Source organism: Streptomyces sp. TM32 (assembly GCF_004122755.1).
GTDB classification, from domain to species: domain Bacteria; phylum Actinomycetota; class Actinomycetes; order Streptomycetales; family Streptomycetaceae; genus Streptomyces; species Streptomyces sioyaensis.
The window spans coordinates 1-57,671 of the sequence record NZ_SDIG01000013.1 but is presented as its reverse complement, the minus strand read 5'-3'; the positions used below and the strand labels follow the sequence as shown (position 1 = coordinate 57,671).

Annotated in this window: 46 protein-coding genes and 1 tRNA gene (1 of these 47 running past the window's edge); 14 read left to right on the top strand and 33 right to left on the bottom strand. The window is 71.7% G+C overall.

Annotation, left to right across the window (positions count from 1 at the left end; genetic code table 11):
* From dxs to EST92_RS05275, 15 genes are all read right to left on the bottom strand, one after another.
* A protein-coding gene (gene dxs / locus EST92_RS05345; RefSeq protein WP_129279770.1) for a 1-deoxy-D-xylulose-5-phosphate synthase crosses the window boundary here: on the bottom strand, nucleotides 1-315 show its beginning. 1,581 nt of this gene lie to the left of the window's left edge; the window shows 315 of its 1,896 coding nt (coding positions 1-315); its start codon is at nucleotides 313-315; its stop codon lies beyond the left edge, outside the window.
* 123 nt (nucleotides 316-438) lie between these two features.
* Nucleotides 439-1,464 carry an adenosyl-hopene transferase HpnH gene (gene hpnH / locus EST92_RS05340; RefSeq protein WP_129279769.1) on the bottom strand — a complete coding sequence of 342 codons (1,026 nt, stop codon included), beginning with the start codon at nucleotides 1,462-1,464 and terminating at the stop codon, nucleotides 439-441.
* 5 nt (nucleotides 1,465-1,469) lie between these two features.
* Nucleotides 1,470-2,138, bottom strand: a complete 669-nt coding sequence (locus tag EST92_RS05335) for a 1-hydroxy-2-methyl-2-butenyl 4-diphosphate reductase (RefSeq protein WP_129279768.1) — start codon at nucleotides 2,136-2,138, stop codon at nucleotides 1,470-1,472.
* The gene (gene shc / locus EST92_RS05330; protein ID WP_129279767.1) at nucleotides 2,138-4,156 is read right to left on the bottom strand and encodes a squalene--hopene cyclase; all 2,019 of its coding nucleotides are present in this window, start codon (nucleotides 4,154-4,156) and stop codon (nucleotides 2,138-2,140) included. The genes EST92_RS05335 and shc overlap by 1 nt, the downstream gene beginning before the upstream one ends.
* 107 nt (nucleotides 4,157-4,263) lie before the next feature.
* On the bottom strand, nucleotides 4,264-5,328 hold the full coding sequence (locus tag EST92_RS05325; RefSeq protein ID WP_174243926.1) for a polyprenyl synthetase family protein: 1,065 nt from the start codon (nucleotides 5,326-5,328) through the stop codon (nucleotides 4,264-4,266).
* A gap of 53 nt (nucleotides 5,329-5,381) precedes the next feature.
* Nucleotides 5,382-6,857: a hydroxysqualene dehydroxylase HpnE gene (hpnE, locus tag EST92_RS05320; protein ID WP_254068533.1), complete on the bottom strand. Its 1,476-nt coding sequence runs from the start codon at nucleotides 6,855-6,857 to the stop codon at nucleotides 5,382-5,384.
* Between the two features lie 97 nt (nucleotides 6,858-6,954).
* Complete coding sequence (hpnD, locus tag EST92_RS05315; protein WP_129279765.1) at nucleotides 6,955-7,908, bottom strand: presqualene diphosphate synthase HpnD; 954 nt, start codon at nucleotides 7,906-7,908, stop codon at nucleotides 6,955-6,957.
* Entirely contained in the window at nucleotides 7,905-8,807 is a 903-nt protein-coding gene (hpnC, locus tag EST92_RS05310; RefSeq protein WP_129279786.1) for a squalene synthase HpnC, read from the bottom strand. Before hpnC ends, hpnD begins: the two co-directional genes overlap by 4 nt.
* A gap of 450 nt (nucleotides 8,808-9,257) precedes the next feature.
* The gene (locus EST92_RS05305) at nucleotides 9,258-10,061 is read right to left on the bottom strand and encodes an ABC transporter ATP-binding protein (protein WP_129279764.1); all 804 of its coding nucleotides are present in this window, start codon (nucleotides 10,059-10,061) and stop codon (nucleotides 9,258-9,260) included.
* On the bottom strand, nucleotides 10,054-10,983 hold the full coding sequence (locus EST92_RS05300) for an ABC transporter permease (RefSeq protein ID WP_129279763.1): 930 nt from the start codon (nucleotides 10,981-10,983) through the stop codon (nucleotides 10,054-10,056). The genes EST92_RS05305 and EST92_RS05300 overlap by 8 nt, the downstream gene beginning before the upstream one ends.
* A gap of 78 nt (nucleotides 10,984-11,061) precedes the next feature.
* Nucleotides 11,062-11,946 carry a glycosyltransferase gene (locus EST92_RS05295; RefSeq protein WP_129250461.1) on the bottom strand — a complete coding sequence of 295 codons (885 nt, stop codon included), beginning with the start codon at nucleotides 11,944-11,946 and terminating at the stop codon, nucleotides 11,062-11,064.
* The gene (locus EST92_RS05290; RefSeq protein WP_051006817.1) at nucleotides 11,943-12,722 is read right to left on the bottom strand and encodes a CDP-alcohol phosphatidyltransferase family protein; all 780 of its coding nucleotides are present in this window, start codon (nucleotides 12,720-12,722) and stop codon (nucleotides 11,943-11,945) included. The genes EST92_RS05295 and EST92_RS05290 overlap by 4 nt, the downstream gene beginning before the upstream one ends.
* The gene (locus tag EST92_RS05285) at nucleotides 12,700-13,761 is read right to left on the bottom strand and encodes an iron-containing alcohol dehydrogenase family protein (protein WP_129279762.1); all 1,062 of its coding nucleotides are present in this window, start codon (nucleotides 13,759-13,761) and stop codon (nucleotides 12,700-12,702) included. Before EST92_RS05285 ends, EST92_RS05290 begins: the two co-directional genes overlap by 23 nt.
* Nucleotides 13,749-14,486: a phosphocholine cytidylyltransferase family protein gene (locus tag EST92_RS05280; RefSeq protein WP_086720811.1), complete on the bottom strand. Its 738-nt coding sequence runs from the start codon at nucleotides 14,484-14,486 to the stop codon at nucleotides 13,749-13,751. Before EST92_RS05280 ends, EST92_RS05285 begins: the two co-directional genes overlap by 13 nt.
* A complete protein-coding gene (locus EST92_RS05275) occupies nucleotides 14,483-16,288 on the bottom strand; it encodes a DUF5941 domain-containing protein (RefSeq protein WP_129279761.1) in 1,806 nt (601 codons plus the stop codon). Before EST92_RS05275 ends, EST92_RS05280 begins: the two co-directional genes overlap by 4 nt.
* Before the next feature lie 555 nt (nucleotides 16,289-16,843).
* Between EST92_RS05275 and idi the strand changes: the two genes are divergently transcribed.
* Nucleotides 16,844-17,455, top strand: a complete 612-nt coding sequence (gene idi / locus EST92_RS05270; protein ID WP_129250457.1) for an isopentenyl-diphosphate Delta-isomerase — start codon at nucleotides 16,844-16,846, stop codon at nucleotides 17,453-17,455.
* Here idi and EST92_RS05265 read toward each other — a convergent pair.
* The 3 genes from EST92_RS05265 to EST92_RS05255 form a co-directional block, all read right to left on the bottom strand.
* On the bottom strand, nucleotides 17,430-17,921 hold the full coding sequence (locus EST92_RS05265; protein ID WP_129279760.1) for an ATP-binding protein: 492 nt from the start codon (nucleotides 17,919-17,921) through the stop codon (nucleotides 17,430-17,432). The genes idi and EST92_RS05265 overlap by 26 nt on opposite strands.
* A 247-nt stretch (nucleotides 17,922-18,168) precedes the next feature.
* Nucleotides 18,169-18,242 (bottom strand) — tRNA-Met (locus EST92_RS05260).
* An 84-nt stretch (nucleotides 18,243-18,326) separates the two neighbouring features.
* Nucleotides 18,327-19,985, bottom strand: coding sequence for an ABC-F family ATP-binding cassette domain-containing protein (locus EST92_RS05255; protein WP_129279759.1), 1,659 nt, complete (start codon nucleotides 19,983-19,985; stop codon nucleotides 18,327-18,329).
* A gap of 55 nt (nucleotides 19,986-20,040) precedes the next feature.
* Here EST92_RS05255 and EST92_RS05250 point away from each other — a divergent pair, with 55 nt between their 5' ends.
* On the top strand, nucleotides 20,041-20,811 hold the full coding sequence (locus EST92_RS05250) for an enoyl-CoA hydratase/isomerase family protein (protein ID WP_129279758.1): 771 nt from the start codon (nucleotides 20,041-20,043) through the stop codon (nucleotides 20,809-20,811).
* A 36-nt stretch (nucleotides 20,812-20,847) separates the two neighbouring features.
* Here the strand turns inward: EST92_RS05250 and EST92_RS05245 are convergent, their stop codons facing one another.
* Nucleotides 20,848-21,492, bottom strand: a complete 645-nt coding sequence (locus tag EST92_RS05245; protein ID WP_129279757.1) for a DJ-1/PfpI family protein — start codon at nucleotides 21,490-21,492, stop codon at nucleotides 20,848-20,850.
* Between the two features lie 61 nt (nucleotides 21,493-21,553).
* Nucleotides 21,554-22,525: a DJ-1/PfpI family protein gene (locus tag EST92_RS05240; protein ID WP_129279756.1), complete on the bottom strand. Its 972-nt coding sequence runs from the start codon at nucleotides 22,523-22,525 to the stop codon at nucleotides 21,554-21,556.
* A gap of 164 nt (nucleotides 22,526-22,689) precedes the next feature.
* On the opposite strand from EST92_RS05240, the gene EST92_RS05235 reads away from it, so the two are divergent.
* Together EST92_RS05235 and EST92_RS05230 are read left to right on the top strand one after the other, a co-directional pair.
* A complete protein-coding gene (locus EST92_RS05235) occupies nucleotides 22,690-23,559 on the top strand; it encodes a hypothetical protein (RefSeq protein ID WP_129279755.1) in 870 nt (289 codons plus the stop codon).
* 253 nt (nucleotides 23,560-23,812) lie between these two features.
* Entirely contained in the window at nucleotides 23,813-26,242 is a 2,430-nt protein-coding gene (locus tag EST92_RS05230; protein ID WP_129279754.1) for a Tex family protein, read from the top strand.
* A 100-nt stretch (nucleotides 26,243-26,342) separates the two neighbouring features.
* On the opposite strand, the gene EST92_RS05225 is transcribed toward EST92_RS05230, so the two are convergent.
* The gene (locus EST92_RS05225; RefSeq protein WP_129279753.1) at nucleotides 26,343-28,346 is read right to left on the bottom strand and encodes an FUSC family protein; all 2,004 of its coding nucleotides are present in this window, start codon (nucleotides 28,344-28,346) and stop codon (nucleotides 26,343-26,345) included.
* A 263-nt stretch (nucleotides 28,347-28,609) separates the two neighbouring features.
* Here EST92_RS05225 and EST92_RS05220 point away from each other — a divergent pair, with 263 nt between their 5' ends.
* Entirely contained in the window at nucleotides 28,610-29,650 is a 1,041-nt protein-coding gene (locus EST92_RS05220; RefSeq protein WP_129279752.1) for an FAD-dependent oxidoreductase, read from the top strand.
* A gap of 184 nt (nucleotides 29,651-29,834) precedes the next feature.
* Nucleotides 29,835-30,725 (top strand): serine hydrolase, encoded by an 891-nt coding sequence (locus EST92_RS05215; RefSeq protein ID WP_129279751.1) that lies wholly within the window; start codon nucleotides 29,835-29,837, stop codon nucleotides 30,723-30,725.
* A gap of 61 nt (nucleotides 30,726-30,786) precedes the next feature.
* On the opposite strand, the gene EST92_RS05210 is transcribed toward EST92_RS05215, so the two are convergent.
* Entirely contained in the window at nucleotides 30,787-32,145 is a 1,359-nt protein-coding gene (locus EST92_RS05210) for a M14 family metallocarboxypeptidase (protein ID WP_129279750.1), read from the bottom strand.
* Between the two features lie 98 nt (nucleotides 32,146-32,243).
* Nucleotides 32,244-34,208, bottom strand: a complete 1,965-nt coding sequence (locus tag EST92_RS05205) for a Xaa-Pro dipeptidyl-peptidase (protein WP_254068531.1) — start codon at nucleotides 34,206-34,208, stop codon at nucleotides 32,244-32,246.
* A 205-nt stretch (nucleotides 34,209-34,413) separates the two neighbouring features.
* Here EST92_RS05205 and EST92_RS05200 point away from each other — a divergent pair, with 205 nt between their 5' ends.
* Complete coding sequence (locus EST92_RS05200) at nucleotides 34,414-35,904, top strand: M1 family metallopeptidase (protein ID WP_129279749.1); 1,491 nt, start codon at nucleotides 34,414-34,416, stop codon at nucleotides 35,902-35,904.
* 67 nt (nucleotides 35,905-35,971) lie between these two features.
* Here EST92_RS05200 and EST92_RS05195 read toward each other — a convergent pair whose 3' ends face one another.
* A complete protein-coding gene (locus EST92_RS05195) occupies nucleotides 35,972-36,823 on the bottom strand; it encodes an oxygenase MpaB family protein (protein WP_174243925.1) in 852 nt (283 codons plus the stop codon).
* Nucleotides 36,824-37,257: 434 nt separating this feature from the next.
* On the opposite strand from EST92_RS05195, the gene sph reads away from it, so the two are divergent.
* A complete protein-coding gene (gene sph, locus EST92_RS05190; RefSeq protein WP_129279748.1) occupies nucleotides 37,258-38,229 on the top strand; it encodes a sphingomyelin phosphodiesterase in 972 nt (323 codons plus the stop codon).
* Between the two features lie 134 nt (nucleotides 38,230-38,363).
* Here the strand turns inward: sph and EST92_RS05185 are convergent, their stop codons facing one another.
* Nucleotides 38,364-39,806: an amino acid permease gene (locus EST92_RS05185; RefSeq protein ID WP_129279783.1), complete on the bottom strand. Its 1,443-nt coding sequence runs from the start codon at nucleotides 39,804-39,806 to the stop codon at nucleotides 38,364-38,366.
* A 502-nt stretch (nucleotides 39,807-40,308) separates the two neighbouring features.
* On the opposite strand from EST92_RS05185, the gene EST92_RS05175 reads away from it, so the two are divergent.
* Complete coding sequence (locus EST92_RS05175; RefSeq protein ID WP_129279747.1) at nucleotides 40,309-41,064, top strand: MerR family transcriptional regulator; 756 nt, start codon at nucleotides 40,309-40,311, stop codon at nucleotides 41,062-41,064.
* 36 nt (nucleotides 41,065-41,100) lie between these two features.
* On the opposite strand, the gene EST92_RS05170 is transcribed toward EST92_RS05175, so the two are convergent.
* From EST92_RS05170 to EST92_RS05145, 6 genes are all read right to left on the bottom strand, one after another.
* Nucleotides 41,101-43,281 carry a 3-hydroxyacyl-CoA dehydrogenase NAD-binding domain-containing protein gene (locus EST92_RS05170; protein WP_129279746.1) on the bottom strand — a complete coding sequence of 727 codons (2,181 nt, stop codon included), beginning with the start codon at nucleotides 43,279-43,281 and terminating at the stop codon, nucleotides 41,101-41,103.
* A 33-nt stretch (nucleotides 43,282-43,314) separates the two neighbouring features.
* Nucleotides 43,315-44,529 carry an acetyl-CoA C-acetyltransferase gene (locus EST92_RS05165; RefSeq protein ID WP_129245209.1) on the bottom strand — a complete coding sequence of 405 codons (1,215 nt, stop codon included), beginning with the start codon at nucleotides 44,527-44,529 and terminating at the stop codon, nucleotides 43,315-43,317.
* A 61-nt stretch (nucleotides 44,530-44,590) separates the two neighbouring features.
* Nucleotides 44,591-45,733, bottom strand: a complete 1,143-nt coding sequence (locus EST92_RS05160; RefSeq protein ID WP_129279745.1) for an acyl-CoA dehydrogenase family protein — start codon at nucleotides 45,731-45,733, stop codon at nucleotides 44,591-44,593.
* A gap of 265 nt (nucleotides 45,734-45,998) precedes the next feature.
* Entirely contained in the window at nucleotides 45,999-47,192 is a 1,194-nt protein-coding gene (locus tag EST92_RS05155) for a CaiB/BaiF CoA-transferase family protein (protein WP_254068529.1), read from the bottom strand.
* Nucleotides 47,193-47,335: 143 nt separating this feature from the next.
* A complete protein-coding gene (locus tag EST92_RS05150) occupies nucleotides 47,336-47,752 on the bottom strand; it encodes an MmcQ/YjbR family DNA-binding protein (protein ID WP_254068527.1) in 417 nt (138 codons plus the stop codon).
* A gap of 272 nt (nucleotides 47,753-48,024) precedes the next feature.
* Nucleotides 48,025-49,542 carry a sialate:H+ symport family MFS transporter gene (locus EST92_RS05145; RefSeq protein ID WP_129279744.1) on the bottom strand — a complete coding sequence of 506 codons (1,518 nt, stop codon included), beginning with the start codon at nucleotides 49,540-49,542 and terminating at the stop codon, nucleotides 48,025-48,027.
* 400 nt (nucleotides 49,543-49,942) lie between these two features.
* Between EST92_RS05145 and EST92_RS05135 the strand changes: the two genes are divergently transcribed.
* Entirely contained in the window at nucleotides 49,943-51,130 is a 1,188-nt protein-coding gene (locus EST92_RS05135) for a saccharopine dehydrogenase NADP-binding domain-containing protein (protein ID WP_129279781.1), read from the top strand.
* 23 nt (nucleotides 51,131-51,153) lie between these two features.
* Here EST92_RS05135 and EST92_RS05130 read toward each other — a convergent pair whose 3' ends face one another.
* The gene (locus EST92_RS05130; RefSeq protein ID WP_129279742.1) at nucleotides 51,154-51,858 is read right to left on the bottom strand and encodes an endonuclease V; all 705 of its coding nucleotides are present in this window, start codon (nucleotides 51,856-51,858) and stop codon (nucleotides 51,154-51,156) included.
* 197 nt (nucleotides 51,859-52,055) lie between these two features.
* Between EST92_RS05130 and EST92_RS05125 the strand changes: the two genes are divergently transcribed.
* Complete coding sequence (locus EST92_RS05125) at nucleotides 52,056-52,355, top strand: YciI family protein (protein WP_006602051.1); 300 nt, start codon at nucleotides 52,056-52,058, stop codon at nucleotides 52,353-52,355.
* A 95-nt stretch (nucleotides 52,356-52,450) separates the two neighbouring features.
* Here EST92_RS05125 and EST92_RS05120 read toward each other — a convergent pair whose 3' ends face one another.
* Nucleotides 52,451-53,917: a sugar porter family MFS transporter gene (locus EST92_RS05120; protein ID WP_129279741.1), complete on the bottom strand. Its 1,467-nt coding sequence runs from the start codon at nucleotides 53,915-53,917 to the stop codon at nucleotides 52,451-52,453.
* A gap of 394 nt (nucleotides 53,918-54,311) precedes the next feature.
* Between EST92_RS05120 and EST92_RS05115 the strand changes: the two genes are divergently transcribed.
* From EST92_RS05115 to EST92_RS05105, 3 genes are all read left to right on the top strand, one after another.
* Entirely contained in the window at nucleotides 54,312-55,217 is a 906-nt protein-coding gene (locus EST92_RS05115; RefSeq protein WP_129279740.1) for an SIS domain-containing protein, read from the top strand.
* 72 nt (nucleotides 55,218-55,289) lie between these two features.
* Nucleotides 55,290-56,171: a class II fructose-bisphosphate aldolase gene (locus tag EST92_RS05110; protein ID WP_129279739.1), complete on the top strand. Its 882-nt coding sequence runs from the start codon at nucleotides 55,290-55,292 to the stop codon at nucleotides 56,169-56,171.
* Nucleotides 56,172-56,309: 138 nt separating this feature from the next.
* Entirely contained in the window at nucleotides 56,310-57,113 is an 804-nt protein-coding gene (locus tag EST92_RS05105; RefSeq protein ID WP_129279738.1) for a DeoR/GlpR family DNA-binding transcription regulator, read from the top strand.
* Nucleotides 57,114-57,671 lie beyond the last annotated feature (558 nt).

Here is a 57,671-nt window from a genome sequence, read left to right as displayed (position 1 = left end):
GGACTCGGCGCGCGAGGGGTATCCGGACAGCCCGCCCTTGGCCCGGAGCTTGGAGAAGTCCTGCCGTCCCGTCAGCAGCTTGTGGACGTAGGACTGGTGCCCGGTGTCCCACAGGATGCGGTCGGCGGGTGAGTCGAAGACCCGGTGCAGGGCGATGGTCAGCTCGACCACTCCGAGGTTGGGGCCCAGATGGCCGCCGGTGCGGGCGACGGCCTGGACGAGGAAGTGCCGGATTTCCTCGGCGAGTTCGGGCAGCCGGGCCACGGGCAGCGCCTTGAGCGCGCGCGGTTCCCGGAGGTGTTCCAGCAGCGTCATGTGCGGTCCCCCTCTTCCTGGTTCGGCCGGCGGTGCCGGTCCGTCCGCCGTCGCGTGCGGGGCCGACGGCGGACCGGGCCCTGACGAGGGGAGCCCGGGCGCGGGCTCCCCCTTATCAGCAGGTCATCCGCGGTTTCCGGCGATGGTCTCCCTGGCCGCCCGCAGGGACTCCTTCAGCGAGCCCATGGTGGCGAGGACGGCGGTCGGCTCGTAGCCGCAGTGCGCCATGCAGTTGGCGCACCGCGGGTCCTTGCCGCGGCCGTACTTGTCCCAGTCGGTCTCCTCGATGAGCTCCTGGTACGTCGGGACGTAGCCGTCGCTCATCAGGTAGCAGGGGCGCTGCCAGCCGAAGAGCGAGTAATTGGGGATCGCCCAGGCCGTGCAGGGGAAGTCCGCCTTGCCCTCCAGGAAGTCCAGGAAGAGCGGGCTGTGGTTGAGCCGCCAGCGCCGCCGGTTGCCGCCGGCGAAGGCCTTCTTGAACAGCTCGCGGGTCTGCTCGACGCCCAGGAAGTGCTCCTGGTCGGGAGCCTTCTCGTAGGCGTAGGCGGGCGAGAGCATCATTTCGTCGACCTGGAGGTCGTCATTGAGGAAATTGAGGACCTCGATGATGGTCTGCGGGGTGTCGGTGTTGAAGAAGGTGGAGTTGGTGGTGACCCGGAAGCCGCGCCGCTTGGCCTCCTTGATTGCCGCCACCGCCTCGTCGAAAACGCCTTCCTTGGCGACCGATTCGTCGTGCCGCTCACGCATCCCGTCGATGTGCACCGCGAACGCGAAATACGGGGAGGGCCGGAAGTCATCCATCTTCTTGCGCAGCAACATGGCGTTGGTGCACAGGAAGACGTATTTCCGCTTGGCCACCAACTGCCGGACGATCTCGTCGATCTGCGGGTGCATCAGGGGTTCGCCACCGGCGATGGAGACCATCGGGGCACCCGACTCCAGCACCGCGCCGACCGCCTGCGCCACCGGCATGCGCTGCTTGAGCACCCCCGCCGGATGCTGGATCTTTCCGCAACCCTCGCATTTCAGATTGCACGCGAAGAGCGGCTCCAGCTCGACAATGAGCGGGAACTTCTCACGCCGCCGGATCATCTTCTGCTCAAAAAGATAGGTACCGACCCGGATGGACTGACGAAGCGGCATGGCCATCTGACTCACCTCCAGGGGAGCAGCAAAGAACGGTGCCATTCGTAAAAAACAGGCAGGACGGAGCGCAGGACTCGGAAGGCTGATATTCCACCGCGCACGGTGCCGATTCGCACGAGTTCGTGTTCTGGAGCGTCCACGACCACCCGGACGGCCGCAACCGGACGGGGGCCGGCCCGTCGGGCCGCGCGGAGGGTGGCCGCGGACTCCATGTCCACCGCGACCGCACCCGCGGCGTGCAGCGCGGCCCGCTCGGCGCCGCGCACCACGTGGTCGGAGCCGCACAGGAGCCCGCTGTGCACCCTCAGACCGCGCTCCCGCAGGGCCCGCAGCAGCGGGCCGTTGTCCCGGCAGGGCGTCTCCGGGTCGTCGGCGTGGTGGCCGCGGGTGGCCGAGGCGACGATCACGTCCCCGGGCCGCATGCCGGGGGCGAGCCCGGCACAGAAGCCGCTGGCGACCACCGGGGACCGCTCGGTGACCGCACCCTCGCGCAGCGCCGTGGCGAGGGTACGTTCGGCCGCCTGCGGGCCCATGCCCGTACGGAGCACGACCGGCCGCGGTAAGGCCCGCTCCGCCGCTCCCGCGAGGTCGCCGCCACGCAGGGCGAACCGCTCGATGCCGAGCGCACAGGCGACCAGCAGTGGTGGATCCGCGTCGGTCGGGGCCGGGCCCGGCATCAGGACCCCACCGGTGCGACGGCCGGGCCCCCGTTGAGATAGCGCCCCAGTGCCGTCAGGGGGAAGACCTGGCGGTAGAGGTGGTAGTTGATGGAGAAGTCCCAGGGGAAGCCGGTGCCGGTGAAGTACGGCTCGTCCCAGGAGCCGTCCTCGCGCTGCGTCGCGGCCAGCCAGCGCACTCCGCGGCGTACCGCCTCGCCGTCCCGCTCGCCGGCCGCGAGCAGCGCCATCAGCGCCCAGGCGGTCTGTGAGGCGGTCGAGGCGCCGCGCCCGGCCCACTGCTCCTTGTCCTGATAGGACCGCTGGTCCTCGCCCCAGCCACCGTCGTCGTTCTGCACCCCCTCCAGCCAGCGGACCGCGCGGCGGACCGCCGGGTGCGAGCGCGGGATGCCGGCCGCGGCGAGCGCGGGAAGCACCGATCCGGTGCCGTAGAGGTAGTTGGTGCCCCAGCGGCCGAACCAGGCGCCGCAGGGGTCCTGTTCGGCCAGCAGCCAGGCGATTCCGCGGCGGGTGCGCGGGTCGTGGGTACGGCCGACGTCCGCGAGCATCTCGACGACATGGGCGGTGACATCGGCCGACGGCGGGTCGATGACCTCCCCGAAGTCACAGAACGGCAGCCGGTTGGGCAGCGGGCTGGTGTTGTCGACGTCGAACGCGCCCCAGCCGCCGTCCCTGGACTGCATGCCGAGGTTCCAGCGCACCGCGCGGCGTACCGCGGCCTCGACCCGCTGCGGATCGGGGTGCTTGACCCGGCGCAGCGCGAGCACCACCTCTGCGGTGTCGTCGATGTCCGGGTAGTTGTCGTTCTCGAACTCGAACGCCCAGCCGCCGGAGGGGAGTTGGGGGCGCTTCACGCTCCAGTCGCCGGGCCGGTCGATCTGCTCGGCCAGTATCCACTCGGCGGCCTTGACCAGCTGGGGGTGGTCGGCGGGCACGCCGGCGTCGGCGAGCGCGATGGTGGCCAGGCAGGTGTCCCAGACCGGGGACTGGCAGGCCTCGATCATCCGGGCCCCGTCCGCGCGCCGTACGGCGAACCGGTCGAGGGACGCCAGGCCGGTACGCAGCACGGGGTGGTCGAGGTCGTAGCCGAGGAGGTGCAGCGCGATGACGGAGTAGACGGCGGGCGGCTGGATACCGCCCCAGCAGCCGTCGTTCTCCTGGCGCTCGATGATCCAGCGGGCGGCGGAGCGCATCGCGGCGCGGCGCAGCCTGCGGAAGGCGACCTTGTGGTAGAGGTGCAGCGCCTTGTCGAGGCGCTGGAACAACCCGTCCCAGCTCACGGCGGGGGCGAGCGGCCGCGGCGGGTTGGGGCGCCGCGGGTCGGTGTGCAGCTCGTCGAGGGCGAACGGCGCCGGACGCACCGGGCGGGTGGCCGAGACGATGGTCAGCGGCACGATGGTCTGCCGCGCCCAGCATCCGAAGTCATAGATGTTGAGCGGGAACCACTTCGGGAAGTAGAGGAGTTCCGGCGGCAGTTGCGGCAGGTCGTCCCACTTCCACCAGCCGAACAGGGCCAGCCAGATGCGGGTGAAGACCCGGGCCGCGGCGACTCCGCCCTGCTCGCGGACCCATGCGGAGGCCTTGGCCATGTGCGGGGCGTCCGGGGCGTCCCCGGCGAGCCGCAGGGCGACGTAGGCCTCGATGGTGGTGGAGAGTTCACCGGGCCCGCCGTAGAAGGTGGCCCAGGTGCCGTCCGGGCACTGCTCGCCGCGGATGTAGCGGGCCGCGGCCTCGGTGACTTCGGGGTCCTGGATACCCAGGAACTGACGGAGCAGCAGGTCTTCGGCGTCCATCGTGACGTTGGTCTCGAGGTCGCCCTTCCACCATCCGGCGGGGTCCTGGGCGGACAGCAGATGGTCGGTGGCGCGGGCGGTCGCGCGGCGGGCGGCATCCGCCGTGTCGCCCCCTAAGGCGCTCCGTACCCGGGCGGATGCTGCGGTTTTCCCAGCGGTGGCATCGCTGGCCGATGGGGCCCGGGGCGGCAGCGCCCCGGTGCTTCCGTCGGTCGTCGCTGTCATGGCTTCCCCTTCTGCAGTGAACTGTGAAAAGCGTGCTCAGGGATTCCGTCGGCCGGCGCCCGGCTGGCACCGGCCGGCGACTGCGATCTATTCGGTGTCGATGGTGATCATCTCTTTCGTACGACGACGAAGTCCGCGAGCGCGACGAGCTCGGCACGGACCTTCTCCGGCATCTCGATCTCGTCGAGCGCGGCGATGGCGGTGGTGTGCTGACGGCGGGCCTCCTGCGACGTCCACTCACGGCCGCCGGCCTCCTCGATGAGGGCCGCGCGGGAGGCGAACTCCTCCTCGGTGAAGTCGGCGATCTCGCTCTCGCTCTTCTTGGCGTCGGCCGCCAGGATCCGGGCGAGGCGCTCGGAGGCCTCACCGCCGGCGGCCAGGGCCGCGACGACCGGCAGCGACTTCTTGCGCTGCCGCAGGTCGCTCCAGGTCTGCTTGCCGGTGGCGTCCGGGTCGCCCCAGATGCCGAGCAGGTCGTCGACGGCCTGGAAGGCGAGGCCGAGGTGGTAGCCGTACTTCTCCAGGGTGTCCGCCGTGCGGTCGTCGGCGCCACCGAGCACCGCGCCGATGGAGACGGCACAGGCCAGCAGCGCGCCGGTCTTGTTGCCCTCCATCTCCAGGCACTCCTCGACGGTGACCCGCTCGCGGTGCTCGTAGGAGATGTCCTGCGCCTGGCCGTCGATCAGCTTGCGGGACGCCTGGGTGAGCCGGCGGGTGGCGCGGCCGGCGTCGACCGTGCCGAGCTCCAGCAGTATTTCGTTGGCGAGGGCGAAGAGCGCATCGCCGACGAGGATGGCCTGCGCGGGGCCGTGCACCTTCCACACCGTGTCGCGGTGCCGGCGCTGCTCGTCGCCGTCCATCAGGTCGTCGTGCAGCAGCGAGAAGTTGTGCACCAGCTCGACGGCGACCGCTCCGGGGATCCCGACCTCCGGGGCCGCGCCGGCGGCCTCGGCCGAGAGCAGCGCGAGCGCGGGCCGTACCGCCTTGCCGCTGTCACCCGTGGTGGGGTGGCCCTCGGCGTCGATCCAGCCGAAGTGGTAGGCGGCGACGGTGTCCATGGGAGGAGCGAGCCGGTTGACGGCGGCACGCAGCACGGGAGTGGCGAGTGTCCGCCCGCGCTCCAGCAGCGCGGTGACCCCGTCGGTGTCGATAGCTGGGGAAGCCGGATTCACGGTTTCTCCTCTGTTTCCGATGCTCGTGCTCGTGGGAGCGCTCGTACTCGTAGTCATGCCGCCTCCTGAGGCAACTGGCCCTGGGGGAAGCCGAGTTCGGTGAGTGCCTCGCGAGCGGCGGCAGTGCCGCTGCGAACAGCGCTTTCCATGGTCGCGGGCCACCCGGTGGCGGTCCACGCACCGGCCAGATACAGGCCGGGGGCTTGGGTGCGGGCGGCGGGGCGGAGCCTGCCGACGCCCGGTGCGGGCGCGAAGGTCGCGGTGCGCTCGCGGGTGACGAAGAAGTCGTGGATCCGGGCGCCCCGGGCGGCGGGCAGCAGCCGCTCCAGCTCCGGAAGATAGCGGGCGCGCAGCTTGGCGACCGGCTGGTCGATCTCTTCCTGCGCGGCGGACTGCGACACGGCCAGGTACTGGCACCGCTCATTGCCCTTGACGCGCGTCAGTCCCGACCCGTCGGTGCGGTCGAAGACCCATTGGACGGGCGAGCCGACCGCGGCGAAGAAGGGGCGGCGCAGCACCGTGCGGTCGTAGACGACGTGGAGGTTGAGGATCGGGGCGGTGCCGATGTCCAGCAGCCGGTCCTTGCCGGCCAGCGCCCCGTCGGGCAACAGGGCGTGCGTCTCGCGCTGCGGTACGGCGAGGACGACGGTGTCCGCGGTGAGTTGCTCGCTGCCGTGCGGGCCGTTCGCCACCGAGACCCGCCAGCCGCCGTCCGTACGGTCCACGGCCGCGACGCGGGTCCGCAGCGCGAGGCGGACACCGGCCTTCTCCAGCGCCGTACGGGCGAGGGCGTCGTGGACGTCGCCGAGCGGGACGCGGGACCAGCCGATGTCGGCGGCGCCCGGCGCGGACAGCAGCCCGGTCTTGAAGACCTTGGCGGCCAGGCCCAGCGAGGCGTCCTCGGCGCGGGCGTTGAGGGTCGCGACGCCGACCAGGTCCCACAGCGCCTCGACGGCCCGGGCCGACTGGCCGTGGCGGCGCAGCCAGCTGCCGAAGTCCACCCCGTCCAGCGCGGGGTCGGCCGGGTCGAGGCCCTTGAGCGCGAGGGTGGCACGGACGACACCGGCCCGCTCGGCGGGTGAGAGGTGCGGGTAGCCGGCCAGGCTGCGGGCGAGGTGCAGCGGGACGGGCAGGGCGCTGCGGCGCAGCCGGCCCAGCCGCATCCCGCCCCCGCCGGAGCTGGAGCCGGGGTCCAGGACCGGTACGTCCAGGCGCTCCTGAAGGGGCACCAGGTCCGCGGCGCCGATCCGCTCCAGCAGCGTGCGGTAGGCGGTGCAGCAGCGCAGGTAGACGTGCTGGCCGTTGTCGACGTTCAGTTCGCCGGCGGCGGACTCGCGACGGAAGGAGAAGACCAGCCCGCCGAGCCGGGGCCGGCCCTCGATCAGGGTCACCCGCAGCCCCGCGTCGGCCAGCGCGAGCGCCGCGGTCGTGCCCGCGAGACCGCCCCCGACGACCACCGCGGTCCGCCCCTGGGGAGCGCCGGACGGCAGGTCAGGATGGCGGCCGAGCCGCGTGGCCGGCGATGTCATGTGCTCTCCCCCCGTACTGCTGTGAGGGACGCAGCCACCCCGGAGAGGGTTGCCCGCCGCGCTGACGCGGGGTCACCGCCGTTGGCCGTCCGGCGCATCATCCACGCCTCCGGACGGACTGCCGTCGGCCGATCGCCCGCGCGTCGAGCCCGGAGAGCCCGCGCACCGCGACGAACGCCTTCTCCCGGCCGGGCAGCGAGACCCGGCCGCGCAGCACGGCCTCGGGGTCGGCGGCGATCCGGGTCAGCAGGCGGTGGTAGATGCCCGCCATCGCGGCCACGCAGGCGCCGCTGCGCCGGTCGAGCATCGGCAGCAGCCGGAAGCCCTCGGCGAACAGCGCGCGGGCGCGGGTGACCTCGAAGTGCACCAGGCCGGCGAAGTCGGAGCCGGGCGGCGGTACGGGGCGGTCGAAGCCGTCCGCACAACCGAACTTGGCGAGGTCCTCGGCGGGGAGGTACGTCCGGCCGTTGCCGGCGTCCTCGCGAACGTCCCTGAGGATGTTGGTCAGTTGCAGGGCGAGGCCGAGGGTGTCGGCGTACTCCGGCGCACGCTCGGCGTCCGGCGCGCCGGGGACCGTGCCGAACACGCCCAGCGAGAGCCGGCCGATCGCGCCGGCCACACAACGGCAGTAGACCTTCAGCTCGTCCCAGGTCTCGTACGTCTCGCCGCGCACGTCCATCAGCACGCCGTCGATGAGCTCGTCGAGACCCTCCAGCGGCAGTGGGAAGCGGCGGGCGGCATCGGAGAGCGCGACGGCCACCGGGTCGGTGTCGTCTTCGTCGATCCGGCCGTCCTTGATACGGCCCAGCAGCGCCCGGGTGTCCTCCAGGCGCCGTTGTTTGGCGGTGGGCTCCAGGGTGCCGTCACCGATGTCGTCGATCCGGCGGGAGAAGGCGTAGAGCGCCGACATGGCCTGTCGCTTGTCGGTCGGCAGCAGCCGGATGCCATAGGCGAAGTTCCGTGCCTGCTGCCCGGTGATGGCCTCGCAGTAGCGGTACGCAGCGAGCACCGGCGCGGACGCGTGTGCAGTGTCCTCCACGGTCCGACTCACCCCTCTCTTCGCAATGTCGCCGCTACCTCGCGCAGCAGGCTGAGCTTGGTCGGCTTGGGCGGTCCAGGGAGTACGTCATGATCGGCGGCCGCGACCGCCTGGAGTGCAGCGCGTCCGCCGGCCACGAAACCGGCCAGCAGCAGCTTGAGTCTGCCGTGGACGCTACCCACCAGCGGGGTGCCTTCATTCAGCAGGTCACGGGCGCGTTCCGCCTCGTAGGCGATCAGCGCGCGCACCGATGCGCCCCCGCTGGGGGCGGCCAGATCGGCCTCGGTGACGCCGAAGCGTTTCATGTCCTCGGCGGGGAGGTAAATGCGGTCGCGCCCGAGGTCCTCGGCCACGTCCTGGAGGTGCTCGACGATCTGGAGCGCGGTACAGACGGCGTCCGAGCGGCGGATGCGCTCCGGGCTCGCGGTGCCGGTGATGCCGAGGACGAGCCGGCCGACGGGATTGGCGGACAGCTCGCAGTAGGCGGCCAGATCGTCGTAGGTGCCGTAGCGGCTGATCCGCTGGTCCTGCCGGTTGGCCGCGATCAGATCGAGGAACGGCTCGGGGGTCAGCCCGCAGCGGCGGACGGTCGGGCCGAGCCGGCGCATGAGCGGATGCCGGGGCCCGGGGGCCCGGTCGCTGAAGACGCGGTGCAGATCCGCCTCCAGGGCGTCCAGCAGCGCGAGCCGCTCTCCCCCACTCTCGGCCGCGCTCGATCGGGAGGTGCCCCCGTCCTGCGCGCGGTCCAGCCCGAGGAGCACGGCATCGCCGCCGCCGGGGGCGAGGTCACCGTCACCGATGTCGTCGACGAGCCGGGCGAAGCCGTAAACGGCCATCAGATCGGCGCGCCAGACCCGGGGCAGGAAGAACGGCGCCACCGGGAAGTTCTCGTGTGCGGCCTGATCGAGCACGGTGCGCGTCTGCTCCCGTCCGTCGCCCGCCACCCCCGTCCGGGGGAAAGCGCGACGCGCCTGCTCGTTGTCTCGGCTCACCGGGGGCTGCCCGGCGCATTTCGGTGCCGGAGCGAACCAGTAGCCATTGCCGTCACGTCTCCCGTTCTACACCGCCAAGCTAAAACATCCTATTTCGGACACGCCGCAGCAGGCGACGCGCCCGATCGAGTCCACATCGCCCGCTCGGGTGAGCATTGCCCGACATGTACCACTTGATGCTGTTCAGTACCCGTACAGCTTACGCCGTACGTCTCGCCCGCCTCCGAGGGGGTACCGAAGCGGCGGGCACCATTCCGGCCATCATCCACGGCGTTCGAACTGGCCCCGATGCCCGTAGAGTTGACGATTCCTGCACACCCGAAGGCCTCCACGAGGCGAACTCGCGGAGGCCTTCGGGGCGGGACGGGACTACTTGCCCGTCTCCTTTTCGTACGCCTTGATGACCTCGTCGGTGGGGCCGTCCATCAGCAGCTCACCGCGTTCCAGCCACAGCACCCGGTCGCAGGTGTCGCGGATGGACTTGTTGTTGTGGCTGACCAGGAAGACCGTGCCGGCCTCCTTGCGCAGCTCGCGGATGCGGGCCTCGGAGCGCTTCTGGAAGCTGCGGTCGCCGGTGGCCAGCGCCTCGTCGATCATCAGCACGTCATGGTCCTTGGCCGCGGCGATGGAGAACCGCAGCCGGGCCGCCATACCGGACGAATAGGTGCGCATCGGCAGCGAGATGAAGTCGCCCTTCTCGTTGATGCCCGAGAACTCGACGATGCCGTCGTAGCGCTCGCGGACCTGCTCACGGGACATACCCATGGCCAGGCCGCCGAGGACGACGTTCTTCTCGCCGGTCAGATCGTTCATCAGCGCCGCGTTCACGCCCAGCAGGGAGGGCTGGCCGTGCGTGTAGACCTTGCCGCGCTCCGCCGGCAGCAGGCCGGCGACCGCCTTGAGCAGCGTCGACTTGCCCGAGCCGTTGGAGCCGATCAGGCCGATCGACTCGCCGCGGTAGGCGGTGAACGACACACCCCTGACCGCATGCACCTCGCGCACGCCCGTGGACGGCTTTCGCCGCACGATGCGGTTCAGCGCCGCGGTCGCGCTGCCCTTGCCGGCACCCGTGCCGTAGACGCGGTAGACGATGTGCAGATCGTCCGCGATCACGGTCGGGATGCGCTCCCGCGCCGCCTCGGTCGGCTGGACGCCGTTGGTCTGCTCAGCCACGTCCGTACCGCTCCTCGGCCTTCCAGAAGTACACAAAACCCACGACGCCCATCAGCAGCGCCCAGCCGCCGGCGAACGCCCACACATGCGGCGGCAGCTGGCTCGCCTTGAAGCTGTCGATCAGCGCGAACCGCATCAGGTCGATGTAGACCGCGGCGGGGTTGCCGTTCAGCAGCACCTCCACGAACTTCGGGACGTGCTTGCCCTTGAGGATCAGGTCGATGCTGAACATCACGCCGGACGCGTACATCCAGGTCCGCATGATGAAGGGCATCAGCTGCGCCAGGTCCGGGGTCTTCGACCCCAGCCGCGCCATGACCATCGCCAGACCGGTGTTGAAGACGAACTGCAGCGCCAGCGCCGGGAACACCAGCAGCCACGACCACGTCGGCACCTGCCCGAAGCCGAGCAGGATGATCACCAGCACGCCCATGGAGAACAGCAGCTGCTGCAGCTGCATCAGGCAGAACGAGATCGGCAGACAGGCCCGCGGGAAGTGCAGCGCCCGCACCAGGCCGAGGCTGCCGGAGATCGCCCGGGTGCCGGCCATCACCGAACTCTGGGTGAAGGTGAAGATGAAGACGCCGGTCACCAGGAACGGGACGTAGTCCGGGACGCCCTTCCGGGTGCCGATCAGCAGGCCGAAGATCAAGTAGTACACGAGCGCGTTCAGCAGCGGCGTCGCCACCTGCCAGACCTGTCCCAGCTTGGCCTGGCTGTACTGCGCGGTCAGCTTGGCGCTGGCGAAGGCGGAGATGAAATGCCGGCGGTGCCACAGCTGCCCGATGTACTCCGGAAGGCCGGGTCGGGCACCGCTCTGCGAGAGCCCGTACTTCTGGGCCCGCTGGGCAGGAGTGAGCCCCTCATCGGAAGATGGCGGGGCACTCATGGCGACCGCACTGTCGTGCGTGGTCTCGCTCACAGTTGACACTTTCGTCCTCAAGGTGCGCTGCCGGGGCCACGCCCCGGTTCGCGCCTGATGCTCTCAGATACGAGCTTGTCAGATGACGGGAGGGCGACCCAGTCGGGTCAGTCGCCAAACGGTAGCCCACTTCATGGGGCGCCTGGGACCGCACGGCGAGACCCAGCCCTCCTTGAAGCCGCCCAGCCAGGCCCGCAGCGCCGGCCGCGACGGCCGGCGGACGAGGGTGAGCAGAAACCAGACACCGAGGTAGACCGGCACCAGCGGGGCGGGAAGGTTGCGGCGGGCCAGCCAGACGCGGTTGCGGGCCACCATGCGGTGGTAGACCGCATGCCGGGCCGGAGCCGTCGTCGGGTGGAAGAGGACCATGTCGGAGCGGTAGTCGATCAGCCACCCCGCGTCCAGCGCCCGCCAGGCCAGGTCCGTCTCCTCGTGGGCGTAGAAGAAGTCGTCGGGCAGACCGCCGACCTCCGCGAAGACGGTCGTACGGACCGCGTTCGCGCCGCCGAGGAAGGTGGTCACCCGCGACGAGCGCATCGGGTCGGCGGCGCGCAGCCGCGGGACGTGCCGGCGCTGGGTCTCGCCGGTGTCCGGGTCGGCGATCCGGAAGCTGATGATGCCGAGCCGGGGGTCCGCGGCGAAGGCCTGCCGGCACAGCTCGGCGGTGTCCTCGCCGGCCAGCAGGCCGTCGTCGTCGAGGAAGAGCAGCACATCGACATCCCGGCCACCGGGGCCGAACGCCTCGATACCGGCATTGCGGCCGGCCGGGATGCCGACGTTCTCCGGCAGCTCGACGGTCCGGATGCCCTCGGGGAGCTCGGGCAGCGGCGAACCGTTGCCGACCACGGCGATCTCGACCGGATCGCCGTCCTGCTTGGCGACCGAGTCCAGGAGTGCGCGCAGCTCCTCGGGGCGGTTGCCCATGGTGATGATGACCGCGCCGACCTTCATCGCGCCCCTCACTTCAGCCTGCTCGACGCCAGGATGGACACCAGGTGCAGCAGCGTCTGCAGGAGCGCGATGCCGGCCAGCACGGCGACGCCGAGCCGGGAGAAGAACAGGTCGCCCCGGACCGTGTCCAGGACCGCCAGGACCAGGATCAGCAGGGAGGCCTCGACCCCGAGGACCAGGCGGTGGAACTTCAGCGCCGCGGCCGCCTTGCGGGCCAGCGCCATGCCCGACGAGCGCGGCTCGGACGCCGTTTCCTTGACCGGCGGCAGCCCGCCCTGGTGACGGGCGACGCCGACGAGGTCGGTCTCGGCCTTGATCAGGATGGCGCCGAGAGCGGCGAGGGTGCCGAGGAACGCCCACAGCCAGTCGATCCGCCCGGAGCCCCACAGGTCCGCGGCGCGCAGCCCGAAGCCGACGAGCACCGCGGCGTCGCACAGGTAGGCGCCGACCCGGTCCAGGTACACCCCGCCCAGCGAGAACTGCTTCTTCCAGCGGGCGACCTCGCCGTCGACGCAGTCGAGCAGCAGGTAGAGCTGGACCATCAGCACGCCGAGCAGAGCCCCCGCGATCCCCGGCACCAACAGGGCGGGGGCGGCGAGGACGCCGGCGACGGTCATCACGTAGGTCAGCTGGTTGGGCGTGATCCGCGTGTTCACCAGGTGGCGGTCGATGCGCAGCGAGATCTCGCGCATGTAGAGCCGGCCGGCCCAGTGCTCGCCGCTCCGCCGGTCCTTCACCCCCGGGGGGTGAACGACCGGGCGGAGCTCAGCTACCGATGGCTTCTGCATAGTCGGCGTAAGCGTCCCTGATCTGGTCGATGGACAGGTCGAGGTGCTCCAGGATCGTGTAGCGCCCCGGACGGGTCTTGGGTGCGTAGGCGACGACCTGGACGAATTCCTCGTCGGTGAAGCCGATCTCACCCGGCGTGACCGGCAGACCGTGCCGGCGCAGCACCTCGACCATCAGGTCACGGGTCTCCGTGTCCCCGCGCAGATGCGTGGCGAACGCGGCGCCGAGGCCGCACTGCTCGCCGTGGCTCGCCGCGCGCTTGGGGAAGAGGAGGTCGAAGGCGTGGTTGATCTCGTGGCAGGCGCCGGAGGCCGGACGGCTGTCGCCCGCGACCGACATCGAGATCCCGGTGAGGACCAGGCCCTCGGCCAGCACCTGGAGGAACTTGTCGTCGCCGACGCCGCCGGGGTGGCGCAGCACGGCCTCGCCGGCCTGGCGGGCCATGGCGGCGGCCAGCCCGTCGAGGTCCTCGCCGGTCTCGCGGTGGGCGAGCTCCCAGTCCGCGACCGCGGAGATGTTGGAGATCGCGTCACCGATGCCGGAGCGGACGAACCGGACCGGGGCCTCGCGGATGATGTCGAGGTCGATCACCACGGCGATCGGGTTCGGCACACCGTAGGAGCCGCGGCCGGCGTCGTTGTCGAGGGTGGCGACCGGCGAGCACAGGCCGTCGTGCGACAGGTTCGTCGCGACGGCGACCAGCGGCAGGCCGATGCGCGCGGCGGCGAACTTGGCACAGTCGATGATCTTGCCGCCGCCCAGGCCCACGACCGCGTCGTAGTGCCCCTTCTTCATGGCGTCGGCAAGCTTGATCGCGTCGTCCAGGGTGCCGCCGTCAACCTCGTACCACTCCGCGCCCGGCAGCGCGGGCGACAGCCGCTCCCGCAGCCGGGCCCCCGAGCCGCCGCTGATCGCGATGGCGAGCTTGCCGGACGCGGAGATGCGCTGATCGGCCAGCAGGCCCGCCAGGTCGTCCAGGGCGCCGGCGTTGATGTCAACGACGACCGGGGACGGAATGAGGCGGGTCAGTACTGGCATGCGATGTCACGGCCCTTCGCCAGGTCGTCGTGGTTGTCGATCTCGACCCACTTGACGTCGCCGATCGGCGCCACGTCCACCTTGAAGCCGCGGTTGACCAGCTCCTGGTAGCCGTCCTCGTAGTAGAGGTCGGGGTCCCGCTCGAAGGTGGTCTTCAGGGCGTCGGCCAGCTCCTCGGCGGCCTCGCCCTCGATGAGGGTGACACCGATGTACTCGCCGGTCGCCTCGGCCGGGTCCATCAGCTTGGTGATCTTCTGGACGCCCTTGGCGGGGTCCACGACGACCTTCATCTCCTCGTCCGCGAGCTGCTTGACGGTGTCCAGCGCGAGGATGATCTTCTGGCCGTTGCCGCGGGCGGCGAGCAGGGTCTTCTCGACGGAGACCGGGTGCACGGTGTCGCCGTTGGCGAGGATCACGGTGTGCTTGATGGAGTCACGCCCGCACCACAGGGAGTAGGCGTTGTTCCACTCCTCGGCCTTGTCGTTGTCGATGAGGGTGAGCTTGAGGCCGTACTTCTGCTCCAGGGCCTCCTTGCGCTCGTAGACGGCCTCCTTGCGGTAGCCGACGATGATCGCGACCTCGGTCAGGCCGATCTCGGCGAAGTTGCCGAGGGTCAGGTCGAGGATGGTGGTGTCACCGTCCACCGGCACCAGAGCCTTGGGCAGGGTGTCGGTGTAGGGACGCAGACGCCGTCCGGCGCCGGCAGCCAGCACGAGGCCGATCATGCGGGTTCTCCTTCATCGTGTACGGCGGGTGCTTGCGAGGACACCCAGAAGCGGATGCTCTCGACGAGCACCAGCAGCGCCAGGACCACGGCAAGGGCCGTGAGCGCGATTGTGAAACCTTCAGGGGGCAGCGCGGCGGCGAGGACGGTGACCACAAGGACGCGTCCCTCGTGCCCGCCGGTTGCCCGGACCAGCCACCGCGGCGGGGCCCCGGTGCCACCGCGGATGCGGTAGACGGTGTCGTAGTGATGGTAGGCGACCGCCGCGACCAGCCCGAACGCCGCGGGCAGCGCTCCGGGGACGTCCGAGCGGGCGGCCAGCACCAGGATCGTGACGTATTCACCGGCCCGGAAGAAGGGCGGCACCAGCCAGTCGAGGGCGCCCTTGAGCGGGCGGGACACGGCCGCGCCGGCCAGCAGCGCGGAACAGACGGCGACGCCGACGGTGAGCCAGGAGCTGGGGTCGTCCTGGAAGATCACCCAGACCAGCAGCACGGCGGCTGAGAGAAATGCCATGACGGGGGCCAGGAAGGAACCGGTGCGGCCGCGGCCCCGGGCGCGGCCGGCGATCAGCTCGGCGAGCGGCCCGGAGTCGGCGAGGTCGGCCAGCGCCCGGGCGGCGCGGTCGGTGCGCCGGGCCCGCCGGGTCAGCGAGCGCAGCACCCGCCCCGCGGTGGTGTAGCAGGCGGCCAGCGCACAGCCGATCAGCAGGGCGTAGAAGACGATGCGCGGGGTGGTGAGCGCGGTGAGCACGGCGATCATAGCCCAGCGCTCACCGATCGGCAGCACGATCATGCGCCGCACCCAGACCGTCCAGCCGACGCTGTCGAGCTTGTCGGAGAGCGCCGCGGTCGGGCTCGTGTTGGCGCTCGCGTCGTGGTTCGCCTCGTTGAAGGAGAAGTCGACGACATGCCGGCAGGTCTGCAACACCATCGCGCCGAGCGCCAGCGCCCAGACGTCATCCCCGCCGCGCGCCGCCCCCAGCGCCAGGCCCGCGTAGTACGCGTACTCCTTGGCGCGGTCGAAGGTGGCGTCCAGCCAGGCGCCCATCGTCGAGTACTGCAGGGAGTAGCGGGCGAGCTGCCCGTCGGTGCAGTCCAGGACGAACGAGAAGAGCAGCAGCAGGCCGGCGGCGACGAAGCCGCCGCGGGTTCCGGTGGCCGCGCAGCCGGCCGCGATCAGCGCGGTGACCAGGGACGCGGTGGTGACCTGGTTGGGGGTGAGCCCGCGCCGTGCGCACCAGCGGGCGAGGTAGCGGGAGTAGGGGCTGATGCCGTACGTGGTGAAGAACCCGTCGCGGGACTTCACGGCGGTACGCAGCCGGACCGCCTCGTCGTCGACGGCCGCGACGGCCTCGCGTGCCTCCTCGCGCTGGGCGGGGGTGAGCGCGACGGTGGCGACCAGGCTGCCCAGCTCGACGCGGTGCAGGCCGATCTCGTCGCGGTCCAGGGACGCCGTGAGGGTGTCGGTGAGGACGTCCGTGAGGTGAGCGGTACCGGCACCGACCGGGATCCTGCCGACCGCACGGGCCAGCGCGCCGCGGGCCTCGGGCTGCACGGTGAGCGCGCCCGGTACGGCCGCGGCCGGGAAGCGGGGGTCCGTCAGCGCCAGCCGCAGGGCGTGCAGATGGCCGACGAAGCGGGGATCGACGACGGCGACCCGCTCCTGCGCGGGCACCGCGGAGATCAGCTCGGCGGCGGCCGCGGCGTCGTTCGCCGTACGGACGTCAAAGCCCAGCGTGCGCAGGTCGGCTTCGAGCGGCGACCCGGCGACCGGCGAACCGGTGAGGATGGCGGTCGACAGACGAACTCACTCCTTGGAAGCTGACAAGGCAGCCAGGCCGGTCCGAAGTCGATCCGCATTCGACACGAACTACCCGGGCAGCGGGCGTGGCACACCTCGCCCCCGGAGGGGCTGGGTGGCACGTCGGCAGAGGTTATCGGATCGCCGGATGCGGCCGTTCACCGCGCATTCACCGCACGATCGAGTGACCGACGGCTGCGCCTGCCGCGATCATCATGGTGGATCGGGCGGCGCATGAACAACTGCGCTGCGCCCCCGGCGGCCGATCCGGTGCCCCTTATGAGAGGGCTGGTCACGGCGCGGGCGGGATGTGCCCCGACAGGTGTGGTGCGTGCCATTCCACGTCCGACGGGCGGTCGCCGTGCCCCGGTGCCACGACGGGGCCGCCCTCGTCCGTCGCGCCGGGGGCCCCGCACACGGCGGCGGATGTGGCCCCTCTCACCACGGGCGCACCCCCGTCCACCCGCCGGCATGTGGCGCCGCGCACCCGCTGTGCCGCTGACGGGGGCCTGACTAGGGCAGACTTGGCGTCGAAGACCGACGACAAGGATGGGCATGCCGATCACACCTGCCAACGGACAGACCGCCGGGGACCCGGCGGTGAGCACACCGGGCGGCGCCGCCGAACCGATCATGCTGGAGCTGGTCGACGAGGACGGCACGACGATCGGCACCGCGGAGAAGCTCGCCGCCCACCAGCCTCCCGGGCAGTTGCACCGTGCGTTCTCGGTCTTCCTCTTCGACGAGAAGGGCCGCCTGCTGCTCCAGCGCAGGGCCCTGGGGAAGTACCACTCCCCCGGTGTGTGGTCCAACACCTGCTGCGGTCACCCGTATCCCGGTGAGGCACCGTTCGCGGCCGCGGCCCGCCGCACGGCCGAGGAGCTCGGCCTGGCCCCCTCACTGCTGGCCGAGGCCGGCACGGTGCGCTACAACCATCCCGATCCGGCCTCCGGCCTCGTGGAGCAGGAGTACAACCACCTGTTCGTCGGGCTGGTGCGGGCCGAGCCGGCGCCCGACCCGGAGGAGATCGGCGAGATCGCCTTCGTGACGCCTCAGGAGCTGGCCGAGCGGCACGCCGAGGCGCCGTTCTCCGCGTGGTTCATGACCGTGCTGGACGCGGCGCGCCCCGCGGTGCGCGAACTCACCGGACGGTCGGCGGGCTGGTAGCGAGCGGGGTGAGCGGAAGCTCGGCCCAGATGGCCTTGCCGCCGTTCGCCGTGAGCTCCACACCGCATTTGCCGCCCGCGTCCGCGGTGACGGTCTTGACCAGCCACAGGCCGCGTCCGCCGACATCACCCTGATCCGCCTCCAGTGCCTTGGGGCGGTAGGGGTGGCTGTCCTCGACCGCGACCGCCAGCCAGTTCGCACCGATGGTGAGCTGTACGGCGATCTGCGGCGAGAGCAGGGCGGCGTGCCGGACGGCGTTGGTGACGAGTTCGGAGACGATGAGCAGCAGGCCGTCCATGATGTCGGCGGCCACGGGCACGCGCTGTTCGGCGAGCAGATCCCGGACCGCGTGCCGGGCCAGCGGCACCGAGGCCTCCAGTGCCGGGGCGGTGAACCGCCAGACACCTTCGTACGCGAGCGGGGAGGTCAGCTCTTCGGGGGGCTCTGCGGGGGGTCCGGAAGGCATCCTCACAGGAAGAGTGTTGGGAATGCGTTGGTCCGGACCGGGCTGCTGACCACAAGTCAGCGTCTATCGACGCCTTTTGGTTGCTTCCGAGTGATTCGGTGGGACCGGCGACCGGTCCTGTCCGTCCCGCGCCTCGCTCGCGGACGGCCGCGGAGCGGTCGCCCCGCGCTCCCGGCCCTCGGGACCGTTCGGCCCTACGACACAGCCGGCCCGGCGCCTGAGCACCGGACCGGCTGTACCTCTGCAGTAGCGGGGACAGGATTTGAACCTGCGACCTCTGGGTTATGAGCCCAGCGAGCTACCGAGCTGCTCCACCCCGCGTCGGTGCACACCACATTACGGGGCGGTGGCCTGTGGGCCAAATCGATAATCCGCACGGATGTCGCGGGCGGCCGGTCCCGGCGCTCACACCGTCCGGTCGGTGATCCGCCCGGCGTCGACCTCGATCCGGCGGGTGGTGTGCACCGCTTCGAGCATCCGGCGGTCGTGGGTGACCAGCAGCAGGGTGCCCGGGTACGAGGCGAGGGCCGACTCCAGCTGTTCGATGGCCGGCAGATCGAGGTGGTTGGTCGGCTCATCGAGAACGAGGAGGTTGACCCCGCGGCCCTGGAGGAGCGCGAGCGCGGCGCGGGTCCGCTCGCCCGGCGAGAGGGTGCGCGCCGGGCGGAGCACATGCGCCGCCTTCAGCCCGAACTTCGCGAGCAGGGTGCGGACATCGGCGGGCGACAGCTCGGGGGCATGGGCCCGGAAGGAGTCCATCAGCGGCTCCTCGCCGCCGCCGTGGCCGCCGAAGAGCTGGCCGCGCGCCTGGTCGACCTCGCCGACCACCACCCCGGGGCCCAGGGCGGCGTGCCCCTCGTCCAGCGGCAGCCGGCCGAGGAGGGCGGCGAGCAGGGTGGACTTGCCGGCGCCGTTGGGGCCGGTGATGGCGACCCGGTCCGCCCAGTCGATCTGGAGGTCCACCGGGCCGAAGCGGAACGCGCCGCGCTGCACCCCGGCGCCGCGGAGGGTGGCCACCACCGCACCGGCCCGCGGGGCGGCGGCGATCTCCATCCGCAGCTCCCACTCCTTGCGCGGCTCCTCGACGACCTCCAGCCGCTCGATCAGGCGCTGGGTCTGCCTGGCCTTCGCGGCCTGCTTCTCGGTCGCCTCGACCCGGGCGTTGCGGCCGACCTTGTCGTTGTCGGGGGCCTTGCGGCGGGCGTTCTTGACGCCCTTCTCCATCCAGTTGCGCTGGGTGTGCGCCCGGGTCTCCAGGGCGGCTCGGGTGCCGGCGTACTCCTCGTACTGCTCGCGGGCATGGCGCCGGGCCCGCTCGCGCTCCTCCAGGTAGGAGGCGTAGCCACCGCCGTAGGTGTTGACCTGCTGCTGGGCGAGGTCGAGTTCGAGGACGCGGCCGACCGTGCGGGTCAGGAACTCACGGTCGTGGCTGACCAGGACGGTGCCGGCGCGCAGCCCGGTGACGAAGGACTCCAGCTGGTGCAGACCGTCCAGATCGAGGTCGTTGGTGGGCTCGTCCAGCAGGAAGATGTCGTAGCGGGAGAGCAGGAGCGAGGCGAGGGAGGCGCGGGCGGCCTGGCCCCCGGAGAGCGTCGTCATCGGCTGGTCGAGGCCGATGGAGAGACCGAGCTGGGCGGCGGTCTCCTCGGCCCGTTCGTCGAGGTCGGCGGCGCCCAGCGCGAGCCAGCGCTCCAGCGCCGTCGCATAGGCGTCGTCCGCGCCGGGCCGCTCCTCGACCAGCGCCTCGGTGGCGGTGTCCAGGGCGCGCTGGGCGGCGGCCACGCCGGTGCGGCGGGCCAGGAAGGCGCGCACGGTCTCCCCCGGGCGGCGGTCGGGCTCCTGCGGGAGGTGGCCGACGGTGGCGGTGGGCGGGCCGAGCGCGAGCGTGCCGTGCTCGGGGGTGTCCAGGCCGGCCAGCAGGCGCAGCAGGGTGGACTTGCCCGCGCCGTTGGCGCCGACGAGGCCGACCACGTCGCCGGGGGCGACGACCAGATCGAGGCCGGAGAACAGGACGCGCTCGCCGTGGCCGGCGGCGAGGTCTTTGGCGACGAGAGTGGCTGACATCAGGCGGCCGATGGTATCCGGCCCGGCCCGGCGCGGTCGCTCTAATATCCGGGGCATGGAACCCGGTCTGAAGACACATGTCAGCGACGGCACCGCGACCGTCACGATCAGCAACACCGGCAAGCGGAATGCGATGACGGTGCAGATGTGGCGGGATCTGCCGCCGCTGCTGGACCGGCTGGCGGCCGACGGATCGGTGCGGTCGCTGGTGCTGACCGGGGAGGGCGGGACGTTCTGCGCGGGGGCGGACATCGGGACGCTGCGGGATGCCGACGGTGAGTCGCAGGGACTGGCGGTGGTGGCGGAGGAGGCGCTGGCGGCCTTCCCCGGGCCGACGCTGGCGGCGATACGCGGCTACTGCGTGGGCGGCGGCGCCCAGTTGGCGGCCGCCTGCGATCTGCGGTTCGCGGAGGAGGGCGCGCTGTTCGGGGTGACGCCGGCCAAGCTGGCGGTGGTCTATCCGGCGTCCGCCACCCGGCGGCTGGTCCGGCTGGTCGGCCTCTCCACCGCCAAGTACCTGTTGTTCTCCGGGGAGTTGATCGGCTGTGCGCGGGCGCTGCGGACGGGCCTGGTGGACGAGGTGCTGGCGGAGGGCGGCCTGGACAAGCGGGTGGCGGAGTTCTCGGCCGTGCTGGCGAGCCGGTCGCTGCTGACCCAGACCGCGGCGAAGGAACTGGCCAACGGCGCCTGGGACGTGCCGCCGGCCGAGGCCGAGGAGCGGGGCGCCCACTGGGCCGCGCAGGCCCGCGCGAGCGGCGACACCGCGGAGGGTGCCGCCGCCTTCCTGGAGCGCCGGGCGCCGCGTTTCACCTGGCCCGCGGGCTGAGCGGGCCGGGCCGCGCGGGCGCCGGGGCGCGGCCCCTCACCGCTGTTGCGTCAGCAGGAACCGGCTCTGCTCCCGCAGTGCCGCGGTGACCCCGGCCGGGGCCTTGTCCGGGGAGCCCGCGTCGTACGGCGGCTGCGGGTCGTATTCGATGCCGAGCTGGATCGTTCGCGCCACGGTGTCCCCGGCGATCCGGCCCGCCAGGGTCAGCCCCATGTCGATGCCGGAGGAGACGCCGGCCGCCGTGACGTACTTGCCGTCGAAGACCACCCGTTCCCCGGTCGGCTCGGCGCCCAGCGCCGGCAGCTGGTCCAGCGCGAGCCAGTGCGAGGTGGCCCGCCGCCCCTTGAGGAGGCCCGCGGCGCCGAGGATCAGCGAGCCGGTGCACACCGAGGTGGTCCAGGTGGTGCCGGCGTCCACGGCACGGATCCACTCGTGCAGCGGGCCGTTGGCCATCTGCGCCGCCTGGCCCGGGCCGCCGGGCACGACGAGGATGTCCGGCGCGGTGACCTCCGCCAGCGTGGCGTCGGCGACCAGTCCCAGCGAGCCGAGTTCGTTGCGGTGGGGGCCGGTGCGTTCGCCGACGAAGACCGCTTCGGCGCCGGGCAACCGGCTGAGGGTTTCGTAGGGGCCGACGGCGTCCAGGGTGGTGAAGCGGTCGAAGAGGAGGATCGCGAGCTGCATGGCAGGTTCCTGTTCGGTAGGAGTGCGGAGCGGTGTCGGCCGGTGGTCGTGGCGGCCCGGTTCAGGCCGCGGGCGCCGGCGGCCGGGCCGGCTGGAAGCGGCGGCGGTACTCGGCCGGGGAGGTGCCCAGGGCCCGGAGGAAGGCGCGGCGCATCGCCTCGGGGGTGCCGTAGCCGCAGTGGCGGGAGACCTGCGCGATGCCGTCGGCGGTGTCCTCCAGCCGCCGGCGGGCGGCCTCCAGCCGGACCCGGTCGACATAGCGCCCCGGCGGCATGCCGACCTCGTCGCGGAACGCCCGGGCGAAGTGCCGCGGGGACAGGCCCGCCCGGTCCGCCAGGGCGTCGACGGACAGATCCGCCGCGGGGTGCTCGGTGATCCACTGCTGGAGGTCGCGCAGTGGCCGCCGCTCGGCGGTCTGGGCGGCGAGCTGGACGCTGAACTGGGTCTGGTTGCCCGGCCGGCGCAGGAAGACGACCAGGTGCCGGGCGACGGCAAGCGCGGTGTCCCGGCCGAGATCCTCCTCCACCAGCGCCAGCGCGAGGTCGATGCCGGCGGTCACGCCCGCGGAGGTGGCCACGTCGCCGTCGCGTACGTAGATCGGCTCCGGTTCGACGCGCAGGGCGGGGAACCGCCGGGCGAGGGTGTCGCAGAGCATCCAGTGGGTGGTCACCCGGCGGCCGTCCAGCAGCCCGGCCTCGGCCAGCAGCAGCGCTCCGCTGCACACCGAGACCTTCCGGCGGGCGCGGTGGGCGTTGCCGCGCAGCCAGTCGATCAGCCGGGGGTCGGGGGCGCGGGTGCCCTGGCCGCCGGGCACCACCAAGGTGTGCGGCGCCCCGGCCTCGGCGAGCGTGAGGTCGGGGACGAGCGTCAGGCCGCTGGTGGTGCGGACCGGTGTGCCGTCGAGGCCGGCGGTGCGGATCCGGTAGGCGCCCGGCTCCGACTGGGACGCCCCGTGGAAGACCTCGACCGGTCCGCTGACGTCGAGCGCCTGCACGCCGTCGAAGAGGACCACGAGTACCTCACGCTGTTCCATGTCTCCATCCTGGGCAGCACGACGTCCGGCAGCAATGACGGGTTTCCCACCTTTCCTGCCATGACAGGGCGGGGAGCGCGTGCGGCCGGCTTCGGGTCCCGGTGTGCGGCCGGTTCCGGTGCCCCGACGCCGGCTCCATACCCACCGGTCGGTACCCTCCCCTCATGACCACTTCCAGCGCACTGCCCGAGCAGGCCGGCCGTACCTGCCACCACGTCATCAACCCGTTCCACTCCACGCACTACTTCGCGCCGGAGCTCGCCGAGGAGATGGCGAAGGCCGGCATCGAGAACCGCAGCGCCGCCTACTTCGCCTGCCGGGGCGCGGCCATGGGCGCGGTGGGTCCGGGCACCATCACGGCCACCTTCTACAACTTCAAGCACGAACTCGTCGCGCGGCACGTCCCGCAGGTCTGGACCCAGACCACTCCCCAGACGGTGCTGGACGCCCGGCTGCGTGCCGCGGACGCCACGCTGCGCCGGCTGCTCGGCCCAGAGGCCGTCGCCTCCCCGGAGATGGCCGAGGCGGCCGAGCTGGCCCTGCGCGCCACCGAGGGCTGTTCCCGCCGGGCCCGGCCGCTGTACGCCGCGCACGCCGACCTGCCGGTGCCCAACGCCCCGCACCTGGCCTACTGGCACGCCGCGACGCTGCTGCGCGAACACCGCGGCGACGGCCATCTGTCCGCGCTGCTGGACGCCGGGCTCGACGGCCTGGAGGCGCTGGTCACGCACACCGCCAGCGGCCGTGGGATGAGCTACCAGGGCGTCATGGCGACCCGTGGCTGGTCGGAGGAGGACTGGAGCGCCGCGCAGGAGCGGCTGCGCGACCGCGGGCTGCTGGACGCCGAGGGCGAGTTGACCGAGGCCGGGGTGCAGCTGCGCAAGGACCTGGAGCGGGCGACGGACCGGCTGGACCGGGCACCGTACGAGCACCTGGGCGCCGCGGGCGTGGCCCGGCTCACCGAGCTGGCGACCGGCTTCACCACCGCCGTCATGGAGGCCGGGGCGTTCCCGGCCACGCTGTTCGGCAAGTAGTCCGGCGGGCGGTCCAGGACCCCGTCCGGAGGCAAAGTCCCCTGAGCGGTGGCGAATCCGGCGTTCCGGCGGGGGTGTGCGCGGCCGTCCGCACACCCCCGGCGCCGCCGAGCGGGCGCGACGTGCCTCCCGGCCTCCGGGCGGCCGGGGAGCCGCGCGGACACTCCCCACCGGCTGGGCGGCACGACAGTGCGGCCCGCCACCCGGCACAATGCAGGCTCATGCAAGCGCTGGAAGGCAGGTCAGGATCAACGTGACGGCATCCACTGAGCCCATCGGGGCCCTCGGGTCCATCGAAGCGAGGATCGCCGGGGAGCTCGGCGTCAAGGAGCGGCAGGTGAAGGCCGCGGTCGAACTGCTCGACGGCGGCTCGACCGTCCCGTTCATCGCGCGCTACCGCAAGGAAGCCACCGAGACGCTCGACGACGCGCAGCTGCGCTCGTTGGAGGAGCGGCTGCGCTATCTGCGGGAGCTGGAGGAGCGGCGGGGCGCGATCCTGGAGTCCGTACGGTCCCAGGGCAAGCTGGACGCCGCCCTGGAGGCGCAGATCCGCGGCGCCGATTCCAAGGCGCGCCTGGAGGACATCTACCTCCCGTTCAAGCCCAAGCGGCGCACCAAGGCGCAGATCGCCCGGGAGGCGGGCCTGGAGCCGCTCGCCGACGGGCTGCTGAGCGACCCGTCGGTGGAACCGGCCGCGGCGGCCGCGGCGTTCGTGGACGCCGACAAGGGGGTCGCCGACGCGGCCGCCGCCCTGGAGGGCGCGCGGGCCATCCTGACCGAGCGGTTCGGCGAGGACGCGGATCTGATCGGTGAGCTGCGCGAGCGGATGTGGTCGCGCGGGCAGGTCGCGGCGAAGGTGCGCGAGGGCAAGGAGGAGGCCGGCGCGAAGTTCGCCGACTACTTCGACTTCGCCGAGCCGTTCACCGCGCTGCCCTCGCACCGGGTGCTGGCGATGTTCCGCGGCGAGAAGGAGGAGATCCTCGATCTCGCCCTGGAGCCGGAGGACCCGTCGACGGTCACCGAGGGCACCAGCGCCTACGAGCAGGCCATCGCGCACCGCTTCGGCATCACCGACCGCGGCCGGCCGGCCGACAAGTGGCTCAAGGACACCGTGCGGTGGGCCTGGCGCACCCGCATCCAGGTACACCTCGGGATCGATCTGCGGCTGCGGCTGCGGCAGGCCGCCGAGGACGAGGCGGTCCGGGTCTTCGCGTCGAACCTGCGCGATCTGCTGCTGGCGGCGCCCGCCGGCACGCGCGCCACGATGGGCCTGGACCCCGGTTTCCGTACGGGCGTGAAGGTCGCCGTGGTGGACGCGACCGGCAAGGTGGCCGCCACGGAGACCATCTACCCCCATGTGCCGCAGCAGAAGTGGGACGCCTCGCTGGCCACGCTCGCGAAGCTGGCCCGCGCGCACGACGTCGAGCTGATCGCGATCGGCAACGGCACCGCCTCCCGCGAGACCGACAAGCTGGCGGCCGATCTGATCGCCGCGCAGCCGGAGCTGAAGCTGACGAAGGTGATGGTGTCCGAGGCCGGCGCCTCGGTGTACTCCGCCTCCGCGTTCGCCTCGCAGGAGCTGCCCGAGCTGGACGTCTCGCTGCGCGGCGCGGTGTCCATCGCCCGGCGCCTCCAGGACCCGCTGGCCGAGCTCGTCAAGATCGACCCGAAGTCGATCGGGGTGGGCCAGTACCAGCACGACCTGTCCGAGGTGAAGCTGTCGCGCTCGCTCGACGCGGTCGTCGAGGACTGTGTGAACGGCGTCGGCGTGGACGTCAACACCGCGTCCGCACCGCTGCTTTCGCGGGTGTCGGGCATCGGTTCCGGCCTGGCCGAGAACATCGTCGCGCACCGGGACAGCAACGGCCCGTTCCGCTCCCGCAAGGCCCTCAAGGACGTGGCGCGGCTCGGCCCGAAGGCGTACGAGCAGTGCGCGGGCTTCCTGCGCATCCGGGGCGGCGACGACCCGCTGGACGCCTCCAGCGTGCACCCGGAGGCGTACCCGGTGGTGCGGCGGATGGTGAAGTCGGCGGACACCGAGGTCGGCTCGCTGATCGGCAACACGACGGTGCTGCGCAGCCTGAAGGCCGCCGATTTCGTCGACGACTCCTTCGGTCTGCCGACGGTGAGCGACATCCTCCAGGAGCTGGAGAAGCCGGGCCGCGACCCGCGTCCGGTCTTCAAGACCGCGGCCTTCAAGGAGGGCGTGGAGAAGATCGGCGATCTCCAGCCGGGGATGCTCCTGGAGGGCGTGGTGACCAATGTCGCCGCCTTCGGGGCGTTCGTGGACGTCGGCGTCCACCAGGACGGTCTGGTGCATGTCTCGGCGATGTCGAAGACCTTCGTCAAGGACCCGCGGGACGTGGTGAAGCCGGGCGACATCGTGCGGGTCAAGGTGCTCGACGTCGACATTCCGCGCAAGCGGATCTCGCTGACGCTGCGGCTGGAGGACGAGCCCGGCAAGGGCGGTCAGGCGGCGGGCGGCGGCGAGCGCCGCGGCGGCGCGGGCGGCCGGGCGCCGCGGGACGGCGGCCGGGGCGGTGCCCCGCGACAGCGGCAGGGCGGCGACGGCCGGCGCGGCGGTGACCGCCGGGGCGGTCGGGACGCCGGGCCGGCCAACGACGCGATGGCGGACGCCCTGCGGCGGGCCGGGCTCCTGGGCAAGGAGCAGGGCGGCCGCTGACGACGGCCGGCGGCAACGGCAGCAGCGGGACGGGCGCTTGCTGCTGCCGGCCGCCGAGCGGCGCGGGCGGATCGTCGCCCGTCGGCCGGATGGTCTTCCGTCAGCCGGCCCCCGCGTAGCCGCGGATGCGCTCCAGTTCCGTCGCCACGTCGGTGAGGGTGGCGCAGTCCGGCACCGGCAGCAGATCGGGGTCCGGCACGGCGGTGTCGGGCCCGCGGCCCGGGTCCTCCAGGGCCTCGGCCATCGCGGCGAGCGCCCGGCACAGCCGCTCGGCCTCGGCCGTGCTCGGCCGGTGGGCGCCGTGGTCGAGACGTACCGCGCAGGCGGTCGCGGCGTCCACGATGCGTTCGGCCGCGGTGACGACGGTCAGCCAGTCGGGGTTGCGGTCGCGGGCCGCGACGAGTTCGGCCGCGGCGGTCTCCGCCGCCGCCCTGGCCTCGCCCAACGCCCGGTAGGCGGCGCGGCGCAGCGCCAGCCGCGCGGTGGGGTCGGCGCCCGGTTCCGCCTCCAGGACGTGCCGCAGGAAGGCCTCGGCGGCCCGCAGCGCCGCGGTCACGCGCTGGCCGATCCGCCGGCGCGGATCGGCGAGGTGCGGCAGATGCCCGACGACGAGGACGATGCCGCAGGCGATGGAGGTGTCGACGATCCGCTCGGCGGCCGCCTGGGGATCGCCGCTCACCGTCACGAACGACAGCACCATCAGGGTGATCGCGACGGTCTGCAGCGCGAAGTGGCGGGTGGCGAACGGCAGTAGCGCACCCCCGGCACCGGCCACCAGCGCGGGCCACCAGGTGCCGGTCAGCAACAGCCCCGCCCCGGCGAAGACCAGCACACCGGCGACCGTCCCCGCGAAGCGGTTGACCGTACGGGAGAAGAGCGGCCCCAGGTCCGGCTTGACGAGGAAGGTGGCGGTCGCCGGGAGCCAGTACCAGTGGTCGGCGCGGAGCATCAGGGCCACCGCGGTGCTCGCGGCGATGCAGACCGCGACCCGCAGCCCGTAGTCCCGCCCGGCGGGCCCGAACAGGCTGCGGCCGCGCCGGGTCCGGCCACCGACGGCCGCCAGCGCCCCGCCGGCGACGGCCGCCCGCACCCTGCGCCAGCCGGGAACGGCGGACGGCGCGGGGCCCGGCTCGGGCGCGGGCAACGGCTCCCGGCGGGCGAACGCGACGGCGGCGTCCAGCAGTGCCCGGTCGAAGGCGCCGCGGGCGGCCGTACTGGTCTCCGGGGCGGACAGCCGGCCCGGGGAGCCTCCCGTGCGCAGGGCGTCGGCGAACCGGCGGGGGCCGTCCGCCACCCGGGACGGCAGCGGGCGGGCCTCCCACAACAGCGCCACGCTGGCCTCGCACAGCGCGGTGGCCGCGGCGAACCGCTCGGTGAGCAGGAGTTCTTCCGTACGGGCCGGCCGGCGCAGCAGCCGACTGGTGAGCCGGCGCAGCCGCAGCGCCTCGTCGGCACGGTCCAGTGCGGCGGTGAGCCGGCGCCGGGCGGGCTCGGCACCGGGCCCGCCGGCCGCGCGCAGGGCGTCGGCGAGCGCGTCGAAGACCCTGGCGACGGCCGCCCGCTCGCCGCTGAGCGCCCCGCCCGCGGGACGCGGTGAGCGCAGGACGAGCCGCAGCAGGAGCAGCCACAGACAGCCGGCGAGGACGTAGAGGGCCTTCGCCCAGGGCGCGCCGGGCAGCGGCATCCCGGCGCCCAGGACGGTGGTGGCCAGCATCTGCATCCCGGCGTTGGAGCGCACCGGTCCGGCCACGCTGCCCGCGCCGGAGACGAAGCCGACGGCGAACAGCGCCGGCACGAGCCACCAGCCCGCGCCGGCCGCCTGCAGCGAGGCGCCGATCAGCATGCCGAGCGCGGAGGCGAGGGCGGGCAGACCGATATGGACGATGCCGGTACGCCGGGTGCCGGGCCGGTCGTTGACCCCCGCCAGCATCGAGCCGAGTCCGGCCAGCACGCCGGGCGCCGGGTGGCCGGTCGCAATGCCCGCGCCGAGCAGCGGCCCCGCACACAGCGCACCGCGGGCCACGGCCGCCCAGGGCACGGGCAGCCGCTGCCAGCGGAAGGGGTGGGCCAGCCAGGCGGGCACGGCGCGCTGCGCGCGGAGCATGGGCCTCCTCAGTCGACGGCGTTCGGACGGCGCGGCAGGCCGGTCCGGCAGGATCCGAAGGGCGACATCGGCCGACGGTGGTGCTACCAGCCTAAGGTCCGGGATTGTCCACTTCGCTGCCGCGGGGTTACCGCAAGATCACAGGAGAGCGGCGGGCAGGCGGCCCGGCCCGCCGGCTCGCCGCTCGGCCCCTCCGCTCCCCCGTCCGTTCTCCCCGGCTCCAGGCCCTCGGCCTCGCGGACCGCACGGGTTAGCGTCGCTCCATGACGATCAGGACAGACGACGTATGGGTGATCGGCGGCGGCGTGATCGGGCTGACGTCGGCGATCGCGCTGGCGGAGGACGGGCGCCGGGTACGGGTGGTGAGCCGCGAGCCGGCCGGCGGGACGACGTCCGCGGTGGCCGGCGGGCTGTGCTGGCCGTACCGCATCCAGCCGTACGAGCGGGCGGTGCGGTGGTCCGTCCGGTCCTTCCAGGTGCTCGCCGAACTCGCCCGGCGGCCGGAGGAGACGGGCGCCCGGATGGTGACGGGCACGATGGCGTCCGCCTCGGTGCCGGACGCGGCGGACGAGGGGCACCGCGCCCCGCAGGAGCCGGGCAACGGCGTCGAGGACGGCCTGGCCGCCTGGTACGAGGCGGTCCCCGGGCTGCGGCGGGCGCACCGGGAGGAGCTCCTCGACGGGTGCGCCTCGGGCTGGCGGGCACGGACTCCGCTGGTGGACATGCCGGCCCATCTCCGGTATCTGGAACGGCGATTGACGGCCGCCGGCGGGACCGTGGAGCGACGCACCCTCACGTCCCTGGAGGAGGCCGGCCGGGCGGCGGGTCTGGTCGTGAACTGTTCGGGACTGGGCGCGCGCGACCTGGTACCCGACCCGGACGTCCACCCGGTCCAGGGGCAGTTGGTGATCGTGGCGAACCCCGGTATCGAGGAGTGGTTCGTGGCCGCCGAGACCGGCGCGACGGACACGACCTATGTGCTGCCGCAGCCGTACGGCCTGGTCCTGGGCGGTACGGCCCGTGAGCACGCCTGGTCGCGGGAGCCCGATCCGGCGGTGGCACAGGCCATCGTGGCGCGGTGCGCCCGGCACTTCCCCGAGCTGGCGGGGGCCCGCGTCCGGGAGCACAAGGTGGGGCTCCGCCCGGCCCGCCCCGCGGTGCGGCTGGCGGCGGAGCGGCTGTCCGGCGGGGCGGTGTGCGTGCACAACTACGGGCACGGCGGCGCGGGCGTGACCGTCGCGTGGGGCTGTGCGGACGAAGTGCTGCGGACCGTACGGGAGATCGGGGCGGGCGGCCACCGGTAACCTGCCGCCGGTAGCCAAGGCTCCGGGGTGGTTTCCCGCCACACCGCACCGTTCCGGGCGGCATCCGAACACGAACAAATTTGCCGCTCCCCAGGCGCATCCATCCGCCCGTTTCACGCGTCTCACCAGCGAGCGGCACTTTCATGGCGCCGCACTGCAGGGGCATTTCATTTGGAGCATTCACTTGAAAATCGGTATTAAGGGCATTCGGCGCGTGTCCGCGGTGGTCGTCACCGCGGGAGCCGTCCTGACGGCGGGGGCGTTCACCGCCCCGGCGCAGGCCGCCACGCTCAACACGCCCACGATCACCGCCAAGGGCGGTTACGTGATGAACAACGGCACGGGGGCGAGCCTCTTCACCAAGGCCGCGGACACCCGGCTCTCCACCGGCTCCACCACCAAGATCATGACGGCCCGGGTGGTGCTGGCCCAGCCGAACCTCGACCTTGATTCCAAGGTGACGGTCCAGAAGGCGTACAGCGACTACATCGTCTCGAAGACGGCGTCGTCGGCCCATCTGATCGTCGGTGACAAGGTCACCGTCCGCCAGCTGCTGTACGGGCTGATGCTGCCGTCCGGCTGCGACGCGGCGTACGCACTGGCCGACAAGTTCGGCAGCGGGTCCACCCGGGCCGCGCGGGTGAAGTCCTTCATCGGCAAGATGAACTCCACCGCCAAGGGCCTCGGACTGACGAACACGCACTTCGACTCGTTCGACGGCATCGGCAGCGGCGGGAACTACTCGACCCCGCGCGACCTGACGAAGATCGCCAGCAACGCGATGAAGTACTCCACGTTCCGTACGGTCGTGAAGACCAGGTCGACGAAGCAGAAGGTCACGACGAAGAGCGGTGGCTACCGCTACATGTCGTGGACCAACACCAACAACCTGCTGGGCAGCTACGCGGGCACCATCGGCGTCAAGACCGGTTCGGGCCCGGAGGCCAAGTACTGCCTGGTCTTCGCCGCCACCCGGGGCAGCAAGACCGTCATCGGCACGGTCCTGGCCTCCTCCTCGGTGGCCAACCGCACCGCGGACGCCAAGAAGCTGATGGACTACGGCTTCAAGAAGTAGCCCGTTCCGGACGGACAAGGGGGCCTGCGCGCGGCCGGACGGCCGCGGGCAGGCCCCTTCGTCATGGCGCCGTCGCCCCCCGGTTCCCCCCGGTCACACGGGGGCAGACGGTCAGCGGCGTCGCCACCGTGACGTGATAGACGGCGCGTTGGTCCAGCAGCAGGGGGACGAGCCCGCGCAGCGGCTGGCGCAGCGGGACGACAACGCCCTCGCGATCCCGCTTCCAGAGCACTCCGTGCCCCGCCAGCACGTCCTTGACCTGCGCGAACCGTTCCGCATCCAGGCGGTAGGCGCAGGGCGGATCGGCCAGGGTCTGCGCGTCGGTGGCGGGTTCGTTGTCCGCGCCGCCGAGGTAGACGGGGCCACGGTCGGCGTAACCGGCGAGCCGGGCCGCGGTGGTGGCCGCCTCGATCCGCGGGCGGTGCCGGTCGACGAAGGTGAACGCGCCCTGGAGGGCGGCGAGCTGGGAGTCCACGCGGCGCCTGTTGTTGCGTGCGGGGTCGGCCTTCTCGGCGTCGGTCAGCGCGTCGACCCGGGTCTCGACCAGCAGCCCGATCGAGCCCTTCACCCCCGCGGTGTTGCGCAGGATCCGTTCCTGGCCGTCGCCCGCGACCTGCTTGACGGGGTCGCCGGTCTCCGGGTCGGTCCAGATGCCGTAGACGCCGGCGGAGAAGCCGGCCCGGCGGACGGCGGTCGCCACGAAGTCCTGGGAGAGCGCGGCGGCTTCGCGGTGCACCGCGTCCGCGGTGTTGAGGTTGCGCGGCCACAGCGACAGCACGTCCTTCATGTAGTACGGGACGGTGGGCCCGTACTCGTGCAGGTCGTAGACGGTGTCGGGGCGGTAGTCGCGCAGGACGGCGGCCATCGCGCGGGCCTCGGCGGTCTGCAGGGCGAGGTGGTCGCGGTTGATGTCCGCGCCCTGGGAGTTGCCGCGGGTGTCGGCGGCCCGGCCGTCGGGGTTGGCGGTCGGGACGACCAGGACGCTGGTGCGGGCCAGGAAGCGCCGGGTCGCCGGGTCCCGGGACAGGGCCAGGTCGCGGACGGTGGCCAGGCAGGCCTCGCGCCCGGAGGGTTCGTCACCGTGCTGGGAGCAGGTCAGCAGGACGGAGTTGCCGCGCCGCACGTCCGCCGGACGCGCGGGAGCCGGGGCGCCGATCCGTACGAGCCGCAGCGGGCGGCCCTGCGCGGTGGTGCCGATCCGGTCGATCCGCACGCGCGCGGATCGACGGTCGACGGCGGTGAGGAACGCCTGCTCCTCGGCCTCGCTGGTCCAGCGGGCGCCGTGGCTGGTCTCGAATCCCGTACGGGGTGCGGGGGTTCCGGCGGCGCGGGCGGGAAGGACCGGCAGGATCGCGCCGAGGGTGGCCGTCAGTCCGACGGCCAGCGCCCCTCGGGCGAGGCGGTGGGAGCGGGATATCACGAGGGGTGCCTCCCTTGGGTGAGCGGTGGGGGTGGGGCGGGGCCGCCCGCGGTGGGCGGCCCCGGGCGGTCATCCCGCGCAGGTCGGGTGCCGGGCGGTCACGGCGCGGCCGGCATCCGGCTGAGGCCGTGCGGCGGGGCGAGGCCGTCCAGCGGGGCGCCGCCCGCTGGGGGCCGGGGCGCGCCCGCGGTGGCCCGTACGAAGGCCGGGGCTCCGCCGGTCAGCGGGAGCGCGGCGGAGGTGCGGGACAGGTCGAGGGTGAGCGCCGGGCGGGACGCGGGCGGGTCGATCAGACCGGCGTCGGTGCCGCCGATGAGGAGTGCGAGCCGGTGTCCGGCGGGCACGACATGGTCGCTCGCGGCGAGGTTCAGGGTGATCGTGTACGGCTTGCCGGGGGTGAGCGGTCGGCCCTTGTGGGCGTCGGCGTAGGTGCCGAGGTCGGCCCAGCCGCGGCTGAAGACGGTGTAGGCCACCTTCTCGGTGTCGGCGGCGGTCTCCTTGAAGCAGCCGCTGTCGGCCGGGGTGCCCGCGCCCCAGCAGGTGCGCGTGTCCAGCGTGGTGATGCCCTCGCCGCCGGCCGTGTAGTTGCGGATGGTGGCGGGGCCGAGGTCCACCAGGACGGCGGAGAGGTGCGCGGTCGAGGTGCTCGGGGTGGCAGTCACCGTCACCGTCCCGGAGCCGGACAGCCGCAGCGGCGCGCGCAGCGCTCCGGTGCTGAACCCGGCCTTGTCCGGGGTCGGTTGACCGGCCCGGGCCGCCCAGTCGGCCTCGCTCCGCTTCGGGTCGTCGGTGAAGGTCTCGGTCGCGCCCTGCGGTGCCTTCGCGGTGCCGAGGACGCCGACGCCGGGCGCGCTGCCGGCGCGCGGCCGCAGGACGGTCGTCGCGGTGCCGGGTGCGGGCCACCGGGGGTCGGTGGACCAGCTGCCGGGCGCACGCTCGACATCGGCCTTCGGTGCCCGCTCGATGCCGTTGTCGTAGCCCATCAGGTAGTGGTCGAACCAGTGGTGCAGGGTCGTCACCCACGCGGCGCGGCGGTAGTCGAAGGGGTCGACGTGCCCGGTCTGGGAGAGCCAGATCTTGCGCGCGACGCCGTGCCGGGCGAGCGCGTCCCACCACTGCCCGGCGTGCCGGGTGCGGACGTTGAGGTCCTGCATGCCGTGCACCATGAAGACGCTGGCCCGGACCTTGCCGGCGTTGCGCACGTAGTCGCGCTCGGTCCACAGTCCGGTCCAGTCACCGCTGCGCGGTGCGCCCTCGACGAGCTTGCGCTGCACCGCGTCGCAGTGCTTCTGCGCGCCGGAGCTCTCGACCATCGCCGCGAGGGAGTCGGGGCCCGAGTCGTAGAGCGGAGCGCCCTGGGCGAAGTAGTAGTCGTACCAGGAGGAGATGCCGGCGATCGGGACGATGGTCTTCAGTCCCCTGACCCCGGTGGCCGCCACGCCGTTGGCGATGGTGGCGTCCCAGCTCTTGCCGATCATGCCGGTACTGCCGTTGGACCAGCCCGCCGTGACGGGTCTGCCGCCGGTGCGGGCGGTGTAGGCGCGGGCCCTGCCGCCGAGCCAGTCGACGACGGCCCTGGCCGACCGGATGTCGGAGCGGCCGCCGACATCCACGCAGCCGTCCGAGCGGTTGGTCCCCGCGAGGTCGACGAGGACCGTCGCATAGCCGCGCGGCACGAAGTAGTTGTCGTAGAAGAGCGGGAACCCGGCCGGCCGGCCCCGGTCGTCGTAGGTCTTCTTCTGGCTCTCGTTGCCGCGTCCGCAGCAGGAGTAGTACGGACTGGCGTCCATGATCACGGGTATGCGGCGGCCCTGCCGGGCGGGTTCGGACGGCCGCACGATGTCGGCGGCGACGCGGTCGGTCCGCCCGTCCCCGTCGCCGTCGAGCCCCGTGTCCACCCAGACCGACTCGCGTATCGCGTGGTCGTAGGAGTAGACGGGTCTGCTCTCGCCGGGCGCCGCCTGCGCGGCGGCCGGCCCGATCAGGGCGGACAGCAGGGTGGCGACGACCGCCGACACGAGCGCTGTGAAGGAGATGCGGGGAATCCGCGCAGGATTGGTCACGAAGCGGACGGTAGCGCGGCTCAACTCCCGCGCGTAAGGGTGCGGGTGACGAGGGCGGTGCGGTCGGTGACAAAGAGGGGCGGCCGGAAGTGGCCGGATGTGGTTCATGTCGGTCATGTGTCAGATGAGGCCATGTACATGACGCCGGCGCAAGGGAGTACATAGGGTCTGAACAGAGCCATCCCCCCTACGAGTTGGAGGACTCGTGCGTCACAGACTCCTCGTCCCGGGCGCGGTCGCACTCAGCCTGGTGCTGGCGGTCCCTGCCTCCGCCGCCGACTTCACCCCGGGCGCTCCGGGTGTGGGCGACACCTACTACCCCGAGAGCGGGAACGGCGGTTACGACGTTTCCCACTACGATCTGCGGCTCAAGTACCAGCCGAAGACGGACCTGCTCCAGGGCACGGCGACGCTGCTCGCCACGACCACCCAGGACCTCTCCCGCTTCAACCTGGACTTCGCGCTGAAGGTCAGCGAGGTCCGGGTCAACGGCACGAAGGCCCGCTTCACGACCTCCGGCAAGCACGAGCTGGAGGTCACCCCGGCCACTCCGCTGGAGAAGGGCAAGCAGATCAGCGTCGTCGTGCGCTATGCGGACAAGCCCTCCCAGGTGAAGATCGACAACTACAGCGGCTGGGCCCGCACGGCCGACGGCGGTGTGGTCGCGCAGGAGCCGGATGCCGCCGTGTGGTGGTTCCCCAGCAACGACCACCCCACCGACAAGGCGGCGTACGACGTCTCGGTGGCGGTCCCGGACGGCACCCAGGCGCTCAGCAACGGCGTGCTGGCCTCGCAGTCCTCCAAGCTGGGCTGGACGCGGTACAACTGGCGCTCGGACAAGCCGCAGGCGACGTATCTGACGACGCTGGCCGTCGGAAAGTTCGACATCACCACCGACACCACCGCCAACGGCCTGCCGGTGATCAACGCCGTCAGCAAGGACCTCGGCGCGAACGAGGGGTCGGCGAGGGCCAGCATCGCGCGCACCGCCGAGGCCACCGAGTGGCTGGAGAGCGTCTTCGGCCCCTACCCGTTCAACGCGGTGGGCGGCTACGTACCGAACGTGCCGGCCCATTACGCACTGGAGACCCAGACCCGTCCGTTCTACGGGAAGAAGGCCTTCGACCGGGGCACCAATGTCTCCGTCGTGGTCCACGAGCTGGCGCACCAGTGGTATGGCGACAGCGTCTCGCTCAAGGACTGGAAGGACATCTGGATCAACGAGGGCTTCGCGGCCTACAGCCAGTGGCTCTGGTCGGAGAAGGAGGGCGAGGGCACCGCTCAGCAGCTGGCGGACTACGTCTACGCCCAGCACCCGGCCGATGACCCGTTCTGGAAGGTCAAGCCGGGCAACCCGGGCGCGGAGAACCAGTTCGACGACGCGGTCTACGACCGTGGCGCGCTGGCCCTGCAGGCGCTCCGCAACAAGGTCGGCGACAAGGTGTTCTTCGACATCCTCAAGTCCTGGCCGACGGAGCACCGGTACGGCAACGCCTCGGTGGCCGACTTCGTGAAGTTCGCCGGGAAGAAGGCCGGCACGTCGCTGGACGGCTTCTTCGACACCTGGCTCTTCGAGCCGTCCCGGCCGGCCGCGGGCGCGGCGGGTCACACGCTCGGCGCGCGGCACGCGGCCGTGGCCGAACCCAAGTCGTGGCGGCAGATCGCAGCGGCCACGCACGCGGTGCACGGGCACTGAGCAGGCCCTTCACAGGCCGATCCGAGCGGAGCCGGGGCACCCCCGGCTCCGCTCGCGTACCGCGTCCTCAGCCGCGCGCCGCCCGGCGGGCCCGGCGGGCGATCGGCATGAAACGCAGCCGTTCCGGAAGCACCGGCACCACGGCGCGCACCACCCGCCCGAAGCGGCGCAGCCTGCGCTCCTGGGCGTCCGTCCACTCCAGGCCGAGGGCGTTGCGGGCGTCCGGCGGCATCAGCCCGATCGTGAGGAAGCGCCGGAGGCGGGTGAACCACGGGCACAGCGCCGGCCAGAGCATCCGGAGCACCAGCCGCAGCCACCGGGGGCCGCGGTCGGGGGCCGGAATCGGCTGGTCCGGCGCGAGCAACTCCTCGACCACGACGGTCACTTCGAGCTCGTTGTCGAGGACCTTGTGGTAATACGGCCAGAACTCCTCGATGGACTGCGGCATATCGCGGTCACGAATACCCAGCACCCGGCCGACCTGGAGCCACTCCGCATACAGCTGCCGCTCCTGCGCCTCGGTGAACGGGCGGCCGAGGTACTGCTGGGCGTGCCGGAAGACGGGATAGCCGGTGGCGTGCACCCAGGCGTAGGAGGCGGGGGCGAGCGCGTGGTACCTGCGCCCGTGCGCGTCGGTCCCCTGAATGGCCTTGTGCATCCGGCGCAGCCGGCGCCCCTCCGCCGCCGCGCCCGCGCCGCCGTACACCCACAGCTGCAGCGAGGTCAGCGACCGCTCGCCGCGCCCCCACGGATCCGTGCGGAACACGGAGTGGTCGTCCACTCCGGCGCCCACCGCGGGGTGGGCGACCTGCATGGTCAGCGCGGCCGGCAGGGTCATCAGTATGCGGATGTCCCCGGCCAACGACCAGAGCACGCCTCCGACCGGCGGGGGATTTGGATCGCTATCTACCGTATTCATTGCATTAATCATCATACGGCGACTCCCCGTGACCAGCGCAGGAGGGGATCGATTCTGCGTCACCTATGCTGCACCCTCCGCGCCGCGGGCCCCTCCCCTGGGAAGCCGCCGGGCCGACGCCGGCCCGGCCGCGGCGACAGCGCCGCATCACATACCGGACCGCGCACCGGCCCGCTCACCGCACCGGCCGGGAGAACCGCCACCGCCGCCACCCGACCCGCAGTCCGTACGGGAGGCGCGCCCTCGGAACGGGGCCCCCGGCCACCGCGACACGAGGACGGCCGACGGCGACGGCGACACCTCCGACGCCGCCCCCTCGCCGGCGACAGCATTGCTCTGTACATCTCCCACCCCCCGAGCGGCCACCTGGAAGTAACCCCGGCTGGTTGGATGAGCGTCGCCGAGTCAAGTCCCCACCCCCACAGGGAGATTCAGTGCCGCACTCACCGCTGCGCACGTCCCGGGTCGCCGCCCTCACCGCGGCTCTCGCCGCCGTCACCGTGGCCGCCGTCCCCTCCGCGTCGGCCGCCGACGTCCCCCATCTGAAGGTGCTCAGCTACAACACCTTCCTCATGAGCCAGACGCTGTACCCCAACTGGGGCCAGAACCACCGCGCCCAGGCGATCGCGGACGCGGACTTCTTCCAGGGCAACGATGTCGTCGTGCTCCAGGAGGCGTTCGACAACTCCTCCTCCGATGCGCTGAAGAGCCGGGCCGCGGCGCAGTATCCGCACCAGACACCGGTGGTGGGGCGGAGCCGGAGCGGCTGGGACGCCACCGGCGGCGCCTACTCGTCCACCACCCCCGAGGACGGCGGGGTCACACTGCTGAGCAAGTGGCCCGTCGTCCACAAGGAGCAGTACATCTACAAGGACGCCTGCGGTGCGGACTACTTCTCCAACAAGGGCTTCGTCTATGCGGTGTTGGACGTCAACGGCACCAAGGTGCACGTGGTCGGCACCCACGCCCAGTCCACGGACTCGGGCTGCAAGGCGGGCGAGGCGGCCGCGGACCGCGCCAAGCAGCTCAAGGAGGTGGACGCGTTCCTGGACGCCAAGAACATCCCGGCGGACGAGGAGGTGATGGTGGCCGGCGATCTGAACATCGACTCACACGGCGACGAGTACCCCGCGCTGCTCGGCAACGCCGATCTGGCGCCCGCCGACAGCCGCACCGGCCACCCGTATTCGTTCGACACCCAGGAGAACTCGATCGCGCGCTACCGCTATCCGAACGATCCCCGCGAGGACCTGGACTACGTCCTGTACCGCAACGGCCATGCCCGGCCCGCCGGATGGCAGAACACCGTGGTGAAGGAGGAGTCGGCTCCCTGGACGGTCTCCAGCTGGGGCAAGGACTACACGTACACCAATCTCTCCGACCACTATCCGCTGATCGGCGGCTGAGCGGCGGACGTGCCGGGCGCGGGAGTGCCCGCACCGTTCCCTGCCGGGCCTCTCGACGCACAAGGGCGGCCGCGGACGCCTTCCGGCATCCGTGACCGCCCCTAGGGGGTGTCAGGCGCCCCGCTCCCGCGTGGCTACTGCGACAGTTCGCGCTCCTGGGCGATCCGGTTCACCCGGCCGCGGACCGCGAACCAGCCGGCCACCAGCGCGGCGGCGATCACCGGGATGATCATCACGGTCTGCCGTCCGACGCCGTCGTCGAACCACATCAGCACGATGACGCCGAGCAGGAAGACGATGGTGGCGATGTCGGTGACCGGGGTGCCCGGCAGCCGGAAGCGCGGCCGCTCGACCAGGCCCTCCTTCGACCGGCGCACGAACACCATGTGGCAGACCATGATCGTGCACCAGGTGCTGATGATGCCCAGTGCCGCGATGTTCAGCACGATCTCGAACGCCTCACCCGGCACGACGTAGTTGAGCGCGACGCCCAGCACACACACCGTGGAGGTGAGCATGATGCCGCCGTACGGCACCTGGTTGCGGTTCATCCGGCCGGCGAACTTGGGCGCGGACCCCGCCATCGACATCGAGCGCAGAATGCGGCCGGTGGAGTAGAGCCCGGAGTTCAGGCTGGACATCGCCGCGGTCAGCACGACGAGGTTCATCACATCGCCCGCCGCCGGCACACCGACGTTGGACAGCACGGTGACGAAGGGGCTCTCACCGCCGGTGTACTTGTTCCACGGCAGCAGCATGGCCAGCAGGATCACCGAGCCGACGTAGAAGACGCCGACCCGCCACATGATGGAGTTGACGGCCTTGGGCACGACCTTCTCCGGCTCACCGGTCTCACCGGCGGTCACACCGACCAGCTCCACGGCGGAGTAGGCGAAGACCACACCCTGGAGCACGATCACGACGGGCAGCAGGCCGGTCGGGAAGATGCCGCCGTGGTCGGTGATCAGATTCAGACCCGGCGCATGCCCGCCGACCGGGTGCTGGGTGGCCAGCAGGAAGATGCCGATGAACATGAAGACGACCAGCGCGGCCACCTTGATGATCGCGAACCAGAACTCCAGCTCACCGAAGATCTTCACCGAGATGAGGTTCACCGTCAGCACGACCGCGAGCGCGATCAGCGCCATGACCCACTGGGGGACGCTGGTGAACATGCTCCAGTAGTGGGTGTACAGCGCGATCGCGGTGATGTCGGCGATACCGGTCGTCGACCAGTTCACGACGTACATCCATCCGGCGACGTACGCGCCCTTCTCCCCCAGGAACTCACGGGCGTAGGAGACGAACGAGCCGGACGACGGGCGGTGCAGCACCAGCTCGCCCAGGGCGCGTACGACGAAGAAGGCGAAGAGGCCGCAGACCGCGTAGGCGACGGCCAGTGCCGGACCGGCGGAGTGCAGCCGGCCGCCGGCGCCCAGGAACAGGCCGGTGCCGATCGCTCCACCGATGGCGATCATGTTGATGTGCCGGCCCTTGAGGCCCTTGCTGTAGCCCGCGTCGCCCGCATCCTGCTGGGCGCCGCTCCCCCCGTCAGGTGACCTGTGGGCTGAGTCGATGACGGTTTCTGTGCTCACTGCTGGTGCATCTCGCTTTCGGGCAGGCTTGAGCGATGGCCGGTTCCCGTGGGTCGCACGGCCGGTCGACGGCACACCCTCCCTGAAGAGCGCCCCTCCGTCTGTGTGCAAGATCACAGCGCGTACACGCCATCCAACATTTGTCCGCATTTGTACTGAATTACCCGGCGCCTCATTTTGAAAGACGGCGTCAGTTCACCCGATTCCGGACCCCACTCCTCGCCCCGCACCGCGAATTTTCTGACCTGTTCAGTTCGGTTGAGGCAGATGTTGGCCGAAACGACAAATCGCTTGCTCTCCGTCCGCGCCTCCGGATGCCGGCCGGCGCCCACAAGGTCCCCCGAGGCCGTGCCGCGCCACCCAGGCGGGGCCCAGCTCCGCGTCCAGGAGCAGCAGCGCGACCAGACCGTCCGCGGCGGTACCGCCCGCCAGAGACGGGGCATGAGGTTTCACAAGAGTGGTGAGACAGCAATACTGTTGAATCATGAGGGAGCCCGCCACCGGTCTGACCGTCGACGAGCTGGCCGCCCGCGCCGGTGTCACGGTCCGCACGATCCGCTTCTACAGCACGCGCGGTCTGCTGCCGCCGCCGGAGATCGGTGCGCGCCGGGTCGGCCGCTACGGGCCGGACCACCTCTCGCGGCTCGCGCTCATCGAGGAGCTCCAGCACCAGGGCCTGACGCTGTCGGCGATCGAGCGCTATCTGGAGCAGCTGCCACCCGATCTGAGCGCCCAGGATCTGGCCATCCACCGGGCGCTGGTGGCCGGCTGGGTACCGGACAAGGCGGAGGACGCGACCCGGGAACAGCTGGAGCGGCGGGTGGGCCGGGCGCTGACCGAGGAGGACGTGGACCGGCTGGCGGCGATGAGTGTGCTCGTACGGACCGAGGACCCCGGGGTCTTCCGGGTCGACCCGGGACTGCTCCATCTGGGCACGCGCCTGCTGGACGTGCCGATCACGCTGGAGACCATCCTCGCGGCGCGCAGCGTCGTCATCGAGCACACCCGCGCGGCGGCCCGGGAGCTCAGCCGGCTCTTCAAGGACGAGGTATGGGAGCCGAACCGGCACGGCGGGCCGGACGAGGAGGAGATGGCGCGGATGAAGTCGCTCTCGGCCGACATGCAGCCCATGGTGGTGCAGGCACTGGTCACCGCCTTCCAGCGGTCGATGAAGCAGGAGCTGCGGGAGTCGTTCGGCAAAGAGGGCGACCGGAGCCGGCGGGACGGGGCCCAGGGGTGACGGGGGCGGGCCGCCGGGGCCCGCCCCCACGACCCTTCAGTCGCTGAACTTCTCGCCCCTCTCGGCCTTTTCGACCAGCAGCGGGGACGGCGCGAACCGGTCTCCGTAGGCAGCCTGCAGCTCACGGGCGCGAGCCACGAATCCGGGCAGCCCGCCTTCATAGCCATTGATGTACTGGAGCACCCCGCCGGTCCAGCCGGGGAAGCCGATGCCCAGAATGGAGCCGATGTTCGCGTCGGCGACGGAGGTGAGCACGCCCTCCTCCAGGCAGCGGACGGTGTCCAGCGCCTCGGAGAACAGCATCCGCTCCTGCATGTCGGCGAACGGGATGCCGGCGCCCTCCTGGACGAAGTGTTCCCGCAGCCCCGGCCACAGACCGGCGCGCTTGCCGTCGTCGCCGTACTCGTAGAAGCCGGCGCCGCCGCTGCGGCCCGGGCGGCCGAACTCGTCGACCATCCGGTCGATGACCGCGTCGGCCGGATGCGGCTGCCAGCTGCCGCCGGACTCCTCGACCGCCCGCTTGGTCTCCTCGCGGATCTTGCGCGGCAGGGTCAGGGTCAGCTCGTCCATCAGCGACAGCACCTTGGCCGGATAGCCGGCCTGGGCGGCGGCCTGCTCGACGGAGACCGGGTCGAGGCCCTCGCCGATCATCGCCACGCCCTCGTTGATGAAGTGGCCGATGACGCGGGAGGTGAAGAAGCCCCGCGAGTCATTGACGACGATCGGGGTCTTGCGGATCTGCCGGACCAGGTCGAAGGCGCGGGCCAGCGCCTCGTCACCGGTCCGCTCGCCCTTGATGATCTCCACCAGCGGCATCTTGTCGACCGGCGAGAAGAAGTGCAGCCCGATGAAGTCCTGCTCCCGCTCGACGCCTTCGGCCAGCAGTGTGATGGGCAAGGTAGAGGTGTTGGAACACAGCAGCGCGTCGGGGGCGACGATGTGCTGGATCTCCTTGAACACCTTGTGCTTGAGGCCGACGTCCTCGAAGACCGCCTCGATGACGGCGTCGCAGCCCGCGAGGTCGGTGGGCTCGGCGGTGGGCGTGATGCGCGCCAGCAGTTCATCGCGCTGCTGCTCGGTCGTCCGGCCCCGGGCGACCGCCTTGGCGAGCAGGCCCTCCGCGTAGGCCTTGCCCTTCTGGGCCGCCTCCAGGGAGAGGTCCTTGAGGACGACCTGCATCCCGGCCCGGGCACAGGAGTAGGCGATGCCCGCGCCCATCATGCCGGCGCCGAGGACCGCGACCTTCTCGACCGTGCGGGGCGCGATGCCCTGGGGCCGGTTGGCACCGGAGTTGACGGCCTGCAGGTCGAAGAAGAACGCCTGGATCATGTTCTTGGAGATCTGACCGGTCACCAGCTCGACGAAGTAGCGCGCCTCGATGGTCTGCGCGGTCTCGAAGTCGACCTGGGAGCCCTCGACCGCCGCGGCGAGGATGTTGCGCGGGGCCGGGTACGGTGCGCCGTTCAGCTGCTTCTTGAGGTTGGCGGGGAATGCCGGGAGGTTGGCCGCGAACTTCGGCTGGGCGGGGGTGCCGCCGGGGATGCGGTAGCCCTTGACGTCCCAGGGCTGCTGGGACTCGGGGTGCTCGTCGACGAAGGCGCGGGCCTTGGCGAGCAGTTCCTCGGGGGTGGCGGCGACCTCGTGGATCAGCCCGGCTTCCTGGGCGCGGGAGGCGTTGTACTGCGTGCCCTGGAGCAGCACCTTCAGCAGGGCGTCGGTGATGCCGAGCAGCCGGACGGTGCGGGTGACGCCGCCGCCGGCGGGCAGCAGGCCGAGGGTGACCTCGGGCAGGCCGATCTTGGTGCCGGGGGTGTCGAGGGCGATGCGGTGATGGCAGGCCAGGGCGATCTCGTAACCGCCGCCCAGCGCCGCGCCGTTGATCGCGGCGACGACGGGCTTGCCGAGCGTCTCGATGCGGCGCAGGTCGCGCTTGATGCCGTTGCCGGTCTCGAAGGCCTGCTCGGCCTGTGCGGGGGTGATGGCGATGAGTTCGCGCAGGTCACCGCCGGCGAAGAAGGTCTTCTTGGCGGAGGTGAAGATGATGCCGCGGATACTGTCCTTCTCGGCCTCCAGGCGGTCGGCGACCGCGGTCAGGGAGGCCTTGAAGGCGTTGTTCATGGTGTTGGCCGACTGGTCGGGGTCGTCCAGGACAAGGGTGACGATGCCGGTCTCGTCCTGTTCCCAGCGGATGGTCGACGACGCAGGGGACTCGCTCACTGTGGCTTCTCCGTAAGGGGTGGGGACGGGCGGTCAGAGGCGCTCGATGACGGTGGCGATGCCCATGCCGCCGCCGACGCAGAGGGTGGCCAGGCCGTAGCGCTTGTCCTGCCGCTCCAGCTCGTCGATCAGGGTGCCGAGGATCATGGCGCCGGTGGCGCCGAGGGGGTGGCCCAGGGCGATGGCGCCGCCGTTGACGTTGACCTTGTCCAGGCTCAGGCCCATGTCCTTGACGAAGCGCAGCACCACGGCGGCGAAGGCCTCGTTGATCTCGACGAGGTCGATGTCGTCGATGGTCAGCCCGGCCTTGGCGAGGGCCTTGCGGCTGGCGGGCGCCGGGCCGGTGAGCATGATCGTGGGCTCGGAGCCGGAGACCGCGGCGGAGATGATGCGGGCCCGTGGGGTCAGGCCGTAGCGCTCGCCGACCTCCTTGGAGCCGATGGCGACGAGCGCCGCGCCGTCCACGATGCCGGAGGAGTTGCCCGCGTGGTGCACGTGGTCGATCTTCTCGACCCAGTGGTACTTCTGCAGGGCGACCGCGTCGAAGCCGCCCGCGTCCCCGATCGTGGCGAAGGACGGCTTGAGGCCGGCCAGCGAATCGGCGGTGGTGCCGGGCCGCATGTGCTCGTCGTGATCGAGGACGACCAGGTCGTTGCGGTCGCGCACCGGGACGACGGAGCGGTCGAAGCGGCCGTCCTTCCAGGCCTCGGCGGCGCGCTCCTGGGAGAGCGCGGCGAATTCGTCGACGTCGCGCCGGGTGTAGCCCTCGATGGTGGCGATCAGGTCGGCGCCGATGCCCTGCGGGACGAAGCCGGTGTCGAAGTTGGTCATCGGGTCGGCGAACCAGGCGCCACCGTCCGAGGCCATCGGGACCCGGGACATGGATTCGACACCGCCCGCCAGGACCAGGTCCTCCCAGCCCGAACGCACCTTGGCCGCAGCCATGTTGACGGCTTCGAGACCCGAGGCACAGAAGCGGTTCTCCTGTACGCCGGCGACCGTGTCGGGCAGCCCGGCGGCGATCGCCGCGATCCGCGCGATGTCGGATCCCTGGTCGCCGACCGGGCCGACCACGCCGAGCACGATGTCGTCGACGGCCGCCGGGTCGAGTCCGGGGAAGCGCCGGCGCACTTCGTGGATCAGTCCGACGACCAGGTCGATCGGCTTGGTGCCGTGCAGCGCGCCAGTGGCCTTGCCGCGGCCGCGCGGGGTGCGGATCGCGTCGTATACGTACGCTTCGGTACTCAAGTCAACAAGCCTTTCGCATGAGGGTGGGGCAGGGGCAGCGGGTGGTCCGGGGCCGTCCGGGTCAGTCCAGGAGGGAGCGTCCGATGATCTCCTTCATGATCTCGGTGGTCCCTCCGTAGATCGTCTGGATGCGGCCGTCGGTGAAGGCCTTGGCCACGCGGTATTCGGCCATATAGCCGTATCCGCCATGGAGTTGCAGGCAGCGGTCGGCGACGCGTTTTTGCAGCTCGGTGGCCCACCACTTGGCCATCGAGGCATGCGTCGCGTCCAGCTCGCCGGCGGCGTGGTCGGCGATGCAGCGGTCGACGAAGGCGCGGGTGACGGCGCATTCGGTGGCCATCTCGGCTATCTCGAAGCGGATGTGCTGGAGCTTGGACAGCGGCCGTCCGAACGCCTCGCGCTCCTTGACGTAGCGGCTGGTGATCTCCAGCAGATGTTCGGCGGCGGCGATACCGGAGACGGCGATGTTCATCCGCTCCTGCGCGAGATGGGTCATCAGATGGACGAAGGCGCCGTTCCGCTCGCCGAGCAGATTCTCCTTGGGGACGCGGACGTCGTGGAAGAACAGCTCGGCGGTGTCCTGGGCCTTCTGGCCGATCTTGTCGAGGTTGCGGCCGCGCTCGAAACCCGCCGTGCCCCGCTCGACGACCAGCAGGCTCAGACCGTGCGCCCCGCCCTCCGGCGTCGTCCTGGCCACGACGATGACCAGGTCGGCGAGGATGCCGTTGGAGATGAAGGTCTTGGAACCGTTGAGGATCCAGTGGTCGCCGGCGTCCTCGGCGTGGGTGCGGATGCCCTGCAGGTCGGAGCCGGCGCCGGGCTCGGTCATCGCGATGGCGGTGATGATCTCGCCGCTGCAGAAGCCGGGCAGCCAGCGGCGCTTCTGCTCCTCGGTGGCGAGCGTCGTCAGATAGGGGCCGATGATGTCGTTGTGCAGGCCCACGGCGAGCCCGGCGGCGCCGGCCCGGGTGAACTCCTCGGCCAGCACCACGCTGTAGCGGAAGTCGGGCTGTCCGCCCCCGCCGTACTCCTCGGGCACCGCGAGCCCCAGCAGCCCCTGGGCGCCGGCCGCCCGCCAGGCGTCGCGGCTGACGATGCCGTCCTTCTCCCACTGCTCGTAGTGCGGCGTCACTTCCCTGGTGAGGAAGGTCCGTACGGTCTCGCGGAACGCGTCGTGGTCCGCGGTGAAGATCTGGCGCTTCATTTGGTCCGGGCCCTCCTCAGAGCCAGTGCTTGACGGTCTCGGTCGGCTTGGCGGGCAGCGGCCCCACGGGGCGGAAGCCGGTCAGCGGCCCTACGGTGCGCACGCCGGGCACCCGCCCGCCCGCCTGCCGGGACGCCGCTCGGGCGCGGACCGCCTTCGGGCCCGCGCAGCGGCATCGGTGTGCGGCATCGGTCCGGCACGGCGGAGGTGATCGCCCGCTTCTCCCCGACGGAGCGGAGCTCCCGGAGCGTGGTGGCGCGCTCCATCAGCCGGCCGTGTCCTTCTGCTCGGCGCGGCTCCGGCCTGCGGGCGGGGCGGCGGACGGGCCGGCCGGCGGCGGGGTGAGGAGGCCGGGTGCCTGCCAGTCGCGCGCGATCTCCGCGGTGTCCGCACCGGGCCGTGCGGGTGGTCTGCGGAGTGCACCCGGCGTCCGCGAGAACCGCGGCGCGGGCGCGGGCTGGGTGATCCCGCCGTGCTCGACGAAGGTGCCGCGGGCGGCGAGATGCGGATGCCGCGGGGCCTCGCGAAGGGAGAGCACGGGCGCCACACAGGCGTCGGAACCCTCGAAGACCGCCGTCCACTCCTCGCGGGTCCGGGTCCTGAAGCGCGCGGCGATGGCCGCGCGCAGCTCTGCCCAAGCGGCGAGGTCATCGCGGTCGGGGACCTCCTGGGCGAGGCCCAGCAGCCGGACGAACTCGCCGTAGAAGCGCTTCTCCAGCGCACCGACCGCCATATGGCCGCCGTCGGCGGTCTCGTAGACACCGTAGAAGGGCGCGCCGCCGTCCAGCAGATTGCTGCCGCGCCGGTCCTGCCAGCCGCCGGCCGCCAGCATGCCGTGGATCATCGCCGTCAGATGAGCCGTGCCGTCGACGATGGCGGCATCCACGACCTGGCCCCTGCCGTCTTCGCTGCGGGCGTGCTGGAGGGCGGCGAGGATGCCGATGACGAGGTAGAGCGAGCCGCCGGCGTAGTCACCGACGAGGTTGGCGGGGACGGCGGGCGGGCCGTCGGGCGATCCGATCATGCCGAGCGCGCCCGTGATGGCGATATAGCCGATGTCGTGTCCGGCGGTGTCGGCGAGCGGGCCCTGCTGCCCCCAGCCCGTCATCCGGCCGTAGACCAGCCGGGGGTTGAGCGCCAGGCACTCCTCGGGGCCGACGCCCAGCCGCTCGGCCACCCCGGGGCGGTAGCCCTCCACCAGCACGTCGGCGCGGGCGACCAGTTCCCGTACCTGCGCCACCCCCTCGGGGGTCTTCAGGTCCACCAGCACGGAGCGTTTGTTGCGGTTGGTGAGGTCGTACGCGGGGTCGATGCCCAGCCCCGCGCCTCCGGGGCGGTCGACGCGGACGACATCGGCGCCGAGGTCGGCCAGCAGCATGGCCGCGAACGGGCCGGGACCGATGCCGGCGAGTTCGACGACCCGCACCCCGCTCAGCGGACCGTGCCCTGACTCTGTCATCGCGCCCCATGCCTTTCCGCACTGTGACACTTCTGATGTAACACTCGTGATGTTAAGAACGTGTTCCACTTTCCACAAGCCCTCCATGCCAGGCGGCAACCGCGGAAAAGGCCCGCGCCGGCGATGCTCAACTGCCATCGCCGTCACGGGCCTTTGCGCGTCTGCTGCCGCTGCGCCGCTATCCCCCGTCGAGCTCGGCGATGAGCTTCTTGGGGGGCTATGACGCGATACGACTCCTCCGCCCAGTCACAGAGCAGCTCGGCCGACGGAGCGCCCTGCTCCTCCAGGGGGACCTGCACCCATCCGGACGCGCCCAGGCCGTAACCGGCGGGCTTGGCGCCGGGCGAGGTCAGCGCATGGGCATGTGCCTCCGGGTCCGTGAGTTTCAGCGTGACCCCGCGTGGATGGCTGCCGTCATCGACCCCGAGGAAGACGAAGACCTTCTTGTTGACCTTGATGACGCTCTCGCCCCAGGGAAACTCCTCCACGGCTCCGGGCAGGCCCAGCGCGAACGCCCGCACCCGCTCCCGCACCGCCGCCGGATCCGACGCCTTCGCCATGACTTCCTCCACGTCCGTCCCCCGTACGGCACCGTCCGCGGTGCCGCTTGGCCCACGCACACATCGCGCGGGCCGGCCAACGCATTCCACGCTAACGGCGACCACTGACAACGGCCCCGCGGAGCGCCGGACGCCCGGTCGGCCGCGGAACGCCTGCCGCCATGCCTGCCCGGCTGCGCACGACGCCACGCTCGTCGGGAGGCGCGGCGCGCATCCTCCGCACGGCGCCCGCCCGTCCGGCCCGGCCGTGGCACCCGGCGAGCCGGACACCGCTACGGCACGTCGGGGGCCGCGCCCCTGGAAGCCGGGCCGGGCGCCGCCCCCGCGGGCAGAGTTCCCGCTCCCCCGGGCTCCGGTACGAGGTGGTCGTCGGGCGCCTGACGGTCCGCAAGGCGGCCGAGTCGCTGTGGGACGTTGCCGCCCACCAGGAGGATGACGATGAGCGTCAGCCCGAAGGTGAGCACGGCGAGCGCCCGCCCCAGGGGCATGCCTTCGGCCAGACGGGCCCCGAGAACGGGAGCCACCGCCCCGCCCAGGGCCCCCACGTTGTAGACGAAGCCCAGGGAGGCGGCGCGGGTGGCGGTCGGGAAGTGCCCCGCGAGGTACTTCGGCAGGATCCCGGAGATGCCCTGGCCGAGCGCGAGCAGCACGAAGATGAGGACTCCGAGTGCCGGGAGACTGTCCCGCACCGCGAAGACCGGGAAGACGAAGGCCAGTGAGGCCAGCAGGGTGTACGCGTAGGCGCGGCGGGTGCCGAGCAGGTCCCCGGCGAAGCCCGCCAGCCAACAGCCCGCCATGGTGCCGAAGCCCGCGTAGAACATCACGTCGGTGACCTGCGCGGGGGCGTATCCGAGGTCGGTCTTGAGATAGGTGGGCAGCAGGGCCTGGATCGGCCAGCTGTAGAGGAAGGCGCAGAAGACGGTCGCCATGAGGGAGACGTACAGCAGCCCTCCCCGGCGACCGCCGAGCTGCACGGCGAACGCGATCAGGCACAGCGCGGCGACGCCCGACAGCCAGGGGACATCACCGGCGCCGACGGGCGTGAAGACGCAGAACAGCGCGACCGAGGCGGTCGCCGCCAGGGCCGTGTTGCCCCAGCCCCGGAGGCGGCCGGTGAACAACGGCCGGAAGGGGTTGGGGCGTTCCCCGTCCGCACGGGCGGCGATCTGCCGCTGCCAGTCACCGGCCTCCGGCAGCGATCTGCGCACCCACACGGCGACCAGGACGGGCAGCACGCCGATCCAGAACATCCAGCGCCAGCCCCAGGCCGGGACCACCCACTTGTAGAGCTCGGCCGCGAGGACGGTGCCGCCCGCATAACCGGAGATCAGGAATCCGGAAGCGCGGTTACGCCATCGAGTGGGCCAGCTCTCCAGCACATACGTCGCGCCGGCGCTGTACTCTCCCGCCATGCCCAGACCGATGACCAGCCGGGCGACGAACAAACTGGTGTAATCCCAGGCGAACCCGCAGGTAAAGGTGCCGAGCGAATAGAGCAGAATGCTGGTGATCATGGCGGCCCGGCGGCCGTAGCGGTCGCCCATCGCGCCCAGCGCGGCGCCGCCCAGCCATCGGGTGATGAAGGCGCCGGAGATCAGCGAGGCGGCGGTGGCGGTGCGCAGGTGGAATTCGCCGGCGATCTCGGTCAGTACGAGCGTGATCAGGACGAAGTCGAAGCCGTCCAGGAGGTAGCCGATCCAGGCGGCGAACATCGCCTTCCACTGGGATCCAGTGACCTCCAGCCGCCCGCTCCGTATCCGGCCAGGGATGTCCCAGGGGCGCGTCGTCACAGCAATCCGGCCTCCTCCAGCAGTCGGTGGGCGGTTCGGAGCGGGGTGTCGTCGGGGGCGGTGACGTCGGGCGCAGTGTCGTCGGGGGAAGCTGCTGGGCCGCCGGCGTCCGGGTTCCGGGCGGCGGCCGGCCCCTGGAACACCGCCCGGTCACCGCCGGCGGACGAAGGGAGAGACAATGAGACGGGAGAGGCGGGTGAGAGCAAAGAGCGGCGCACCCGACATCGGACGTCCTACGTCATGGTGCTCTCCGTGAATCTGGCTCCGCGCCGACGCACTGTCAAGACTGCACGCCGTACCTGAGAGCCCCAAGGGAGCTGCCACAAGCGGGCGTTGACGGAGTAACGGTGACTGCCTAGGGTCCGGACTTCAGATCACGCGGGTGCTGGAGAGGACGCAGATGCGACGGCAGGACACCACTGGACGGGCCCATGACCTCGTCGTCTACGGCGCGACCGGTTTCGCCGGCGCGCTCACGGCCGAATACCTCGCGGAACACGCCCCCAAGGACTGCCGCTGGGCTCTGGCCGGGCGCAACACCGCCAAACTGGAGCAGCTGCGCGACCGGCTGGCGAAGATCGACCCGGCCTGTACCGAGCTGCCGCTGTTGCGGGCCGACAGCGGCGACGCGGACTCGCTGCGCGCGCTGGCCGCCGACACCCGGGTGCTGGTGACGACCGTCGGCCCCTATGTGCTCCACGGTGAACCGCTGGTGGCCGCGTGCGCCGCGGCCGGCACCGACTATGTCGATCTGTCCGGGGAGTCGGAGTTCATCGACCGGATGTACCTCCGGCACCACGCGACCGCCCGCGCCACGGGCGCCCGCCTCGTGCATGCCGGCGGCTTCGACTCCGTCCCGCACGATCTGGGCGTGCTCTTCACGGTCGGGCTCCTCCCCGAAGGCGTCCCCGTGCGTATCGACGGATTCGTCCGGAGCAATGCCACGTTCTCCGGAGGCACGCTGGCCTCCGTGCTGACCGCCGCCTCGCGCCCGGTCGCCATGGCGCGGGCCGCCCGCGAACGGCAGCGGGCCGCACCGCGACCGGCCGGCCGCACGGTGCGAGCGCCCCTCGGCCCGCCCCTCAAGAGCCGCGAAACCCGGACCTGGGGAGTGCCGTTGCCCACCGTCGACGCGCAGATCGTCGCGCGCTCGGCCGCCGCGCTGGAGCGCTACGGACCCGACTTCCGCTATCGCCACTACGCGGGCGTACAGCGGCTGCCGATCGCCGTCGGCGGTGCGCTGGGAGCGGGAGCCCTGTGTGCGCTCGCCCAGGTGCCGCCCGCACGACGCTGGTTGTCCGGGCGTCTGGAGCCGAGCGACGGGCCGGGCCCCGAACGCCGTGCGCGCAGCTGGTTCAAGGTGCGCTTCGTCGCCTCCGCCGGCGGCAGGCGCCTGGTCACCGAGGTCGCGGGCGGCGACCCCGGCTACGACGAGACGGCGAAGATGCTTGCCGAGTCGGGGCTCAGCCTGGCCTTCGACGATCTGCCGGAGACCGCGGGCCAGGTGACGACCGCGGTCGCCATGGGGGATGCGCTCACCGCTCGCCTCCAGGAGGCGGGCATCACGTTCCGCGTCGTCCAGGAGTAGCGCGGATCCCTCGCCGGTCCACCTCAGGCGGCCGCGAGCGCCTTCCGGCACAGCGCGTCGGCGGCGCGCGTCGTCTCCGGAAGGCGGTAGTGGGCCGCCAGGCGGAGCGTATGCGCACAGGCCCGGTCGAGATCGACGCGGTGCCCGACGGAGACGAAGACCGGCTTGACGCCCTTTTGGGTACGCAGCGCACGTCCCACCTCCTCGGCGCCGTCCAGCAGCGGGGAGGTGGCGCCGCGGTCGGGCCCGGGGGGTGCGTACCGGAACGTGAAGGGGTTCTTGGCCACGCCGATGGTGGGCAGCCCCGTCAACACCCCCAGATGGCTGGCCAGCCCGAAGCGTCGCGGGTGCGCCAGCCCGTAGCCGTCGCAGACCACGAGGTCAGGAACGCGGGCGAGGCGGGCGAGCGCGTCGAGCACGGTGGGAATCTCACGGAAGGCGAGCAGTCCCGGGACGTACGGAAAGGAGACCTGCCCGACGGCGGTGGCTTCGTCGACGACGGCGAGCGTACGGGCGTCCAGCGCGACGGCGGCCGCGGCGACGACATCGCGTGCGTCGTCGTAGGCCACGTCCACGCCCACCACGGTGCCGTCGAACCCCGGCTCCGGCCCGGATTCATCGAGCCGCACACGGGGCCGCAACCGGTCCTGCACCGCGCGCGCCTGGGTTTCGTCGGTGGGCCAGTGCCGCAGTTCGTCGTCGCAGGAGGGCGTTCCGGGAGTGTCCATGGTGGCCACCACGCTACCGAACCGCTGAGCGAGCCCGGAGCGGGCGGATCTGCTCAGGCGCGGATCGGCTCGCGGGCGGATCCCGAGGAGCCCACGGCACCGAGCCGACGGCGGGCCAGGGGTGGCCCGCCCGGGGCGGAACGCCCCCTACCGGGAGGGGCAGCTGCCGCGCCCGGCACCTCCTCTATATTGCAGCCATGTTCGTACTGGAATTGACCTATACCGCCCCCCTCGCACGCGTCGATGAGGTGCTTGAGGACCACGTGGAGTGGCTGAAGAAGGGGTACGCCGCGGGGCATTTCCTCGCCGCCGGCCGCAAGGTGCCGCGCGATGGCGGCGTCATTCTCGCTGCCGGGCCGGACCGTGCGACCGTCGAGCGGATCGTGGCCGAGGACCCCTTCGTCCTCGCCGGCGTGTGTGAGTACCGGGTCACCGAGTTCGTGGCGACGACGACCGCGCCCGCGCTGGAGCAGTACCGGGAGCAATTGCCGTCCTGAAACGGCAACCCCGCGGTGAGCAGGCAGCTGCACAGCCGCACCGTGCCGCGGCAGGCGGGGAGCACGGGACTCCAGCGACCCCGCCATGCCCCCGTCTACGCAGTCGTGGTCGGAGGCAGCGCCGCGTCTCGGTGCGGGTCGGGGCTCGCGGAGCCCGGTGCGGGCGGTGCGGGCCAGCGTCCCCCGTTACGCCAGTAGTCCTGAATCTCTTCCAGTTGGCGCCCCTTGGTCTCGGGCGCGGTGACGAAAGCGAAGACCAGGGCGGCGAGCGCGAGGACGCCGAGCCCGGCGAACGTCCGGGCGGCGCCCGCCCATGCCATGAGTGAGGGGAAGAACTGGGCGATCAGGAGGTTGGCCACCAGGTCTGCGGTGAGCATGACCGACGCCCCGGTCGAGCGCAGCTGGGCGGGGAACGCCTCGCTCGCATAGACCCAGATCAGTGAGCCGAAGCCGAAGTTGAAGGCGGCGGTGAACAGCAGAATGGCCGTGAAACCCACCCAGGTCATGGCACCGTGCAGCTCGCCCGTGCCGAAGACCGCGGTGAGGACGGCGAGCATCACGGCCATCGTGCCGATGCCGCTGAGCAGCACCACCCGGCGTCCGAGCCGGTCGATGATGAGGATCGCGAGCACCGTCGCGGCCAGCGAGGCGAGCTGGACGAAGGACGGCAGCAGGAAGTTCTGGCCGTTGCCGGTGAAGCCCATCTCCTCGAAGATCTGCGGGCTGTAGTACGTCACGGCGTTGATGCCGGTGATCTGGCAGAAGAACCCGAGGCCGACGACGAAGAGAGCGGCACGGGCGTACGGCTTGCGCAGCATGGAGCGTGCCGAGCCGCCGCTCTCCTCGGCGAGCGCCGCTCCCACAGCGGCGACCTCGGCGCGCGGATCGACATCCGGGTCGGTCATCGCCATGACCTCGACGGCCCGTTCCGTACGCCCCTTGAGGACGTACCAGCGCGGGGTGTCCGGCAGCCGGAGCAGCGGGATCAGGACGAGTGCGGCGGGGATCGCGGAGAGGCCGAGCATCCACCGCCAGTGACCGCCACCGGACAGGCCCCAGTTGACGAAGTACGTGATGACGATGCCCGCGACCGTGGCGACTTGGTAGGCGGCGACGGAGGCCCCGCGGATACGTGCCGGTGTCGATTCGGCGACATAGAGCGGGGCGGCGACGATCGAGATGCCGATGGCGACGCCGAGCAGGAAGCGGACGACGTCCAGCACGATGACGTCGGGGGCGAGGGCGGAGAGCGCGACGAACACGGCGTAGGAGCCGGCGACGATCAGCATCGCGGCCTTGCGGCCCAGGGCGTCGGCGAGCTTGCCGCCGATCAGGGCGCCCACGATGGAGCCGCCCACCAAGATGCTGTTGACCAGGCCTTTTTCAGCCTCGGTGAGATGGAAGTCCCTGCTCAGGAACACCAGGGCACCGGAGATGCTGCCGGTGTCGTAGCCGTAGATGACACCGACGACGGCGCCGGTGAGTGCGAACAGCCTGCCGGTGCGGCGTGCGGTCTCGGGTGAGGGCGGCGGGGGCGTCGCGGAGAGCGTGGCAGTGGACACGGGAAGTCCTTTGTGCGGCGGGCGGGCCTTGCTGCATGACGAAGCGGGTGTGACTGATCTTGCGAGTATTCGGCGCCTTTCACGCAGCTGTCAACACCTTCACGCACCTCCCTGCTCCCCGTCCTCCCCGCATCCACCCCGCCCGGCCAGCCGACCACCCTCAGGCCGCAATCCTGTGCGCGCTTAGCCCATCAGGCCCACATCATGCGCCCACCTTAGGTCGACATCGAGCTGGCATCGGGCCGGCAGCCTTCCCGCCCCCTGATGCGTCCACTCGTTCGAGGGATGGAACCCCGCGAGATTTCTGCGTACAGTCGATTGCAACGAAGCTAAATATTGCAGTTTTGAGCAACCAAGTTCGACGCAGTGCAAGGAACGTCACGGGAGGGCGGCCATGAGTGAGATCTCATATATGGAGCAGGAGCTGCACAGTCAGCCGGAGACCTGGCGGGAGGCCGCGCGGCTCGGTGCGGCGGCCGGTCCGCTGCCCGGTGCCGGACAGCGGGTGGCAGTCATCGGCTGCGGAACGTCATGGTTCATGGCGCAGTCGTACGCGGCACTGCGGGAGGCGGCCGGCCAGGGGGTGACGGATCCGTTCGCCGCCTCCGAGGCCTTCCTCGGAGGCGACCGCGGCTACGACGCGGTGGTGGCCATTACACGGTCCGGCACCACGACAGAGGTCCTGCGCGTGCTCGATGCCGTCAAGGGGCGCATCCCGACGGTGACGATCATCGGCGATCCCGAAACTCCGGCGGTCTCCCTCTCCGACCGGACGGTCGCGCTGCCGTTCGCCGATGAGAAGTCGGTGGTGCAGACCCGTTTCGCCACGACGGCGCTGACGCTACTGCGCGCGCATCTGGGCGAGGATGTCTCCCGGGCGGTGACCGACGCGGAAGAGGCGCTGGTCGCACCGGTGGAGAAGGAGTGGGTGGACGCCGAGCAGTTCTCCTTCCTCGGCACGGGCTGGACGTTCGGTCTGGCCAATGAGGCGGCGCTCAAGATGCGAGAGGCGTCGCAGAGTTGGACGGAGTCCTACCCCGCGATGGAGTACCGCCACGGTCCGATCGCGATAGCCGCACCGGGGCGGGTGACCTGGCTGTTCGGCCAGGCTCCGGACGGCCTGGAGGCCGATGTGGTGCGGACCGGTGCCCGCTTCGTGCGCCATGCCCGCGATCCGCTGGCGGACCTGGTGCTGGTCCAGCGGGTGGCGCTGGAACGGGCCCGCGCCCGCGGCCTGGATCCGGACAACCCGCGCAGCCTGACCCGTTCGGTGATGCTCGAAGCGCCGGCCGCCTCGTAGTCGCCCGCCTCTCCGGGCATCACCCGCCTGCCTCACGTCAACCAGCCCCACCCGCAAGGGAGTCAGCGTCCCATGCCCCTAGTTCCGACCTCATCGATCATCGACGCCGCGCGTGCGGCGCGGGTCGGTGCCGCGGCGTTCAACGTCATCCATCTGGAGACCGCCGAGGCACTCGTCACCGCCGCCGAGCGCACCGGCATCCCCTTGATCCTGCAGATCAGTGAGAACTGCATCCGCTATCACGGCAGCCTGCGGCCCCTCACACGTGCCACCCTTGCCCTCGCCGAGGAGTCCGCGGCCCGGATCGCGGTACACCTCGACCACATCACCGACACGGAGCTGGTCCAGCAGGGCATCACCGCCGGGGTGGGCTCGGTCATGGTGGACGCCTCCGCCCTCCCGTATGAACAGAACGTCGCCACCACCGCCGAAATCACGGCCTGGTGCCATGAGCACGGCGCCTACGTCGAGGCCGAACTCGGCGAGATCGGCGGCAAGGACGGGGTCCATGCACCAGGGGTGCGCACCAACCCGGACGAGGCCCTGGCCTTCGTCCGCGCAACGGGCGTCGATGCCCTCGCCGTAGCTGTCGGCTCCTCGCATGCGATGCAGGAGCGCACGGCCGTACTCGACAAGGAACTCATCGCGGCACTGCACTCCACCCTGCCGGTGCCACTGGTTCTGCACGGCTCCTCCGGGGTGCCGGACGACGAACTGCGCCGCGCCATCGCCGCCGGAATGACGAAGATCAACATTTCCACTCATCTGGTCTCCGTCTTCACCCACTCGATACGGCAGACGCTGGATGCCGACCCGGCGCTCGTCGACTCGCGGAAGTACCTCAAGCCCGCCCGGGCGGCAGTGGCCGAGGAAGCGGCACGTCTCCTGGACGTCCTGGGCACTCCGGCGGCGGTCCCGGGCCAGTACGCAGCCCAGGCCCCGGCCCGGGGGTGACAGCACAGGCAGTGGGCCTTCCCTTCGGCAGCTCACCCCGGCAGAGCCGCTTGGAGGGCACATGCGATCACCACGGCCTCGTACGACGGCACCCACCGCGCGCCACCGTGGCCTGCTGAAACGAATTAGGCTCGCGCCATGAAGCGCCATGAACGGATGAACGCACTGCTTGAGCTGCTCGGGGACCGGGGCCGGGTGGAGGTCGAGGAGGCCGCGACCGCGCTGGAGGTCTCGGCCGCCACGATGCGGCGCGACATGGACGCCCTGGCGGAGCAGCAGTTGCTGACCCGTACCCGGGGCGGCGCGGTGCTCAGCTCGGTGGCGTACGACCTGCCGATCCGCTACAAGCACGCGCACCGGTCGGCGGAGAAGGAGGCCGTCGCCAACGCTGCGGCGAAGCTGGTCGAACGGGGGGATGTGGTCGGACTGAGCGGGGGCACCACGACCACGGCCATCGCGCGCGTGCTCGCCACCCGTCCGGACTTTGCGGAGGCGGGCCCGCAACCGCACCTGACGATTGTCACCAACTCCCTCAACATTGCGAACGAGCTGGCCGTGCGGCCACAGATCAAGATTGTGCTCACGGGTGGGGTGGCGCATTCGCGGTCGTTCGAACTGGTCGGCCCCTTCAGCGAGTTGGTGCTTCAGCAGATCTCCATCGACATCGCCTTCATCGGTGCCAATGGAATGGACCCGATGATGGGCGCCACGGTGCACGACGAGGCCGAGGCCCGGGTCAACCGCCTCATGGCCGAGCGCGCCCGGCGTGCCGTGGTCGTCGCGGACTCGTCCAAGATCGGCGAGCGCTGCTTCGCCCGGGTCGGCGACGCGGATGTCTTTGACACCTTCATCACGGACAGCGGAGCGAAGGAGGCAACCCGCCGTGAGTTCGCGGACCGGGGCCTGCGGGTGCTGACGGCACGCCCGTCTACGGGCGAGTGACCTTCCCGGCCGATGATCCGGCGGCGCACCGCCCGCTGCCAGGCTCATGGGCCGGTCCGGATCGTGGGCACTGTTCCGGCCCGTCGGCGGCGTTGGCTCACGGCTGGGCGAGACATGCAGGGCCGAGCGAGAGGGGCCGGGCGGGGCGGGAGGGACCGGGCTGGGCGAGAGATAGGGGCTGAGCGAAAGTTACGGGGCCGGGCCGGAGACGTACGGGGCCGGGCGAGAGTGCAGAGCCGGGGGCCGAGGCATGTGGGGTCGAGCCCGACTGTGCCGGCGCTCGCCACGGACAGAGCGCGCCGGAGGGCGGCGTGGAGATGGAGATACGGCCGGCGGTCTGCGCAGGGGCCACGCCGGGAGGGGTGCCGGGGAGTGCCGTGCCGGGCAGGCCGTGCAGTGGAGTGCCCTGCCGTGCTCGGCGGAGCTGGGCAAGGCGGGTCTGGGTGGAGCTGGGCACGGCAGGGCTGGACAGAGCGGGTCCTGACAGGGCGGGCCTGACAGAGCTGGTCCGGGCGAGGCGGGCCTGACAGAGCTGGTCCGGGCGAGGCGGGAGGGGCG

What these genes read in the sequence shown, in the direction of transcription:
- hpnH (WP_129279769.1), bottom strand. Translation starts at nt 1,464, where the DNA reads ATGGCCATGCCGCTTCGTCAGTCCATCCGGGTCGGTACCTATCTTTTT.
- EST92_RS05335 (WP_129279768.1), bottom strand. Translation starts at nt 2,138, where the DNA reads ATGCCGGGCCCGGCCCCGACCGACGCGGATCCACCACTGCTGGTCGCC.
- shc (WP_129279767.1), bottom strand. Translation starts at nt 4,156, where the DNA reads ATGACAGCGACGACCGACGGAAGCACCGGGGCGCTGCCGCCCCGGGCC.
- hpnE (WP_254068533.1), bottom strand. Translation starts at nt 6,857, where the DNA reads ATGACATCGCCGGCCACGCGGCTCGGCCGCCATCCTGACCTGCCGTCC.
- EST92_RS05290 (WP_051006817.1), bottom strand. Translation starts at nt 12,722, where the DNA reads ATGCAGAAGCCATCGGTAGCTGAGCTCCGCCCGGTCGTTCACCCCCCG.
- EST92_RS05285 (WP_129279762.1), bottom strand. Translation starts at nt 13,761, where the DNA reads ATGCCAGTACTGACCCGCCTCATTCCGTCCCCGGTCGTCGTTGACATC.
- EST92_RS05280 (WP_086720811.1), bottom strand. Translation starts at nt 14,486, where the DNA reads ATGATCGGCCTCGTGCTGGCTGCCGGCGCCGGACGGCGTCTGCGTCCC.
- idi (WP_129250457.1), top strand. Translation starts at nt 16,844, where the DNA reads ATGCCGATCACACCTGCCAACGGACAGACCGCCGGGGACCCGGCGGTG.
- EST92_RS05265 (WP_129279760.1), bottom strand. Translation starts at nt 17,921, where the DNA reads ATGCCTTCCGGACCCCCCGCAGAGCCCCCCGAAGAGCTGACCTCCCCG.
- EST92_RS05255 (WP_129279759.1), bottom strand. Translation starts at nt 19,985, where the DNA reads ATGTCAGCCACTCTCGTCGCCAAAGACCTCGCCGCCGGCCACGGCGAG.
- EST92_RS05250 (WP_129279758.1), top strand. Translation starts at nt 20,041, where the DNA reads ATGGAACCCGGTCTGAAGACACATGTCAGCGACGGCACCGCGACCGTC.
- EST92_RS05245 (WP_129279757.1), bottom strand. Translation starts at nt 21,492, where the DNA reads ATGCAGCTCGCGATCCTCCTCTTCGACCGCTTCACCACCCTGGACGCC.
- EST92_RS05240 (WP_129279756.1), bottom strand. Translation starts at nt 22,525, where the DNA reads ATGGAACAGCGTGAGGTACTCGTGGTCCTCTTCGACGGCGTGCAGGCG.
- EST92_RS05235 (WP_129279755.1), top strand. Translation starts at nt 22,690, where the DNA reads ATGACCACTTCCAGCGCACTGCCCGAGCAGGCCGGCCGTACCTGCCAC.
- EST92_RS05225 (WP_129279753.1), bottom strand. Translation starts at nt 28,346, where the DNA reads ATGCTCCGCGCGCAGCGCGCCGTGCCCGCCTGGCTGGCCCACCCCTTC.
- EST92_RS05220 (WP_129279752.1), top strand. Translation starts at nt 28,610, where the DNA reads ATGACGATCAGGACAGACGACGTATGGGTGATCGGCGGCGGCGTGATC.
- EST92_RS05195 (WP_174243925.1), bottom strand. Translation starts at nt 36,823, where the DNA reads ATGAATACGGTAGATAGCGATCCAAATCCCCCGCCGGTCGGAGGCGTG.
- EST92_RS05175 (WP_129279747.1), top strand. Translation starts at nt 40,309, where the DNA reads ATGAGGGAGCCCGCCACCGGTCTGACCGTCGACGAGCTGGCCGCCCGC.
- EST92_RS05160 (WP_129279745.1), bottom strand. Translation starts at nt 45,733, where the DNA reads ATGAAGCGCCAGATCTTCACCGCGGACCACGACGCGTTCCGCGAGACC.
- EST92_RS05155 (WP_254068529.1), bottom strand. Translation starts at nt 47,192, where the DNA reads ATGACAGAGTCAGGGCACGGTCCGCTGAGCGGGGTGCGGGTCGTCGAA.
- EST92_RS05150 (WP_254068527.1), bottom strand. Translation starts at nt 47,752, where the DNA reads ATGGCGAAGGCGTCGGATCCGGCGGCGGTGCGGGAGCGGGTGCGGGCG.
- EST92_RS05135 (WP_129279781.1), top strand. Translation starts at nt 49,943, where the DNA reads ATGCGACGGCAGGACACCACTGGACGGGCCCATGACCTCGTCGTCTAC.
- EST92_RS05130 (WP_129279742.1), bottom strand. Translation starts at nt 51,858, where the DNA reads ATGGACACTCCCGGAACGCCCTCCTGCGACGACGAACTGCGGCACTGG.
- EST92_RS05125 (WP_006602051.1), top strand. Translation starts at nt 52,056, where the DNA reads ATGTTCGTACTGGAATTGACCTATACCGCCCCCCTCGCACGCGTCGAT.
- EST92_RS05115 (WP_129279740.1), top strand. Translation starts at nt 54,312, where the DNA reads ATGAGTGAGATCTCATATATGGAGCAGGAGCTGCACAGTCAGCCGGAG.
- EST92_RS05110 (WP_129279739.1), top strand. Translation starts at nt 55,290, where the DNA reads ATGCCCCTAGTTCCGACCTCATCGATCATCGACGCCGCGCGTGCGGCG.
- EST92_RS05105 (WP_129279738.1), top strand. Translation starts at nt 56,310, where the DNA reads ATGAAGCGCCATGAACGGATGAACGCACTGCTTGAGCTGCTCGGGGAC.